At 67.7% G+C, this 55,532-nt stretch carries 53 protein-coding genes and 1 pseudogene (2 of these 54 only partly in view); 31 read left to right on the forward strand and 23 right to left on the reverse strand.

Features of this window, described 5'->3' with window-relative positions; translation table 11 throughout:
• From L3V85_RS18765 to L3V85_RS18780, 4 genes are all read left to right on the forward strand, one after another.
• Positions 1-1,092, forward strand: partial view of a hypothetical protein gene (locus L3V85_RS18765; protein ID WP_237674254.1) — the 3' portion only. Its footprint begins 54 nt before the window's first position; 1,092 of the gene's 1,146 nt are visible here — the last part of the coding sequence; the start codon falls outside the window, past its left edge; it ends in the stop codon at positions 1,090-1,092.
• Positions 1,093-1,168: 76 nt separating this feature from the next.
• The gene (locus tag L3V85_RS18770) at positions 1,169-2,029 is read left to right on the forward strand and encodes a LysR family transcriptional regulator (RefSeq protein ID WP_237674255.1); all 861 of its coding nucleotides are present in this window, start codon (positions 1,169-1,171) and stop codon (positions 2,027-2,029) included.
• A 104-nt stretch (positions 2,030-2,133) separates the two neighbouring features.
• Positions 2,134-3,297 (forward strand): agmatine deiminase family protein, encoded by a 1,164-nt coding sequence (locus tag L3V85_RS18775; protein WP_337250088.1) that lies wholly within the window; start codon positions 2,134-2,136, stop codon positions 3,295-3,297.
• A gap of 71 nt (positions 3,298-3,368) precedes the next feature.
• Positions 3,369-4,418, forward strand: a complete 1,050-nt coding sequence (locus L3V85_RS18780) for an agmatine deiminase family protein (protein WP_414080235.1) — start codon at positions 3,369-3,371, stop codon at positions 4,416-4,418.
• A gap of 21 nt (positions 4,419-4,439) precedes the next feature.
• Here the strand turns inward: L3V85_RS18780 and L3V85_RS18785 are convergent, their stop codons facing one another.
• The 6 genes from L3V85_RS18785 to mltG form a co-directional block, all read right to left on the reverse strand.
• Positions 4,440-5,120 (reverse strand): ankyrin repeat domain-containing protein, encoded by a 681-nt coding sequence (locus L3V85_RS18785; RefSeq protein ID WP_237674257.1) that lies wholly within the window; start codon positions 5,118-5,120, stop codon positions 4,440-4,442.
• A complete protein-coding gene (locus L3V85_RS18790; RefSeq protein WP_237674258.1) occupies positions 5,117-5,923 on the reverse strand; it encodes a TatD family hydrolase in 807 nt (268 codons plus the stop codon). Before L3V85_RS18790 ends, L3V85_RS18785 begins: the two co-directional genes overlap by 4 nt.
• An 87-nt stretch (positions 5,924-6,010) precedes the next feature.
• Positions 6,011-6,397, reverse strand: a complete 387-nt coding sequence (locus tag L3V85_RS18795; protein ID WP_237674259.1) for a PilZ domain-containing protein — start codon at positions 6,395-6,397, stop codon at positions 6,011-6,013.
• On the reverse strand, positions 6,394-7,407 hold the full coding sequence (locus tag L3V85_RS18800; protein WP_237674260.1) for a DNA polymerase III subunit delta': 1,014 nt from the start codon (positions 7,405-7,407) through the stop codon (positions 6,394-6,396). Before L3V85_RS18800 ends, L3V85_RS18795 begins: the two co-directional genes overlap by 4 nt.
• On the reverse strand, positions 7,404-8,075 hold the full coding sequence (gene tmk / locus L3V85_RS18805) for a dTMP kinase (protein WP_237674261.1): 672 nt from the start codon (positions 8,073-8,075) through the stop codon (positions 7,404-7,406). The genes L3V85_RS18800 and tmk overlap by 4 nt, the downstream gene beginning before the upstream one ends.
• Positions 8,072-9,094, reverse strand: a complete 1,023-nt coding sequence (mltG, locus tag L3V85_RS18810; RefSeq protein ID WP_237674262.1) for an endolytic transglycosylase MltG — start codon at positions 9,092-9,094, stop codon at positions 8,072-8,074. The genes tmk and mltG overlap by 4 nt, the downstream gene beginning before the upstream one ends.
• A gap of 117 nt (positions 9,095-9,211) precedes the next feature.
• Between mltG and L3V85_RS18815 the strand changes: the two genes are divergently transcribed.
• Both L3V85_RS18815 and L3V85_RS18820 read left to right on the forward strand, forming a co-directional pair.
• Entirely contained in the window at positions 9,212-10,147 is a 936-nt protein-coding gene (locus L3V85_RS18815; protein WP_237674263.1) for a YgfZ/GcvT domain-containing protein, read from the forward strand.
• 145 nt (positions 10,148-10,292) lie between these two features.
• Positions 10,293-11,189, forward strand: coding sequence for a hypothetical protein (locus tag L3V85_RS18820; RefSeq protein WP_237674264.1), 897 nt, complete (start codon positions 10,293-10,295; stop codon positions 11,187-11,189).
• 14 nt (positions 11,190-11,203) lie between these two features.
• On the opposite strand, the gene L3V85_RS18825 is transcribed toward L3V85_RS18820, so the two are convergent.
• Both L3V85_RS18825 and L3V85_RS18830 read right to left on the reverse strand, forming a co-directional pair.
• The gene (locus tag L3V85_RS18825; RefSeq protein WP_237674265.1) at positions 11,204-12,079 is read right to left on the reverse strand and encodes a YbgC/FadM family acyl-CoA thioesterase; all 876 of its coding nucleotides are present in this window, start codon (positions 12,077-12,079) and stop codon (positions 11,204-11,206) included.
• A complete protein-coding gene (locus L3V85_RS18830) occupies positions 12,076-13,056 on the reverse strand; it encodes an alpha/beta hydrolase (protein ID WP_414080135.1) in 981 nt (326 codons plus the stop codon). Before L3V85_RS18830 ends, L3V85_RS18825 begins: the two co-directional genes overlap by 4 nt.
• Before the next feature lie 134 nt (positions 13,057-13,190).
• Here L3V85_RS18830 and L3V85_RS18835 point away from each other — a divergent pair, with 134 nt between their 5' ends.
• From L3V85_RS18835 to L3V85_RS18880, 10 genes are all read left to right on the forward strand, one after another.
• A complete protein-coding gene (locus L3V85_RS18835) occupies positions 13,191-14,327 on the forward strand; it encodes an iron-containing alcohol dehydrogenase (RefSeq protein ID WP_237674266.1) in 1,137 nt (378 codons plus the stop codon).
• A gap of 140 nt (positions 14,328-14,467) precedes the next feature.
• Complete coding sequence (locus L3V85_RS18840; RefSeq protein ID WP_237674267.1) at positions 14,468-16,810, forward strand: type VI secretion system Vgr family protein; 2,343 nt, start codon at positions 14,468-14,470, stop codon at positions 16,808-16,810.
• Positions 16,807-17,253 carry a hypothetical protein gene (locus tag L3V85_RS18845; RefSeq protein WP_237674268.1) on the forward strand — a complete coding sequence of 149 codons (447 nt, stop codon included), beginning with the start codon at positions 16,807-16,809 and terminating at the stop codon, positions 17,251-17,253. Before L3V85_RS18840 ends, L3V85_RS18845 begins: the two co-directional genes overlap by 4 nt.
• Before the next feature lie 18 nt (positions 17,254-17,271).
• Positions 17,272-19,911 (forward strand): DUF2169 family type VI secretion system accessory protein, encoded by a 2,640-nt coding sequence (locus L3V85_RS18850; RefSeq protein WP_237674269.1) that lies wholly within the window; start codon positions 17,272-17,274, stop codon positions 19,909-19,911.
• Positions 19,908-21,044, forward strand: coding sequence for a pentapeptide repeat-containing protein (locus tag L3V85_RS18855; RefSeq protein ID WP_237674270.1), 1,137 nt, complete (start codon positions 19,908-19,910; stop codon positions 21,042-21,044). Before L3V85_RS18850 ends, L3V85_RS18855 begins: the two co-directional genes overlap by 4 nt.
• A complete protein-coding gene (locus tag L3V85_RS18860; RefSeq protein ID WP_237674271.1) occupies positions 21,041-21,793 on the forward strand; it encodes a DUF3540 domain-containing protein in 753 nt (250 codons plus the stop codon). Before L3V85_RS18855 ends, L3V85_RS18860 begins: the two co-directional genes overlap by 4 nt.
• Positions 21,794-21,826: 33 nt before the next feature.
• A complete protein-coding gene (locus L3V85_RS18865; protein WP_237674272.1) occupies positions 21,827-22,213 on the forward strand; it encodes a DUF4150 domain-containing protein in 387 nt (128 codons plus the stop codon).
• 155 nt (positions 22,214-22,368) lie between these two features.
• Positions 22,369-23,649, forward strand: a complete 1,281-nt coding sequence (locus L3V85_RS18870) for an HlyD family secretion protein (RefSeq protein WP_237674273.1) — start codon at positions 22,369-22,371, stop codon at positions 23,647-23,649.
• A gap of 42 nt (positions 23,650-23,691) precedes the next feature.
• Complete coding sequence (locus L3V85_RS18875; RefSeq protein ID WP_237674274.1) at positions 23,692-24,996, forward strand: hypothetical protein; 1,305 nt, start codon at positions 23,692-23,694, stop codon at positions 24,994-24,996.
• Positions 24,984-28,418: an efflux transporter outer membrane subunit gene (locus L3V85_RS18880; RefSeq protein WP_237674275.1), complete on the forward strand. Its 3,435-nt coding sequence runs from the start codon at positions 24,984-24,986 to the stop codon at positions 28,416-28,418. The genes L3V85_RS18875 and L3V85_RS18880 overlap by 13 nt, the downstream gene beginning before the upstream one ends.
• 3 nt (positions 28,419-28,421) lie before the next feature.
• Here the strand turns inward: L3V85_RS18880 and L3V85_RS18885 are convergent, their stop codons facing one another.
• The gene (locus L3V85_RS18885) at positions 28,422-28,730 is read right to left on the reverse strand and encodes a YciI family protein (RefSeq protein ID WP_237674276.1); all 309 of its coding nucleotides are present in this window, start codon (positions 28,728-28,730) and stop codon (positions 28,422-28,424) included.
• Positions 28,731-28,882: 152 nt separating this feature from the next.
• On the opposite strand from L3V85_RS18885, the gene L3V85_RS18890 reads away from it, so the two are divergent.
• Positions 28,883-29,281 carry a GNAT family N-acetyltransferase gene (locus tag L3V85_RS18890; RefSeq protein ID WP_237674277.1) on the forward strand — a complete coding sequence of 133 codons (399 nt, stop codon included), beginning with the start codon at positions 28,883-28,885 and terminating at the stop codon, positions 29,279-29,281.
• Positions 29,282-29,395: 114 nt separating this feature from the next.
• On the opposite strand, the gene L3V85_RS18895 is transcribed toward L3V85_RS18890, so the two are convergent.
• On the reverse strand, positions 29,396-30,805 hold the full coding sequence (locus L3V85_RS18895; protein WP_237674278.1) for a sensor histidine kinase: 1,410 nt from the start codon (positions 30,803-30,805) through the stop codon (positions 29,396-29,398).
• Complete coding sequence (locus tag L3V85_RS18900; RefSeq protein ID WP_237674279.1) at positions 30,798-31,505, reverse strand: response regulator transcription factor; 708 nt, start codon at positions 31,503-31,505, stop codon at positions 30,798-30,800. The genes L3V85_RS18895 and L3V85_RS18900 overlap by 8 nt, the downstream gene beginning before the upstream one ends.
• 179 nt (positions 31,506-31,684) lie before the next feature.
• Between L3V85_RS18900 and L3V85_RS18905 the strand changes: the two genes are divergently transcribed.
• From L3V85_RS18905 to L3V85_RS18925, 5 genes are read left to right on the forward strand one after another with little or no spacing between them, the layout of a single operon-like run.
• On the forward strand, positions 31,685-32,839 hold the full coding sequence (locus L3V85_RS18905; protein WP_237674280.1) for an efflux RND transporter periplasmic adaptor subunit: 1,155 nt from the start codon (positions 31,685-31,687) through the stop codon (positions 32,837-32,839).
• The gene (locus L3V85_RS18910) at positions 32,832-35,927 is read left to right on the forward strand and encodes an efflux RND transporter permease subunit (protein ID WP_237674281.1); all 3,096 of its coding nucleotides are present in this window, start codon (positions 32,832-32,834) and stop codon (positions 35,925-35,927) included. Before L3V85_RS18905 ends, L3V85_RS18910 begins: the two co-directional genes overlap by 8 nt.
• Before the next feature lie 19 nt (positions 35,928-35,946).
• Positions 35,947-37,461: an efflux transporter outer membrane subunit gene (locus tag L3V85_RS18915; protein WP_237674282.1), complete on the forward strand. Its 1,515-nt coding sequence runs from the start codon at positions 35,947-35,949 to the stop codon at positions 37,459-37,461.
• A complete protein-coding gene (locus tag L3V85_RS18920) occupies positions 37,458-37,832 on the forward strand; it encodes a RidA family protein (protein WP_237674283.1) in 375 nt (124 codons plus the stop codon). Before L3V85_RS18915 ends, L3V85_RS18920 begins: the two co-directional genes overlap by 4 nt.
• Positions 37,829-38,224, forward strand: a complete 396-nt coding sequence (locus L3V85_RS18925; RefSeq protein WP_237674284.1) for a hypothetical protein — start codon at positions 37,829-37,831, stop codon at positions 38,222-38,224. Before L3V85_RS18920 ends, L3V85_RS18925 begins: the two co-directional genes overlap by 4 nt.
• Here L3V85_RS18925 and L3V85_RS18930 read toward each other — a convergent pair.
• The 8 genes and pseudogenes from L3V85_RS18930 to L3V85_RS18965 all read right to left on the reverse strand — a co-directional run.
• Positions 38,188-39,261 carry a phospholipase gene (locus L3V85_RS18930; protein ID WP_237674285.1) on the reverse strand — a complete coding sequence of 358 codons (1,074 nt, stop codon included), beginning with the start codon at positions 39,259-39,261 and terminating at the stop codon, positions 38,188-38,190. The two genes, L3V85_RS18925 and L3V85_RS18930, sit on opposite strands and share 37 nt — an antisense overlap.
• Complete coding sequence (locus L3V85_RS18935; RefSeq protein ID WP_237674286.1) at positions 39,258-39,671, reverse strand: type II toxin-antitoxin system VapC family toxin; 414 nt, start codon at positions 39,669-39,671, stop codon at positions 39,258-39,260. Before L3V85_RS18935 ends, L3V85_RS18930 begins: the two co-directional genes overlap by 4 nt.
• Positions 39,672-39,678: 7 nt before the next feature.
• The gene (locus L3V85_RS18940) at positions 39,679-39,936 is read right to left on the reverse strand and encodes a type II toxin-antitoxin system Phd/YefM family antitoxin (protein WP_237674287.1); all 258 of its coding nucleotides are present in this window, start codon (positions 39,934-39,936) and stop codon (positions 39,679-39,681) included.
• A 63-nt stretch (positions 39,937-39,999) separates the two neighbouring features.
• Complete coding sequence (locus L3V85_RS18945; protein WP_237674288.1) at positions 40,000-42,375, reverse strand: Tex family protein; 2,376 nt, start codon at positions 42,373-42,375, stop codon at positions 40,000-40,002.
• A gap of 80 nt (positions 42,376-42,455) precedes the next feature.
• The gene (locus L3V85_RS18950) at positions 42,456-43,448 is read right to left on the reverse strand and encodes a sensor histidine kinase (protein ID WP_237674289.1); all 993 of its coding nucleotides are present in this window, start codon (positions 43,446-43,448) and stop codon (positions 42,456-42,458) included.
• Between the two features lie 9 nt (positions 43,449-43,457).
• On the reverse strand, positions 43,458-44,120 hold the full coding sequence (locus tag L3V85_RS18955; RefSeq protein WP_423838547.1) for a LuxR C-terminal-related transcriptional regulator: 663 nt from the start codon (positions 44,118-44,120) through the stop codon (positions 43,458-43,460).
• Complete coding sequence (locus L3V85_RS18960; protein ID WP_237674290.1) at positions 44,090-45,628, reverse strand: IS3 family transposase; 1,539 nt, start codon at positions 45,626-45,628, stop codon at positions 44,090-44,092. The genes L3V85_RS18955 and L3V85_RS18960 overlap by 31 nt, the downstream gene beginning before the upstream one ends.
• 40 nt (positions 45,629-45,668) lie before the next feature.
• A pseudogene (locus tag L3V85_RS18965) lies at positions 45,669-45,863 on the reverse strand (DNA-binding response regulator); the annotation flags it as partial.
• A gap of 381 nt (positions 45,864-46,244) precedes the next feature.
• On the opposite strand from L3V85_RS18965, the gene L3V85_RS18970 reads away from it, so the two are divergent.
• A complete protein-coding gene (locus L3V85_RS18970) occupies positions 46,245-46,934 on the forward strand; it encodes a hypothetical protein (protein WP_237674291.1) in 690 nt (229 codons plus the stop codon).
• Positions 46,935-47,070: 136 nt separating this feature from the next.
• Here L3V85_RS18970 and L3V85_RS37350 read toward each other — a convergent pair whose 3' ends face one another.
• Positions 47,071-47,199: a hypothetical protein gene (locus L3V85_RS37350; protein ID WP_272933817.1), complete on the reverse strand. Its 129-nt coding sequence runs from the start codon at positions 47,197-47,199 to the stop codon at positions 47,071-47,073.
• On the opposite strand from L3V85_RS37350, the gene L3V85_RS18975 reads away from it, so the two are divergent.
• From L3V85_RS18975 to L3V85_RS19005, 7 genes are all read left to right on the forward strand, one after another.
• Positions 47,180-47,956, forward strand: coding sequence for a hypothetical protein (locus L3V85_RS18975; RefSeq protein WP_237674292.1), 777 nt, complete (start codon positions 47,180-47,182; stop codon positions 47,954-47,956). The two genes, L3V85_RS37350 and L3V85_RS18975, sit on opposite strands and share 20 nt — an antisense overlap.
• A gap of 16 nt (positions 47,957-47,972) precedes the next feature.
• Positions 47,973-48,299, forward strand: coding sequence for a hypothetical protein (locus L3V85_RS18980; protein ID WP_237674293.1), 327 nt, complete (start codon positions 47,973-47,975; stop codon positions 48,297-48,299).
• Between the two features lie 49 nt (positions 48,300-48,348).
• Positions 48,349-48,864, forward strand: coding sequence for a hypothetical protein (locus L3V85_RS18985; RefSeq protein WP_237674294.1), 516 nt, complete (start codon positions 48,349-48,351; stop codon positions 48,862-48,864).
• A 59-nt stretch (positions 48,865-48,923) separates the two neighbouring features.
• Positions 48,924-49,289 (forward strand): GIY-YIG nuclease family protein, encoded by a 366-nt coding sequence (locus L3V85_RS18990; RefSeq protein WP_237674295.1) that lies wholly within the window; start codon positions 48,924-48,926, stop codon positions 49,287-49,289.
• Positions 49,286-49,702 (forward strand): MarR family winged helix-turn-helix transcriptional regulator, encoded by a 417-nt coding sequence (locus tag L3V85_RS18995; protein WP_237674296.1) that lies wholly within the window; start codon positions 49,286-49,288, stop codon positions 49,700-49,702. The genes L3V85_RS18990 and L3V85_RS18995 overlap by 4 nt, the downstream gene beginning before the upstream one ends.
• Positions 49,703-49,804: 102 nt before the next feature.
• On the forward strand, positions 49,805-50,362 hold the full coding sequence (locus tag L3V85_RS19000) for a DUF2239 family protein (RefSeq protein WP_237674297.1): 558 nt from the start codon (positions 49,805-49,807) through the stop codon (positions 50,360-50,362).
• The gene (locus L3V85_RS19005; RefSeq protein ID WP_414080136.1) at positions 50,359-51,777 is read left to right on the forward strand and encodes an MATE family efflux transporter; all 1,419 of its coding nucleotides are present in this window, start codon (positions 50,359-50,361) and stop codon (positions 51,775-51,777) included. Before L3V85_RS19000 ends, L3V85_RS19005 begins: the two co-directional genes overlap by 4 nt.
• A 31-nt stretch (positions 51,778-51,808) precedes the next feature.
• Here the strand turns inward: L3V85_RS19005 and L3V85_RS19010 are convergent, their stop codons facing one another.
• Entirely contained in the window at positions 51,809-52,285 is a 477-nt protein-coding gene (locus tag L3V85_RS19010; protein ID WP_237674298.1) for a VOC family protein, read from the reverse strand.
• 168 nt (positions 52,286-52,453) lie between these two features.
• On the opposite strand from L3V85_RS19010, the gene L3V85_RS19015 reads away from it, so the two are divergent.
• The gene (locus tag L3V85_RS19015) at positions 52,454-53,749 is read left to right on the forward strand and encodes a serine hydrolase domain-containing protein (RefSeq protein ID WP_237680600.1); all 1,296 of its coding nucleotides are present in this window, start codon (positions 52,454-52,456) and stop codon (positions 53,747-53,749) included.
• A 103-nt stretch (positions 53,750-53,852) separates the two neighbouring features.
• Here the strand turns inward: L3V85_RS19015 and L3V85_RS19020 are convergent, their stop codons facing one another.
• Both L3V85_RS19020 and L3V85_RS19025 read right to left on the reverse strand, forming a co-directional pair.
• Complete coding sequence (locus L3V85_RS19020; protein ID WP_237674299.1) at positions 53,853-54,674, reverse strand: amidohydrolase family protein; 822 nt, start codon at positions 54,672-54,674, stop codon at positions 53,853-53,855.
• Positions 54,675-54,713: 39 nt separating this feature from the next.
• Positions 54,714-55,532, reverse strand: partial view of an NAD(P)-dependent oxidoreductase gene (locus L3V85_RS19025; RefSeq protein WP_237674300.1) — the 3' portion only. It continues 183 nt past the right edge of the window; 819 of the gene's 1,002 nt are visible here — the last part of the coding sequence; its start codon lies beyond the right edge, outside the window; the stop codon is at positions 54,714-54,716.

Consider the following 55,532-nt stretch of genomic DNA (forward strand, 5'->3'; position numbering starts at 1 on the left):
TACTACGACAAGGAAATGGCGGCCGGTGCCCGCGTCTTGCTGGACCGCATGCGCACCAAGGACTGGGGCGTGATCAGCGCGGCTTTCGCCCAGAAATCCGACATGGTCGAGCGGACTTGGGATTCCTTTCGCGCCAAGTCCAATGACAGCTTCAGCGTGCCGTTCAAGAAGAAGCTGACCGTGCTTCTCGGCGAGTACTGCGGCAACACCGCCGACGTGCAGCGGCTGGTGGTCAAGGGCGTCGCGGCACTGGCCCGGGCCGGGCTCGGCAAAATCCCGATTCCGGGTGCCTCGGTGCTCAAGACCATCGTGACCAAGAGCGTCGGCCTCGGCGTTTCCGCGGTCAGCGGCGTCGAGGGCGGCGTCGACGGCTACCTGCACGGCAAGAGCATCACCGAAGCCGACACCGTGCTCACCAATCGCGGCAACCAGGAAACCGCCGCGCTCTTTCGCGACGACCGCGAGGCAATGGAAGCCGCCGAAGCGGCGATGAAGCAGTACAAGCACATCGCCAACCTGATCAACTCCATGCCGGACCAGATCACCGACCTGAACGACGCGGTGCTGTACCCGGGCGTTGCGGCCAAGGTGCGCATTTCCGCATCGGACCTGCGCCAGCAGCTGATCAAGATCACCACCTTCGTGGAAGGCATGCAGATGCGTGCGGAGCGCGTCGCGGAGCTGATGCACAAAGACTCCGACCAAATCGCGGCGCGCATGGTCGACGTCGCCCGGGACGTGGTGCTCAACGCCTACCATTCGGCCCGCGCCGATGGCAGACAGGCACTATCGGGCATGGCCGCCAAGGGCAAGTCCTACGAATACGTCGCCAGGCCCATGCTCAAGCCGCTGTCTCCGGCCGAAGGCGGCATGACGCAGCTCGCCAACCTGGTCGCCTATGCGCTGGCGCTCGGGCAACACGACGCACTCGAAATCTCGCACCCCACGCTGATGAGTTCGTCGAACCCCGCCGTGCAGGTCGGCCGCCCGCGCAGCAATGCGGTGATTTCCAACGCCGGATACCGCCCGCCAGTGCCGCCGAGGCCCCCGAGGCCGACGCCACCTCCCCTGCCCCCGCGTCCGATCCGGTAGGGCGCGACCGGGCGGCCATTGCCGCATGCGTCGGGAGTAGCATCGAATTCACCTCTGCCAAGCTCTCCTGCCGCCCATGTCGTCGAATGCCAAACTGCCGTCCTTCAGGTTCCTGATCGGCTTCGAAGCGGCCGCCCGCCTGGGCAGTTACTCGCGGGCCGCGGACGAACTCTGCATCTCCCAATCGGCAGTCAGCCACCAGATCGCGCAGCTCGAGCAGCAGGTCGGGCAGCCGCTGTTCCGGCGCAAGGGCCGCGGCGTCGAGCTGACGGTGTCCGGGCGCCTGCTGCTCGACAGCGTGGGCAAGTCGCTGGACCAGATCCGCAGCGGCCTGAGCCGCATCGAAACCTACATGGACGACAGCCTCGTCACGCTGGTCTGTCCGGCGCCGGTGGTCAAGGGCTGGCTGCTGCCGCGCGTGGACCGGCTGCTGCAGGAGCATCCGGCGCTCTGCCCGATCATCTCGATCGACGAAAGCGCGCGCTACATCGATGAAATGGACGTGGACATCGCAATCACGCGCGAGCCGCTCAGGCAGCGCGGCGTGTTCGAAGTCCCGTTGCTCGAAGACGAACTCGTGGCGGTCGAGCACACCGACGCCACAGGCGAAACCGCCGGCATGCTGTGCCTCGAGACCGATCTCACGAGCGACCGCATCGGCCCCTTCATCCGAGAGCATTTCGGCCATCTGCGCAAGCTCGCCATCTACGACGATCCGCGCCTGTTGCTCGACGCCGCCTTGCGCGGCCGCGGCATGGCACTGGTGTCGCGGCTGCTGGCCGACGAGGCGCTGCACAAGCGCCAATTGCGGCACCTTTCCGACTACCCGAGCCTGCCGTTGGGCACGCTCTGGATCTCGCGCACCGAAGGCGAGCCGCGCCTGCCGCTGGTCCGGGATGTTTTCGACAGCCTGCTGCGCTATGCCAAGGCGGAATGATCGATTCATGAACTGAATCGGTCATTCAGTCCAGAAAAGATCAGTTATGCAAATGAGTGAAGGTCGACAGAATCCAGCGCCTTGGTACTAACCCTTGGATTCTGATGACAACTCGACGCGCCCTGATGGGCCTTGGCGGCCTCGGCCTGATGAGCGGAATGCTCAGTGCATGCGGCGGTGGTGGTGGCGGCGGCTCGCAGGCCCCCTTTCCCATGCCGGCCCCGACACCTTCCAACACGCCTGCCCCTCCGCCTTCCCAAGCAGCGGACCCCTGGCAGATGCCCGACGAAAGCGCCCCGCACCGCGCCGTCTGGATGGCCTTTGCCGCACGCGAGTCCGTATGGACCGCGCCCATGCGCCAGCCGGTGCAACAGGCCCTGGCGCGCATCGCCAACGCCATCAGCGTCTACGAGCCGGTGAAGATGCTGGTGGGCGCCGACGACTTCGCCACGGCCCGGCAGCTCTGCGGCTCCAACGTGCAGTTGATCGTCCATGAGCTCGACGACCTCTGGATGCGCGACACCGGCTGCGTCTTCGTGCGCAACACCCGTGGCGACCGGGCCGCGGTGAGCTTCAATTTCAACGGCTGGGGCAACAAGCAGCCGCATGCACGCGACGCTATCGTGGCCGCGCGCATGGCGGAACTGAGCGGCGTGCCGCTGCTGCGCAGTCGCCTCGTGATGGAGGGCGGCGGCATCGAGGTCGACGGGCAAGGCACGGCCATCATCACCGAGAGCTGCGTGCTCAACGGCAACCGCAACCCCGGCGTCAGCAAGGCCGACGCCGAGGCGGAGCTCAAGCGCCTGCTGGGCCTGGAAAAGATCATCTGGTTGCCCGGCATCGCCAACCGCGACATCACCGACGGCCACACCGATTTCTACGCCCGCTTCCTCAAGCCCGGCGTGGTCGTCGCGGCGCTGGAGAACGACGAAAAATCGTTCGACCACGCGGTGACACGGCGCCACCTGGAACTGCTGCGCACCGCGACCGATGCGCGCGGCCGCCCGCTGCGGATCGTCACGCTCGAAACGCCGAGCCAGGTGCGCCCCGAGTTCGCGCGCAAGGACTTCGCCGCCGGCTACGTGAACTTCCTGATCACCGACAAGGCCCTGTTCCTGCCCGAATTCGGCGATGCTGTCGCCGACGCGGCGGCCCGCAATGCGCTGGCGGCGCAATTGCCCAGCCATCAGATCGTGCAGCTGAACATCGACGCCATCGCCGCTGGCGGCGGCGGCATCCATTGCACGACGCAGCAGGAACCGGCATGACCGCCAAAGTGCCCTTCTTCGAGGAAACCGACATGCGCCCTTCCCTCGCACGCCGTCGCCTGCTGGCCGGCATGGGCCTCGCGCCCCTGGCTTTGGCAGCGCCGTCGATGGCCGCAGCCGAGTCGTGGCACATGCCCGACGAAGGCGACCCGCATCGCGCCACCTGGATGTCTTTCGGCCCCAGTGAAGAAGTCTGGGGCCGGCGCCTGCTGAAACCGGCACGCGAGCACCTGGCCGGCATCGCGCGCACCATCGCGGCCTTCGAGCCGGTGCGCATGCTGGTCAACGAGGAAGATCACGACCTGGCGGCCCGACTGTGCGGCAACAAGGTCGAACTCGAAGTGCAACCGGTCGACGACCTCTGGATGCGCGACACCGGCCCGGTGTTCGTGCGCAATGCCGGGGGCCAATGGGCCGGCGTGGATTTCAACTTCAACGGCTGGGGCCGCAAGCAGGCCCACGAGCGTGACGCCGAGGTGGCCGAGTACGTGACGGACGCTGCCGAGGTGCAGCGGCTGCGCACCCGGCTCGTGCTGGAAGGCGGCGGCATCGAGGTCGACGGCGCGGGTACGGCCATCATCACCGAGAGCTGCGTGCTCAATGCCAACCGCAACCCCGGCCTGAACAAGGAAGCCTGCGAAGCCGAACTCAAGCGACTGCTGGGCTTGCGCAAGATCATCTGGCTGCCGGGCATTGCCGGGCGCGACATCACCGACGGCCACACCGATTTCTACGCCCGCTTCGCCTCGCCCGGCGTGGTGGTGGCAGGCCTCGACGAAGACCCCGGCTCCTACGACCGCGCCGTGACCCGGCGGCACCTGGAGATCCTGAAGCAGGCCACCGACGCACACGGCCAGAAGCTGCGCGTGGAGGTGCTCAAGGGGCCGGAGTCGGTGCGAAAGAAGCTGGAGACGCCCGAGTTCGCGGCGGGCTACATCAACTTCTACGTGTGCAATGGCGCTGTGATCGCACCGCAGTTCGGCGATGCGCGGGCCGATGCCAATGCGCGCTCATTGCTGCGGGAGCTGTTCCCGAAGCGCGAGGTGGTTCAGCTCGACATCGACGGGATTGCCGCGGGCGGCGGCGGCATCCACTGCACGACGCAGCAGCAGCCGCGCTGAGGTAGCCGCCTCAGCGGCGGCTTACCACTTGCCGTCCTTGGGCACGGCCTTGGCCGCATTGGCTCGCGCGCCGGCAGCCGCGGTGATCATCGAAGCGGCTTCCGCGCGGTTCGCCTTGTTCGCGAAATCGACGGCCGTCATGCCCAGCTGGTTCTTCATGGTCGTGTCCGCGCCCTCGTCCAGCAGCAGCTTCACCGCGTCGTTGGAGCCGTACATGGCCGCCATCATCAGCGGCGTGGTGCCGTTGGGTGACTGTGCGTCGATGAACGCAAAGTTCTCGAGCAGCACTTTCATGATCGCGATCTGGCCGCTGGTAGCGGCGTAGTGCAGCGGCGTCCAGCCTGTCTTGTTGACGGCGGCGTCGCGCTTGAGCAGTTGCGCGACCACGTCCTGCTGGCCCTTGATCGCCGCCAGCATCAGCGGGGTTTCGTCCTTGGGGCTGGCGATGTCCACGTTGGTCTGCGGCGCGTCGATCAGCACCTTGATGACCTTCGGCGAGGGCTCGCGCAACGCGATGAGCAGGCCGGTCTGGCCGTGTTCGTCCAGCGTGTTGGGGTCGAAGCCGCGCTGCAGCAGGCTGCGCACGCCGCTGGCGTTGTCGCCGCGCACGGCCCGGAAGAAGTCTTCGAAAGAACCGGCATGCGCCGCAAAAGATGCAGCAATGACAATGAGATAAATCGATTTCTTGAAGTAGTTTTTCATGATTTGACTTCCCTGAACAATGTTTCGAAGTTGTCGCTCGTGGCCTTGGCGACGGCTTCCACCGGCAGCTTGCGCAGCTCGGCGATCTGCTGCGCCACATAGGGCACGTACGACGGATTGTTGGTCTTGCCGCGGTAAGGCACCGGCGCGAGGTACGGGCTGTCGGTCTCGATCAGCATGCGGTCGAGCGGCACGAAGGCAGCCACGTCGCGCAGGTCCTGCGCCTTCTTGAAGGTCAGGATGCCGGAAAACGAAATGTAGAAACCCAGGTCGAGCGCCGCGCGCGCCACCTCGGCGGTTTCGGTGAAGCAATGGAACACGCCGCCGGCCGCCTTGCCGGCGCCGTCCTCGCCCTCTTCCTTGAGGATGGCCAGCGTGTCGGCCGAGGCCTCGCGGGTGTGGATCACCAGCGGCTTGCGCGTCTGCTGCGCGGCGCGGATGTGCACGCGGAAGCGGTCGCGCTGCCATTCCATGTCAGAGATGCTGCGGCCGCCCTTGCGCTCTTCCATCTGGTAGTAGTCGAGGCCGGTTTCGCCGATGGCCACCACGCGCGGGCGGGCCGACAGCCGCACCAGGTCTTCGACCGTGGGCTCGGCGATGTCCTCGTTGTCGGGGTGCACGCCCACGCTGGCCCAGAAGTTGTCGTAGCTGGCGGCCAGCGCCTGCACGTCGTCGAATTCCTCGAGCTTGGTGCAGATGCACAGGGCCCGATCGACCTGCGCGGCGGCCATGGCGGCGCGGATCTGCGGCATCTGGTCCGCGAATTCGGGAAACGTGAGGTGGCAGTGGGAGTCTGTGAACATCGGAAATGAAATGGTGCGCGGCACCGGCCCGGGTTGTGGGAGACGGCGCCGTGTACGGAGTTCCGCGTCACGAGGACGGCGGGGAACTCAAATGGTCTGTGTCGGGCGGTCGGAGGCCATGGAGCCGCCCAGCGCCGCTTCGATGCGCGCCTTGAGCTGGCGCGACTTCTCGTCGGAAGGAAAACGGATGCCCACGCCCGGCGCCCGGTTGCCGGCGGCACGCGGCGGCGTGATCCAGGCCACCTTGCCGGCCACCGGATAGCGCTGCGGGTCTTCGGGCAGCGTGAGCAGCACGTAGACGTCGTCGCCCAGACGGTATTCGCGCGAGGTCGGGATGAAGATGCCGCCTTCCGCGAACAGCGGGATGTAGGCCGCATACAGCGCGCCCTTCTCCTTGATGGCGAGCTGGATGACGCTCGGCCGTGCCGGTACGGGGGCTGCTGCGGGCGAAGCGGGGTTGGCGGGTTGGTTCATGGGCGACGAGCGGCAGAGTTTAGGGTCGTTCGCGCCTCGCTCACAAGCGCTTCGAGCATGAGGCCGGCATTGAACGGGTGTTCCGCCGTCCTGGCGGCACTGGCCAGCGACTTCGACCAGCGCGCCAGCGCCAGCCTGGAAGGCGCCGCCGGCAGGTCGGCGGCATCGAAGAACCGGGGTTCGGCGCCGTTGCCGACCGCCATCAGGTCGTGGCAGAGCTTCTGCAGCGCGCCCACGGCCTGGGCGGGCGCGTGGTCGGCCAGCGCGCCCACGTCGCCGCGCGACATGGCCTTGGGCAGCAGCGACCAAGCCTTGGGCGACTGGCCGGAGCGGGCCAGCCTCAGGGCATCGCTCGGCCTGCCGCCGGCCGCGCGCAGCAGTGCCGCGGCATCGGCGGCGGGCACATCCTGCGCGGCGAGCCAGGCTTCGGCCTCGGCGGTCTCGGGCCAAGGCAGCGTGAAGCCCAGGCAGCGGCTGCGGATGGTCGGCAGCAACTGCCAAGCGGCCTCGCTGGCGAGCACGAAACGCACGTCGCCCACGGGCTCCTCGAGCGTCTTGAGCAGCGCATTGGCGGTGATGGTGTTCATGCGCTCGGCCGGATACACCAGTACCACCTTGCCGCGTCCGCGCGCGCTGGTGCGCTGGGCGAAGCCGACCGCGTCGCGCATTGCTTCGACACGTATTTCCCGGCTGGCCTTGCGCTTCTTGTCGTCGATGTCGGCCTGGGCCTTTTCGTCGAGCGGCCAGCCGAGTTCCTGCATCGCGACTTCGGGCATCAGCACGCACAGGTCGGCATGAGTGCGAACCTCGATGGCATGGCAACTCGCGCAATGGCCGCAGGCTGTGCCTTCGGCTGTCGGCTGCTCGCACAGCCATGCGGAGGCCAGCGCCAGGGCCAGTTCGTACTGGCCGATGCCCGACGGCCCCTGCAGCAGCCATGCGTGACCGCGCTGGCGAAGCAGCTCGGCCAGCGGCCGGCGCAGCCAGGGGGACAGTGCCTGGGCGCTCATCGTGCAGCCCCGCCCAGCGGTTGCAGCACGCCGCGCGCCAGCAGCGCGGTCTCGACCTGCTGCCAGACCTGGTCGCGCGCCTGGCTGGCGTCGATGCGCACGAAGCGCGCCGCGTCGGCGGCGGCACGGGCCGCATAGCCCTGCGCCACGCGGCGGAAGAATTCGACCGGCTGGGCCTCGAACTTGTCCGGCACGCGCGCGCCGGCCAGCCGCTGCGCGGCGATCTCGGGCGCCAGGTCGAACCAGAGCGTGATCCGCGGCTGCAGCAGCGTGGACGCGGGCAGCCCCGCCCTCCCCGCCTGCACCCATTGCTCGAGCGTCGACAGCACGGCCGCATCGAAGCCGCGCCCCGCGCCCTGATAGGCGAAGGTGGCGTCGGTGAATCGGTCGCAAAGCACCACGTCGCCACGCGCCAGCGCCGGCTCGATGACGTGCGCCACATGGTCGCGCCGCGCCGCGAACACCAGCAGCGATTCGGTCAGCGGGTCCATCGGCTGTTCCAGGATCAGGCCGCGCAGTGTTTCGGCCAGCGGCGTGCCGCCGGGCTCGCGCGTGCGCACGACCGCGCGGCCCTGGGCCTTGAACAGCGCCTCCAGCGCGTCGAGATGGCTCGACTTGCCCGCGCCGTCGATGCCTTCCAGCGTCAGAAACAGACCTTGCTCGCTCATTGGGTTGCCTTGGGTTTGGGATCGCCACCGCCGCGCTGGTAGCGATTGACCGCGCGGTTGTGGTCGTCGAGCGAGTTGCTGAACTGGCTGGTGCCGTCGCCGCGCGAGACGAAATACAGCGATTTGCTTTGCGCCGGCTGCACGGCCGCCAGCAGCGCCGCCTTGCCGGGCATGGAAATCGGCGTGGGCGGCAGGCCGCCGCGGGTGTAGGTGTTCCAGGGCGTGTCGGTCTGCAGGTCTTTCTTGCGCAGGTTGCCGTCGAAGGCGGTGCCCATGCCGTAGATGACAGTCGGGTCGGTCTGCAGCGGCATGCCGATGCGCAGGCGATTGGCGAAGACGGCCGCGATTTCCGCGCGGTCGTTGGCCTTGCCTGTCTCCTTTTCGACAATGCTGGCCAGGATCAGCGCCTCGTCTGCCGACTTGAGCGGCAGATCGGAGGCGCGGGCGGCCCAGGCGGCTTCCAGCTTCTTGTCCATGGCCCGCATCGCGCGCTGCAGCAGGGCGACGTCGGTCGAACCCTTCGAATAGGTGTAGGTGTCAGGGAAGAAGCGGCCTTCGGGGTGAACGCCCGGCCTGCCGAGCCTGGTCATGAGCGCCTCGTCGGTCAGGCCGACGCTGTCGGGCTTGAGCTGGTCGGCCTTGGCCAGCGCGGCGCGCACCTGGCGGATGTTCCAGCCTTCGACCAGCACCACGCTGCGCGTGGCTTCCTCGCCGCGCACCAGGATATTGAGCAGCAGCTTGGGCGTGACGCCGCGCTCCAGCTCGTAGCTGCCGGCGCGCATCTGGCGGTCTTGGCCCGACACGCGGAACCAGAGATAGAGCAGTTGCGGCTGCACGTCGACACCGGTATCGGCCACTGCCTGCGCGATGCCGCGCGGCGTGGTGCCGGGCTCGACGGACAGGTCGACGCTGGGCGCTGGCAGCTTGAGCGGCTGGTGCACCCACCAGAGGCCGGCGCCGCCGAGCGCAAGCGCGGCCAGGGCGGCAAGCAGGAAAAGCGTGAGGAAAAAGCTGCGCACGGATCCGATGTGGGGGAAGACGGAAGAAAGAAGAAGAAAAAACGGGTAGCCCCGCGTGCCGCAGGGAGGGAGCCCCTGCCGCTCCGAAGGAACAGGCCCGGCCATGATAATTCAGCGATGACCACTGTCGTTCTCAATGGCGTGACCGCCCTCTCCCCCGCCGGCCACCTCGGCGTGATCCGCGCCGAGGGCCCCGATGCCGCCAGTTTCCTTCACGGCCAGCTCACGCAGGACTTCTCCCTGCTCGGCGCCGCCGACGCCCGGCTGGCTGCCCTGTGCACTGCCAAGGGCCGTGTGATCGCGAGTTTCATCGGAATCAAGCCGCAAGCCGAGCTGATTCTTCTGGTGTGCAGCCGCGACATCCTCGCCGCCACCCTCAAGCGCCTGTCGATGTTCGTGCTGCGCGCCAAGGTCAAGCTGACCGACGCCACCGACCGGTTCGCGCTCTACGGCCTGGCCGGCACCGCGCTGACTGGCAACGGCCTCGATGCCTCGCTGCCGCCCGGCAAGCGCATATCCGTTGGCGACGACGTGAGCGTGGTGTCGCTCTACCCGGCCGACGGCGTGCCGCGTGCGTTGTGGATCGCCCCGGCCGGCCAGCCTGCGCCAGTCGGCCCTGCGCTCGACGACAGCCTCTGGCAGTGGAGCGAGGTGCGTAGCGGCATCGTCACCTTGACCACCCCCGTCATCGACGCCTTCGTGCCCCAGATGATCAATTACGAGTCGGTGGGCGGCGTCAACTTCAAGAAGGGCTGCTACCCCGGCCAGGAAGTGGTGGCGCGCAGCCAGTTCCGCGGCACGCTGAAGCGCCGTGCCTACCTCGTGCAGGCCGATGCGCCCGTGAGCGCCGGCCAGGAAGTGTTCGCGGCCAACGATGCAGAACAACCCGTGGGCACCGTGGCGCAGGCAGCGCCCGCGCCCGGCGGCGGCTGGGCGGCGCTGGTGTCGATGCAGATCGCGGCGCTTGAGGCCGGTGACCTGCGCGCGGGTACGGCCGACGGGCCGGCGCTGGCTGTAGAGCCGCTGCCCTACCCGCTGCTCGAAGACATCTGATTTTCCGGACCCCCAACGCCCCTGGAAAAGGGGGCGTTCGGCGCTGTCGAACAGGCAGCGCCATTTTTTTTCGTGTCGCCTAACCCCGTTGCCGAAGCTGCGCCGTAGAAGCCTGCACAGATCAACTCCCGGCAAGGAAGACACCATGCAGCGCAGACTTTTCTCCACCGCCCTGGCCCTGACGGCCATGGCTTCTTTCGCGGGCGCCGCACAAAGCCAGGAACGGCCCTACATTCCGCCTCCGCCGCCCAGCCTCGTCGGCTCGCTGATGCAGGTCGGCGTGGTCGACCGCAGCACGGGCGCCGAGCTGCCGGTCTACCGCCATCGCGGCGAATACTGGGTGGCCGGCCGCCCCGGCGCGCGCTACGCCATCCGCGTGCGCAATGCGATGGGCGAACGCATCATGGCCGTGATGTCGGTGGACGGCGTGAACGTGGTCACCGGCGAAACCGCGGGCGTCGGGCAGAACGGCTATGTCTTCGGCCCGCGCGAACGCAGCGACATCACGGGCTGGCGCAAGAGCGATTCGCAGATCGCGGCCTTCGAGTTCGCGGCGGCCGGCAATTCCTACGCGAGCCGCACCGGCCGCCCCGACGACGTGGGCGTGATCGGCGTTGCCATGTTCCGCGAGCGCATGCCCGAGCCGCCGCCGCCCGTCGTCGTGCCCTATCCGCGCCGCGACGAATACGGGGAACGCGAGCGCCGCGGCGATTCTCCATTGGCCAAGGCCGCTCCGGCCCCGGGCGCAGACGCGTCGGCCGCCGCCGAAGCGCCTGCGGGCAGCGTGGCCCGACAGTCGGCGCCAAGCCCGAGCCTGGGCACCGCGCACGGCCGTCGCGAGACGTCCTATGTCGGCAAGACCACTTTCGAGCGCGCACGGTCGTCGCCCGACGAGGTGATCCGCATCCGCTACGACAGCCGCGAGAACCTCGTGGCCGCGGGTGTGATTCCCCAGCCGCGACGCTGGCCGCGCCCGGCCGGTCCGTCGGCGTTCCCGGGCACCGACAACGGCTACGTGCCGGACCCGCCGCCGCGTTATTGAAAAAAGAGTGCCGCTCAGCCCAGCGTGCGGCGCATCTCGATGTGCGGAATGCCGGCTTCCTCGAAGCCGTCGCCATGCGACACATAGCCGAGTCGCGCATAGAAGCGCTCGGCGCTTCGCTGTGCGTTCAGCGCCACCACGCGGTCGCCGCGCGCGCGGGCCGCTTCTTCGAGCGCCTGCATCACCGCCGCGCCATGTCCGCCGCTGCGCAGGTTGCGGTGGACCGCCATGCGGCCGATGTGCGAGACACCGTCTTCGGCGTGCAGCAGCCGGCCGGTGGCGATGACCTGCCCCAGCCGGTTGCGCGCCACCGCGTGCAGCACCTTCGCGTCGTGTTCGTCCCACTCCAGCGATTCGGGAATGTTCTGCTCCTCGACGAACACCGCGCGCCGCAACGCACCGGCCGATTCGCCCAGCGTGGCCCAGTCGCCCGTCTCCACCGTGCGCATCGGCTCACCGGCTTCGTAGCCGGCGAGCAGGCTGCGCAGTTTCTCGGGCACCGGCTTGGAAGTTTGCGTGGCCGGGTCCGCGAACACGTACACCAACTCGCAGCCGACCAGGAACTGGTCCTGCCGGAACAGGCCGCCCTCGAACACCATCGACGAATTGCCGATGCGCGCGCAGCGCATGCCCACGTCGAGCATGTCGTCCATGCGGGCAGACGCGCGGAAGTCGATCGTCGCCTTGCGCACGTAGAGGTCGCCGGCCAGCGAGTGCATGGATTCCTCGTACGGCAGCGCGAGCGCGCGCCAGTAGTCGGAGATGGCCGTGTCGAAATACATCAGGTAGTGCGCGTTGAACACGATCTTCTGCATGTCGACCTCGGCCCAGCGCACGCGCAGGCGGTGGAAGAAACGGAAATTCTTGCGGTGGGTGGCTGTCTCGCTCATGGTCTCAGTGCTTCCTTGATGGCCCGGGCCGCGTCGTCCTGCGCCGTCAGCGCCTCCGGGATCGCGCGTCCCATCTTGATGAATTCGTGGATCACGCCCCGGTAGATCTCCAGGTCGACCGGCACGCCCGCGGCGCGCAGCTTGTCGGCGTAGGCGATGCCTTCGTCGACCACGGCATCGCACTCGGCCAGCCCGATCCATGCGGGCGCGACGCCGTCGACATCGTCGGCCAACAGCGGCGCGAAGCGCCAGTCGTCGCGGTCGGCCGGCGTGCGAACGTATTGCGCGAAGAAGAAGTCGATCATCGCCTTCGTCAGCAGCGGACCGTGTGCGTGGCGCAGGTGCGAGGCCGTGTCTTGATGAGCCGTGGTGCCGGGGTAGATCAGCAGTTGCAGCGCCAGCGGCAGGCCCGCGTCGCGCGCCATGATGGCGCAGACCGCGGCCAGCGTGCCGCCCGCGCTGTCGCCCGCCACCGCCATGCGCGACGCATCGAGGCCCAGGCTCGCGCCCTGAGTGGCGATGAATTGGAAGGCGTCCCAGGCATCGTCGGACGCGGTCGGAAACTTGTGCGCGGGCGCGAGCCGGTAGTCGACCGACACCACCGCGCAGCCGCTCTTGAGGCTCAGCACGCGGCACAGCGTGTCGTGCGTGCGGATGTTGCCGACGGTGAAGCCTCCGCCATGAAAGTAGACCAGCACCGGCAGCACCTCGGCCGACGGCGCATACAGCCGCGCGGGAATGGCATGGCCGTCGCGCGCTGCGATGCTGAAGTCTTCGATGCGAGCGAGTTCGGGCTTGGGCACTTCGAGCACGCCCGCGCCTTTTTCATAGGAGGCCTTGGCCTCGGCGGGCGTGAGCTGGTCGAGCGTGGGGTGGCCGGCGCGGGCCATGCGCTCGACCACGCTGGCCATCTTGGCGGTGAGCGGGTGTTGCTGTTGCTGCTTTTGCGCCTGCGTCGTCGGGGGAGTCGTCGTCATGTCGGTAGGAAGGCGGCCATTGCGCACGGTGTGCCGTGCGCGACAGCGGCAAGGGTTTCTTGCGTGGGCAAGACACGCCCCTGTTGGTAGATTTGCACAGTCCGCAATCGTACCGCCCTGCGCATCACCACCCCATGGCACTCATCCAATACCTCACCCAGATCCAGTTCGAATTCGGCGCGATCAAGCTGCTGTCCAGCGAATGCGCGCGCATCGGCATCAATCGCCCGCTGATCGTGACCGACGCCGGCGTGCGCGCCGCGGGCGTGCTGCAGAAGGCGCTGGACGCCATCTCGGATCTGGAAGTGTCGGTGTTCGACCAGACGCCCTCCAACCCGACCGAGGCCGCCGTGCGCGCCGCCGTCGAGCTGTACCGCGGCGGCCGCTGCGACGGCCTGATCGCCGTGGGCGGCGGCTCGGCCATCGACTGCGCCAAGGGCGTTGCCATCGCGGCCACGCACGAAGGCCCGCTCAAGACTTACGCGACCATCGAGGGCGGCTCGCCGCGTATCACCGAGCGCGTGGTGCCGCTCATCGCCGTGCCCACCACCAGCGGCACGGGCAGCGAGGTGGCGCGCGGCGCGATCGTCATCGTCGACGACCACCGCAAGCTGGGCTTTCACAGCTGGTTCCTGATGCCCAAGGCCGCCATCTGCGACCCCGAGCTCACGCTCGGCCTGCCGCCCAAGCTCACCGCCGCCACCGGCATGGACGCCATCGCGCATTGCATGGAGACCTTCATGTCGGCCGCCTTCAATCCGCCGGCCGACGGCATCGGCCTCGACGGGCTCGAGCGTGCCTGGGGCCATATCGAGCGCGCCACCAAGGACGGCAGCGACCGCGAGGCGCGGCTGAACCTCATGAGCGCGTCGATGCAGGGCGCCATGGCCTTCCAGAAGGGACTGGGCTGCGTGCATTCGCTCAGCCACAGCCTGGGCGGAGTCGATCCGCGCCTGCACCACGGCACGCTCAACGCCCTCTTCCTGCCGGCCGTGATCCACTTCAATTCGGGCGCCGACTCGGTGCGCAAGGAGCAGCGCCTGCAGCGCATGGCGCAGGCCATGCACCTCGATTCGGCCGGCGACCTGGGCGACGCCATCCGCGACATGAACGCGCGCCTGGGCCTGCCCAAGGGCCTGGCCGAAGTAGGCGTGACGCCCGCGATGTTCGAGAAGATCATCGACGGCGCCATGGCCGACCACTGCCACAAGACCAACCCGCGCCTGGCCACGCGCGACGACTACAAAGCGATGCTCGAAGCATCGATGTAATGGCTTTTTCTACGCCTGTTTCAGAGGGAAACAGGCCCCTGCCGACGGCTTGTGCGTCATGCATGTGACATGAGGAATTTCTAGACTGGTTCACAAAGGGTTTGCATTTGTGCAAGCCCGCAGGGTCAGGGAAGTTCCGAATGCCGCGTACCGTCCAAGTCCATACCGTCCTCGGCGCCGAGCAACTCAAGTTTCGCGCAATGCGTGGACAGGAGGGCCTCTCGCAACTCTTCGAGTTCGAGGTGGACATGGTCGGCACCAGCTTCAACATCGAGCTCAAGCAGCTGCTGGGCACCTCGCTCACGCTGGAGCTGGCCGACGACGGCGGACCGCGCTTTCTCAATGGCACCGTGGTGCGCTTCGAGCTGGTGGGCCGCGCCAACGAAACCGGCCGCCACTACATCTACCGCGCCCTGGTGCAACCGTGGCTCTGGTATCTCACGCGCACCACCGACTGCCGCATCTTCCAGAACAAGAGCGTGCCCGAGGTGCTCGACGAGGTGCTGGGCAAATACGGCTTCGAGTTCGAGAAGCGCCTCACGGCCAGCTACCGCCCGTGGGAAAACTGCGTGCAGTACCAGGAAAGCGACTTCGCCTTCGTGAGCCGCCTCATGGAGCACGAGGGCATCGCGTACCACTTCGAGCACGGCAACGGCACCCACCTGCTGGTGCTGTCCGACGACACCGGCGGCTATTCGCCACTTCCCGGCCACGCCACCATTGCCTACCGCCCGCGCGACCGTGTGCTCAATGCGATGGAGCCCTGCATCGACCAGTGGCGGGTGTCCGAGCAGATCACCTCCGGCCGCGTGATGCTCGACGACTTCGACTTCAAGAAGTCGCGTGCCTCGCTGCAAAGCGTGCAGCAAGACCCGAAGGGCCACGACCATTCGACCTACGAGGTGTACGAATGGCTCGGCGGCTACAGCGAGCACCAGCAGGGCGACGCCTACGCCAAGATTCGCCTGCAGGAGCTGCAGTGCGCGCACGAGCTGGCCAGGGGCCACACCAACGTCGTGGGCATGGCGCCGGGCTACCTGTTCCAGATGACGCATTGCCCGCGCGAGGCCGACAACCGCGAATACCTCGTCACCGAAACGCGCTACGACCTGCAGGAGCCCGAGTACTCCAGCGGCGGCAGCAGCGAATCGGTGTGCGAGTTCGACTTCACCGTGCTGCCCTCCTCCGTGGCCTACCGCCCCGCGCGCAATACGCCGCGCCCGCGCACCAACGGCCCGCAGACCGCCACCGTGGTCGGCCCCGAAGAAATCTGGACCGACCGCTTCGGCCGCGTGAAGCTGCAGTTCCGCTGGGACCGCTACGGCCAGGGCGATGAAAACAGCTCCTGCTGGGTGCGCGTGTCGAGCAGTTGGGCCGGCGCCAACTTCGGCACCATGCACATGCCGCGCGTGGGCCAGGAGGTGATCGTCGATTTCATCGGCGGCGAGCCCGACCGCCCCATCATCACCGGCCGCGTCTACAACAGCGACCAGATGCCGCCCTGGGAGCTGCCCGCCAACGCCACGGCCAGCGGCATCCTGACCCGCTCGAGCAGCGGCGGCGCGGCCAACCAGGCCAACATGCTGCGCTTCGAAGACCGCACGGGTTCCGAACAGATCTGGCTGCATGCGGAGCGCAACCTCGACGTCGAGGTCGAGGCCGACGAAACCCACACCACCGACGGCACCCGCACCACGCTGATCAAGGGCCACGAGTCGGCCACCTACCAGGACGGCGAGACCCGCGACATCACCGCCGGCGCCAGGGAAACCATCACCGGCGGCGACACCCGCGACGTGACCGGCGGCTTCACCGAAACCGTGAGCGGCGGCGTGAACCAGACCATCTCCGGCGGCAAGACGCGCATGCTCAGCGGCGGGCTGCAGGACACCATCACCGGCGGCGTCAACTCGGCCATCTCCGGCGGCTACCACGGCACCATCGACGGGCAGGAAGTGCGCTTCGTGAGCGCGGGCCGGCAGGACACTATCGACACATCGAACACGGTGCTGGTCAACGGCCCCTCGACCACCACCGTGACCGGCCCGACCGTGCACACCTCGCCGGACGTGACCTTCAACACCACGAACCACATCCACAACACGACGCAGCACGTCATCAACACCACCGTCTACAACACGACGTCGAACACCTACAACAACCTGGCGGTGAGCTACACCAACAACTCGGTCAGCTACACCAACAACTACGCCAAGAGCAGCGACTGGCGGTTGACGCGCTCCGGCGGCGCGGGTTTCCGCTTCGGCGCGGTGGGCATGTCGCTCGACTTCTGGGGCGTGCGCCAGCAGTTCTACGGCATCAACTCGCAGTACGCGGTGCTCAAGGTCGACTTCCTGACCTACAAGATCGCGAACAAGGGCATCGACATCACCAACCAGGCCATGGAAGTCGGCCGGACCGCGGTCCGCTTCTACATGGACGGCATGGCCGCCTATGCGCAGGCCATGCACCTCGTGATGTGACGCCCGGCATGGAGTGGGAGACGCTTCTCTGGGGATTCTTCGCTGTCGTGATGGCCGTGGTGGTGCTCGGCGGCATCGGCGCCGTGGGCTACATGCGCAAGGAAAACGGCCGCTACACGGCTGAAGCCAGGCGCTGGGCTGCACTCGCGCAGTCGGGCCAGCCGGCCGAAGGCGTGGTCAGCAACGTGCGCATGCACCCGAACAACATGACGCGCGGCGGCTCGCGCGGCCAGACGGTCTGCGCGCTGGTGCTCGACGTGGCCTACACCGACGCAGCGGGCGCAACGCACTCGGCCTCCATTCCCACCTTCGTGGAAGACGTGCTGGTGCCGCAGTTCCTCGCGCCGCGGCGCGTCGTTCACCTGCGCTACGACCCGAGCGATCCGGCCTCCGTGGCCATCGACCGCGCACGCACGCCGCTGGAGCTGCCGCGTGCCGACTGAGCATTCCTCTTCCCGCCAATGAAAACCGTCAAGCCGCTGCGGCTGAGCGTGATCACGCGCCCATTTCTGCGCCAGGCCGAACAGCGCCTGGCCGTCACCACGCTGTGCATGGTCTCGATGAACGCCAAGCCCGTGCTGACACCCGAGCCCGAGTTCTGGAAGACGCTGTCCGAGGAACTGGGGCCGGCCACGGCCATCGACCTGGGCATTCCCAAGGTCCGCGCCGAAATGCTCGCGACCGGCTTTGCCTACACCGCGCACCAGCAGGAGAAGACGTTCTGCGCCGCGCGGCTGCAGGTCGGCAACTTGGAGAAAGACCTGGCGGTGTTCGGCGACCGCTTCTGGATCGGCGCACGCCCTTCGCCGCCCCAGCCTTTCGAGGCGATGCGCATCGACTGGACGCACGCCTACGGCGGCCCCGGTTTCGCCGACAACCCGCTGGGCCGGGGCCACGGCATGGAAACCGTCAACGGCCATGAGGTGCAACGCGTACCCAACATCGAAGACCCGGCGCATCGTCTGCATCATCCCGGCGACCGGCCGGAGCCCGCGGGCTTCGGTCCGCTGGACATCGCATGGCCGCGCCGCCTGCGGCTCATCGGCAAGCAGTACGACGGGCACTGGCGCGAAAACCTGTTCCCGGGCTTCGCCGAAGACATGGACTGGCAGCTCTTCAATGCCGCGCCCGCCGACCAGCGTTTTCAAGACGCAGCCGAGATCGCGCCGGGCACGCCCTACACGGTGTGGAACATGCACCCCGAAACGCCGATCCAGCAGGGCCGGTTGCCGCAATGGCGCGCGCTTGCCGTCATCGCCCGGCATCGCCTGCCCGGCCAGATAGAAGAAGTGCCGCAGCGGCTGACGACCGCATGGTTCTTTCCGCATCTCGAGCGCGTGGTGCTGGTCTTCCACGGCGAGACGCGCATCGACGAAGACGACGCATCCGACATCTCGCACGTGATGCCGGCACTGGAAGCCGTCGGCCAGCCGCGCGGCCTTGCCCACTACGCGACCGTGCTGCACCAGCGCTGCGATCCGGAAAAAGGCGCGCTCTTCATGTTCCGCGACGACGAGCTGATGCCCGACGAAGCCATCGGCCCCTGGCTCGACCAGCCCGGCACCGGCGACTCGGCGCTGGTGCGCAACATGCGCGAACGCGGCGCGCAGGCCCGCGAGGACCTGAAGCAGAAAGCGATGGCAGCCGGCCACAAGGCGCGCCACTTCAACGACCGCCGCCTGCCCGAGCCCTTCAGCAGGATGCCCACGCTGCGCGAGCTGCCGGACTTCGTCGAGCAGGCCGACCGCCATGCGCGCGCCCAGCGCGAACAAGGCGCCGTCGAACGCGAGCGCCTGCAGCGCGAGGCCGATGCCAACGCCAAGGAATCGATGAAGGTCGGCTTCGACACCGGCAAGCTGGTACGCGAGCACGACGCGATGCGCCCCAAGGGTCCGCCGCAGGTAGACAGCGCGGAACTGCTGCGCGGCTTCGAGGGCATTCCCGCCGCGACCGGCACCGCGCCGCTGCCCGAGCGCCAGGTCGAGGCGATGCGCAAGCTGGCGCGGGATGCCGAACGCGGCCTGCTCGCGCTGTACCGCGGCTCGGCGCAACACCAGTCGCCGATCGATGCGCCGAGCGACGAACGGCAGGCAGCCCTGCGCGTAAAGGTGCTGTCGATCCTCCAGGCCAACCGCGATTTCACCGGCATGGACCTCACGGGCGCCGATCTCTCGGACATGGATCTGCAAGGCGCCTGCTTTCGCCGCGCGCTGCTCGAAGGCGCCGACCTGCGCCGTGCCCGCTGCGAAGGCGCGGACTTCAGCGAAGCCGTGCTGGTGCGTGCACAGCTCTCCAGCGGCGACTTCACGCGCGCCATCTTCCGCGACACCAACCTTGCCGGCATCCATTGCGAGCAGGCCGGTTTCTCGCATGCGCTGTTCGAAGGCGCCACCTTCGAGAAGCTGAAGTTCGTGCGCTGCGACTTCTCGTCGGCCCGCCTGCATCACCTGCACGTGATCGAATCGCAACTGCTGCATTGCCGCTTCGACGCGATCGATGCCGCCTACATCGGCTTTCTTTCCGACGTGGCCATCGAAGACTGCAGCTTCCGTGGCGCGCGCCTTGTGAAAGCGGGCTTCCTCGGCTGCCGCGTGGCCGGGCTCGACTTCACCGGCGCCGAGCTCGAAGCCTGCGCCTGGACCCACATGAACTGCGACGAACACATGAGCTTCGCGCGCGCGCTGCTGCGCACCACCTGCTTCGCCGGCAACAGCAGCCTGCGCAACGCCGACTTCGAAGAAGCCACGCTCGTGCAATGCAGCCTGCGCGAGATTCCGATGGAGGGCGCGCGCTTCGTGCGCGCGACCCTCGATACCTGCGACCTCTCCTCTTGCAACCTCACTGCCGCCGACCTGGGCGCGGCGCAGACGCCCGAGAGCCTTTTCATACGCAGCAACCTGAGCCGGGCCTCGCTGCGCGCCGCCAATCTCATGAACGCCAATTTCAACAAGGCCCGCCTGCTGTCGGCCGACCTGCGCGAGGCCAATCTCTTTCGCGCCGACATGTCCCAGATCGTGATCGACGACGTCACCGAGACGCGCGACGCCTACATCGTGCACACCAAGACCGTGCCGGCCGCGCGGGCCGCCGCCGTCGAATGAGCCCGCAGGCGCTGGTTGCCAAGGTCCGGGGCGGCGAAGCATTGCAGGGAGAAGACTTCAGCGCGATGGCGCTCGATGGCCTCGACCTGTCCGGCGGCTTGTTCAGCGAATGCCGCTTCGCGCAAGCCGGCATGGCGGGCGTTCAGCTGGCGGATTCCGTGTTCGAGCGCTGCGTCTTCGACGGTGCGATGATGGACGGCGCGCAGCTCGGCAAGACATCTTTCCTGCGCTGCAGCCTGCGCGAGGCACGGATGCTCGCATGCCGGTGGGAAGGCACGGTCGTCGCCGAATCCGACCTGCGCGGCGTGCTTGCCGACGAATCGGTGTTGCTGGAAGCCGCCTTCCAGGACTGCGAGTTCGGCGGTGCGCGCTTCGTGCATGCATCGGTCACGAAGACGATCTTCAACGACAGTCGCATGGGCAACGCCGACTTCGGCGAGGCGGCCTTCACGACCGGCGTGTTCTTTCGCTCCGACCTGCGCGAGACCGGCTTTCGCGGCGCGAGCTTCGACAACGCGATCTTCACCGAGGCCGACTTGCGAGGGCAGTCGTTCGCGGGCCAGTCGTTCCAGCGCAGCCAGTTCATCGATGCGCGCATGTCAGGCTGCGTGTTCGACGACGCACGCCTGGTGCAGTGCAACTTCAAGGGCGCGGCGCTCGACGACGCGCGCATGCAGCGCGTGCACGCACCGCAGTCGCTGTTTCCGCAGGCCGACATGCGCCGCGCGGATTGCCGAGCAGGCCTGTTCGACCAATCGCTGTGGATCGACGCGCAGCTCGGCGACGCCGACTTTTCCGACGCACGGCTCGAACAATGCGTGTTCCACCGCGCGCGCTGCGAGCGCACGTCTTTCGCACGCAGCCGGCTGGTGTATGCCGACTTTTCGTATGCGGACCTGCGCGCCGCCAGCTTCGAGAAAGCCTTCTTCCAGCGCACGCAGATGCATCGCAGCATGCAGACCGGCACGCGCTGGAGCGACCGCATCGGCGTGCTCGACGCCGACCCCGAACTCTTCGAGGCCGAGCGCGTGGCGTGGCAGCGCCCGCAACGCGCCGTGCGCCTCGACCGCGACGCGCAGGGACTGATGCGCGCGCAGGATCTCCCCTCCACCGACACCAAGGACACCGCATGACGATGGCATCCAGGACATCTTCCAACGCGCCCGCCGTGCCGGCGGACGGCGGCGACGAAAGCGAACTCGCGCCGCTGCTGCGCAAGGCGGCGGCCCCGAAACAGCAACCAGGGCAGCAACCAGGCGGCATCGTCATGGCCACGGTTTCTGTCGCCGAAGCCGAGGATGGTTTCTGCGAGGTGATGCCGATGCACGGCCATCGCACGCTGCGCTGCCGCCGGGCCGCTAGTTGCCTGCTGCTGCCCGCGCCGGGCGACACGGTGATGGTGGCCGGCCCGAACGATGAGGCGCTCTACGTCATCGCCGTCGTCGCGCAGGCAGACAACCGCCAGACGACGCTCGCCGTGAATGGCGATCTGAAGCTGCAGTCGCGCCACGGCGGCGTCGCCATCCAGGGCGCGGGCGCGATCGACCTGCAATCGGACACCGCCATCGCGACCCGCTCGCCGCAATGGACGCTCGCGGCCGAGCGCGCGCAGTGCACCGTGTCCGAGCTGGACTACCAGGGCGCCGAGGTGCGCTTCAGCGTGCTGGTGTCGCGCTTCGTCGGGCGCGCCTGCGAAGTGGTGCTCGACCGGCTGCACCTGCTCACGCGCTCGAGCTTTCGCATCACCGAAGAAGTCGAGCAGGTGCGCGCGGGCCAGATCGACATGCAGGCCTCGCGCACGCTGCGCCTGCATGCGAAGAACACGCTCGTCACCAGCAAGGAGCTGGTGAAGGTCGACGCCGAGCAGATCCACATGGGTTGAACCACCCACCACCGATTCGAAGGAGCTTCACGCATGTTCGCCAACGCACAGATGATGGGCATGGACCTGGCCTTTCCCGATGTCTGCAAGACGCCGCCGGCCATTCCCATCCCCTACCCCAACTTCGCGCTCGGGCCCACGGCCATTCCCAACGCCTGGAACATCCTCTACGGCGGCACGCCCGCGCACAACCTCGCAACGACCACGCCCATCACCAACGGCGACAACGCGGGCGTGCTCATGGGCGTGGTGTCGCAGACAGTGATGGGGCCCTCGCGCCACATCACCGGCGCGTTCACCGTGTTGCTCAAGGGTTCGCCGTGCACGCGCATGACCAGCCTCACGGTGCAGAACCGCAGCAACATCGTCGGCATGCGCATCGTGCCGAGCCAATTCAAGGTGCTCGTGCTCGCGCCCTGAGCGCACATTCGGTTGCTTTTGTAAGCGGAAATAGTTCACTTTTGGCATGTGTATTGCTGCGCTGCAGCAAAGCAGATGGCATGCCCCAATGATGTGCCACGACAGCGGAGACGAGGGTCCTGAAAAGCCACCACGTCATCGATTGCGAGGCGCCAATGAACGCAAGCACTGTCCAGGAATCGCACCACATCGCGAAGGCGGAATCTTCCGCATGGCATGAACGCTGGAGGCGATGGCGCGGGGGCACGGCGGAGTCGCTGGTGCCGCGCATCGCGGGCTACGCGCTGCTGGCCTTCGTGCTGTGGCTCGTCGTTACCACGCTCATCCAGCCGCTGGTGTCGCGGCAGGCCACGCGCACCGTGCTGCAGGCGCCGGTGACGCTGGTCACCTCGCCCATCAGCGGCGTGGTCACGCGCATGACGGTGCGCGCGCTCGACAAGGTCGAGGCCGGCGCGGTGGTTGCCACGGTGCAGAACCCGACCATCAACCGCGACATCCTCACCACCCTCACCACGCAGCGGCTCGCGCTGCAAAGCCAGGTGGCGCAGCTCACGAACCAGATCAATGCATCGAGCGACGAACTGCAGTTCGTGGAGCAGCAGGTCAAGCTGTATCGCACCGCGTCGATGGCGCAGACGCGCGATGCCTGGCAAGTGGCGCAACGCCAGCGCGAAGTGGCGCAGTCCAACGTGGCAGAGCAGGAGCAGAAGGTGCGCCGCACCTCCGCCATGCTCGACGAAGGCGCGGTGAGCCCGCAGGCCATGGACGCCGCGCAGGCGCAGTTGAGCACCTCGCGCGCCAACGCGGCGGTTGCCGAGCAGGCCTACACGGGGCTGGGCCAAAGCATGGCGAGCGCGAGCCGTGGCGTGTTCGTGGGCAGCGGCGGCGCCAGCGTCTACCAGACGCTCGCCAACCGGCGCGAAACGCTGAGCGGCGGCATCGAGCGCGCGCAGCACGACAGCGAAGCCCTGCGCCAGCAATTGCGCGAAGTGACCGCGCTGGAGGCCGAGGAGCGCAGCCGCATCGACCGCATGGCCGCCTTCGAGGTGCGTGCGACACAGCCGGGCCAGGTGAACTCGGTGCTGATGCCGCAGGGCAGTTTCGTGCCGCAGGGCGCCACATTGGTGCGCATGACCGACTGCAGCCGCATCGAAGTGGTGGCGGTCTTTCCGCCGCGACTGGCAAAGAAGCTCAACATGGGCTCGACCATTGCCGTCAAGACCGACGATGGCCGTCCTGAAGTGTCAGCACGCGTTACCCAGTTGTTGCCAGTTGCGCCCGAAGATTTCCAGAGCCGCTATGCGGTGCCCTTCCCTTTCGCCGAACAAGGCTCTGTGTACGCGGTGGCGCGCGTCGAATCGGACAACCCGGTGTGGATAGCGCAGCGCGGTCTGTGCGCGCCGGGCAAGGTGGTGTCGGCAAGGCTGGCCTCCTAGCAGCACGCGCAGCAGCAGTCCTCGACGCCGATGAGGCCGACGATGGATCACGCAAAGCTTCTTCGACGATGCGCCTTGGCGATGGCGACGATGCTGTGTCTGCACGCGCAGCAAGCGCCGGCAGCAGACGGCACCGCGCGACAGGCGCTCGCCCAGCAAAGCTGCGACGGCCTGCGCCGCGCCGTGGCCTTCAGCAGCCGCGGCGATGCGTCGACGCCGCTCTTCCTGCCGAGCTACCGCACCGATGCGCAACTCGCGGGCGTGCCCGATCTGGCACCCAGCCTCGCGAACGTCGCCTTCGCCTACGACAACGCGCTGGCCGGCATCGCATTGATCGCATGCGGCGACACGGCGTCGGCGCGGCGCATCGCTGATGCGATGGTGCTGGCCGTCGAGCATGACCCGCACTATGCGGACGGCCGCATCCGCAACGCCTATCGCGCCGGCCTGCTGGCCGATACCAAGCCCGTGCTTGCCGGCTATTGGGACGCGGACAAGAACCAGTGGATCGCCGATGCCTACCAGGTCAGCACCGCGACCGGCAACATGGCGTGGGCCGCGCTGCTGCTGCTGAACGTCGACCAGTCGGCGCCCTCCCCGCGTTACGCCGCCGCCACCGCCAGGCTGCTGGACTGGATCGAGAAACGCACGCGTTCGAGTGTCGCGCCCGACGGCTACAGCGGCGGCTGGTATGGCTGGGATGACAAGCAGGCCGCGCAGACCTGGAAGTCGACCGAGCACAACATCGACATCGCCATGGCCGCCGCATGGGTCGCCCGCTCCGGCGCGCACCCCGAGCAGAAGCGCCAGGCCGCCACCGCATTGGCCTTTGTCGCGCGCATGTGGAACACCAGCGAACAGCGCTTCCACATCGGCACGCAGGCCGACGGTGCCACCGTATCCACCACGGCCTCGGGCCTCGATGCACAGCTGTGGCCGCTGCTCGCCGCGCCGCCGGGCCATTGCGCGTGGCAGGCCGGGCTTGCGTGGGTCGATGCCAACCACCGCTTCGGCGCGGGCTACGGCTTCTCGCGCCAGCCCGACGGCATCTGGACCGAGGGCAGCGCGCAGGCCGCCGCGACGCTGTTGGCCGTCAAGGGATCGGCGCCCGACGCGCTGTGGCAACTGCTGGCCTCGCAGCGCGCGCCCAACGGCCTTTACTACGCCACGCCAAGCCCGCGCATATCGACCGGACTGGCCATCGGCCCCGACTCCAAGGGCCCCGACTTCTTCTACTACCGCTGGCCCCACCTGGGCGCCACGGCCTGGATCGCACTGGCCGCCAAGGGCTGGAACCCGTTCACCGGAACTACCACCGTCGCAGGAGCAAAGCCATGTTCGAACTGATCGATACGCCCGAGTTCAGGGTCAATCTGATGGTCGTGGGCCTGGCCCTGATCATGGTCTTCCACGCGCGCGCCGACCGCGCATCGCACCGCGTGCTGTTCGGTTTTCTCACCGCGCTGGTGCTGGTGCGCTATGTGGCGTGGCGGCTGTCCGAGACGCTGCCGCCGGCGGACCTGGGCTTCGGCACGCTGATGGGCTGGGTGTTCCTGGTGTTCGAGATGGTGTCGATCCTCTACACCCTGCTGTCGATACAGATGCTCTCGCGCCGCCGCGACAACCACGCGCAGGCGGATGCCGGCGAGGCCATGCTGCGCAAGCGCGGCGCCGACGTGCCGGCCGTCGACGTCTTCATCTGCACCTACAACGAAGAGATCGGCGTGCTCGAAAAAACCATCCTCGCCGCGCAGGCCATCGACTATCCGCATGTGAATGTCTGGGTGCTCGACGACACCCGGCGCGACTGGCTGCGCGACTACTGCGCGCGCAAGGGCGTGCACTACGCGCGCCGGCCCGACAACACGCATGCCAAGGCGGGCAATCTCAACAACGGCCTGCGGCAGTCGGCCGGGCAGACCAACGCGCCCTACATCCTGGTGCTCGATGCCGACTTCGCGCCGCATCGCAACATCGTCTACCGCGTGCTTGGCCTCTTCGAGGATCCGAAGTCGAAGGTGGGCCTGGTGCAGACGCCGCAGTTCTATTACAACGCCGACCCCATTCAGCACAACCTGCGCGCCACCGACAGCTGGGTCGACGAGCAGCGTGTTTTCTTCGACGTGCTGCAGCCCGCCAAGGACGCGGCCGACGTGGCGTTCTGCGTGGGCACCTCGTTCATCGTGCGGCGCGACGCCATCACCGCCGCCGGCGGCTTTCCCACGGGCAGCGTGTGCGAGGACATCTACACCACCTACACGCTGATGCGCTTCGGCTGGGTCACGCGCTGGCTCAACGAGCGGCTGTCGAACGGGCTGTCGGCCGACAGCGTGATCGACTACATCAACCAGCGCAGCCGCTGGTGCCTGGGCACGATCCAGGTGGCGCTGCTGCGCGACGGCCCGCTGCGCGGCAGGGGCTACAGCTTCGCGGCCCGGCTGCATTACGTGCACGGGCTGCTGCACTGGCTCACCAAGCCGTTCATTCTGCTGATACTGGCCGCGCCCGCGCTCTACTGGTACACCGGCGCCTCGGCCTTCCATGCGACGCCGCGGGCCTTTGCCATGTACGGCCTGCCGCCGCTCGTCATGTTCTGGGGCTACACCTACTGGATCAGCCAGCGACGCTGCCTGCCGGTGTTCACCGAGGTGACGCAGATCGTGGCCGCGATGGCCGTCACCCGCACCATCGTCTCGTCGCTGATCCGTCCCTTCGGACGGCCCTTCAAGGTCACGGCCAAGGGACAGGACCGCTCCCGGACGGTGGTGCACTGGAACCTCGTCGCGGTGTTCGGCGCGTTGATCGTCGCGATGGAGATGGGCGCGCTGGGCGCCATCGGCGGCTCGATGACCACGGGCGACATGCTCAACGTGGTGTGGACCTTCATCGCCACCGTCTACTGCCTGGCCGCGCTGATCGCCTGCATCGACCGCCCGCGCCCGGAACACGACGAGCGCTTTCCCTACGACGCGGCCACCACCGTGCGCAGCGCCGCCGGTGTGGGCACCGCGCGCTTCATGGAGATCGCGGGCGACGGCGCACGGCTGTGCAACAGCGCTTCGCTGGGCCGCATCGCCATCGGGCAGGCGCTGGACATCCACGTCGATCATGTCGGCTGGGTCGCCGCATCGGTGACCGGCCGCTCCGACGCCGGCACCGAACTCGCCTTCGCGCACGACGAAGCGGTGCACGACCGGCTGGTGCGCCACGTCTTCAGCCTGCCGCCCAGCCATGTGGCCACGCAGGTGAAGCCGGGGCGCGCGGTGCTGGCCTTCATGGACAGCGCCGGCTGGCGTGTGCCGACGATGCCGCGCATGCTCGTGAGCAGCGCGCCGATGCTGACGGTGCTGCTGGTCGCCGTGCTGGTGCTGTCCGGCTGCAACCTCACGCCGCCGCTGAAGCCCGCCGAGGTCGATGTGCCCGTGCAATGGGCCGAGGGCAAGGCCGGCACCGATGTCGCGCCCATGGCCTGGCAAAGCTTCGTGCGAGACGACGAACTGCGCGGCCTGATCGCCACCGCGCTCGCACAGAACCGCGACCTGCGCGTGTATGCCGCAAAGGCCCGCGAAGCCCGCGCCGTGTACGCCGGCACGCGTTCGAGCCTGTTCCCTGAGATCGGCCTTGTGGGTTCGGCCGGACGGGGCAACCAGATCACCTCGCTCAGTTCCACCGGCGTCGTCACCAACAGCCAGGTGGTCGGCAGCGTCGGCAATACGTACGCGGTGCAGGCCGGCATCACGGCCTATGAGCTGGACTTCTTCGGCCGCGTCGATTCGGGCGTGAAGCAGGCAGGCTCGCAGGCCGTGGCCAGCGAGCGGGACTTTGCCGCGGCGCGCATGAACCTGGTGGGCGAAGTGGCGAACGCCTACCTGACGCTGCGCGCCGACCGCGCGCTGCTCGCGCTGGCCGAATCGGACTTTGCCACCCAGACCGACAGCACGGGCGTGATGGAGCGCGCCCGCAAGGCGGGCGGCACGTCGGACCTCGACCTGCTGCGCTCGCAGTCGCTGGTGCAGCGCGCTTCTGTCCAGCGCGAGGAATTCCGCATGCGCGTGGGGCAGGACCTGCAATGGCTCACGGTGCTGGTCGGTCAGCCGGTGCCGGTTTCCACCGGCACGCGACGCCCGTGGCCCGATCGCGCGGTGGCCGACGTGCCTGTGGGCCTGCCCGCGAGCCTGCTGCAGCGCCGGCCCGACCTGCTGGCCGCCTATGCGCGGGTCGAGGCTGCCAACTCGGGCATCGGTGCGGCCAAGGCGGCGTTCTATCCGAGCTTTTCATTGACCGCCGTGGGCGGCGGCCTCAGCAGCGAGTTCTCAAGCCTGCTGAATTCGGGCAACCGCAGCTGGGCCACGGTGCTCGGCGTGTCGCTGCCCATCTTCGACTGGGGGCGCCGCTCGGCCAACCTGAGCGCCAACGAAGAGCGCCTGGCCGCCGCGATGGCCGGTTATGAATACGCCGTGCAGCAGGCGTTGCGAGAAACCGCCAACGCGCTGATCGCCGACAGCCACCTGCGCCCGCAACTCGAGGCGCAGCAGGCGCGCGTGCTGTCGCTGCAGCGGGTGGCGGCCATCTCGCGCACGCGCTTTCGCAACGGGCTCGAAGACTATTTCGCCGGTGCCGACGCGCAGCGCGAGCTGTACATCGAGCAACGGCAGTGGATCGAGCTGCAACTCAAGCAGGCGGTGAACACCGTGAGCCTCTACAAGGCGCTGGGCGGGGGCTGGGAAGATGCACCGGCGCCCGTGGCCGCGGCAACCGCACCTCGGTGATCGTCAGGCCGCCGAGGGCTCCGCAAACCAGGCCTCGGCCCAGCCCTGCCGCTTCACCGGATTGAACTCGGTGAAGGTGAAGCTCGCGAGCTGCTCGGTGTGGAAAGGGTCTTGCGCGAAGAAGGCCTCCAGCGCCTTGAGCGATTCCGCACGGGCCAGCATGAAGCCGCCGGTCGCCGGCACCTTGGGGCCGGAGCAAAGGAGCAGGCCGGCGTCGTAGCCCAGTTGCAGATAGGCGCGGTGCGGCGCCACGGATTGCTGGATTCTTTCGAGCGGAACGAGGTAGTCGATTTCGACGATGAAATGCTTCATTGGGGGGCATGCGGGTCTGAGTACCGAGAGGCGTAGCAGCGACCGTGCCTGTTATGTTCGGCGCGAAGGACCTCATCATGGAATGGCATCAATAAAGCTTCGACGCACTGAGCACGCGCGACCTGTACCTGATCCTGTCGGCGCGCAGCGAGGTGTTCGTTGCGGAGCAGCGCTGCATCTACCTCGACCCGGACGGCAAGGACATGCAGGCCCATCACCTCTACGCGCTCGACGGCGGACAGCTTGTGGCCTATCTGCGCCTGGTGCCGCCGGGCGTGTCGTACCGGGAAGCCTCGATCGGGCGCGTGCTGACGGGCGCGGCGCATCGCGGACAGGGGCTGGGCCAGGAACTGCTGACACGCGGCCTTGCCCACGCCGGGGCGCTGTGGCCCGGCGCCGCGCTGCGCATCGGCGCGCAGCTCTATCTTCGGAAGTTCTACGCGTCGTTCGGGTTCGTCGAGGTCGGCGAGCCCTATGACGAAGACGGCATTCCGCACATCGAGATGCTGCTGCCGCGCACTATTCCGCCTTCACCCCCGCCGTGCGAATGACCTTGCCCCACTTGGTGGTCTCCGACGCAATGAACGCGTCGAACTCCTCGGGCGCGGCGGCCACGCCGATCAGCCGCATCTTGCCGGCTTTCGCCTGATTGATGAGCCCGCGTCTCAGCGCGCCAGCCGCAACCGCATGTCGAAGCGTGCCCCGCCCCCCACCTCGTTCGCCGCCTGGATGCGCCCCCCATGCGCATGCACCACTGCCTGCGACAACGCCAGCCCCAGCCCGAGCCCCGGCGTCTTCTCGTCCGACCGCGCGGTGGCGCCGCGATAGAAGCGCTCGAACAGGTGCGGCAACTCATCGCCGCGAATGCCCGGCCCGTGGTCCGACACGCTGAGGATTGCCTCGTTCGCCTCCAGGTCGGCGCGCACGCTCACGCTCACCACCGTGCCGGGCGGCGAGAACTTGAGCGCGTTGTCCAGCAGATTGGCCAGCGCCAGGCTCGCCGCGCCGCGCGCCACCCGCGCGGCCACCGGCGGCGAAGGCTCCAGCACCAGCGACAGGCGGCGTTCCCTGGCCATCGGTTCGAGGCGCCGCACCGCGTCCTCGGCCAGCATGTTGAGCGACACTTTTTCGGCCGCGTCGCGCTCCTGGCCGGCGTCGATCCGCGCGAGCACCAGCAGCTCTTCGACCAGCAGCGTGAGCGACTCCACCTCTTCCAGCGACGAATGCAGCGTCTCCACGTAATCGGCCGGATCGCGCGGCCGGCGCAGCGCGAGTTCGAGCTCGGTGCGCAGGCGCGACAGCGGCGAGCGCAGCTCGTGCGAGGCGTCGGAAGTGAAGCGGCGCTGTGCCTCCATGCCGTTCTCGATGCGACTGAGCATGTCGTTGAGGGTGTCGACCAGCCGGCCGATCTCGTCGCGCGTGCCCGGGTGCGGCAGGCGCTCGCCCAGGTTAGCGTCGCTGATGCGCCGGGCCTGCTGCACCACGTCGGCAATGGCGCCGAAGGCGCGGCGCGTGATGAGCGCCCCCGCCGCGGCCAGTGCCAGCAACAGCGAAATGCCCAGGATCAGGAACAGCACGCTGGCCAGCCCCAGGGTGCGGTTCACGTCGTCGAGCGAGCCCGCGACCTGCACCGCCAGCAGCTTCTGCCGCCCGGGCACGGGCACCGACACCATGCGGGTCGGCTCCTCGCCGAAGCCGTCGAGCGTCTCGAACACGGTCTCGCCGGCGGCCAGCCGCTCGCGCAGCACGGGGGGAATGGGCAGTTGCGCCTCGCCCAGGTTGCTGCTGCGCGCGAGCACCCGGCCGTCGGCGTCGACGATCTGCACCAGACGGTCGAGCCGCACGAACGAAGGCGCGGCCGGGCCGGGCGGCGCCTCGTGCACGATGACCGCGTCGCCATCGCCCGCCGACAGCAGCATGCCCAGCTCGGTCTCGGCCAGCGCGAGCAGCGCCGCGTCGAGCTCGCCGTGCACGTTGCGCGAGAACACGAAGTAAGAGCCGAAGGCGGCGATCGTCATCACCACCACGATCACGCTGACATGCGCCAGCGCCAGCCGCCTGCGGAAACTAAGCATGGCCGGTGCCGCCGCTGCTGCCGGTGTCTTCGGCCAGCGCCAGCCTGAAGCCGCGCCCGCGCACGGTGTGGATCAGCGGCGGCGCGGGCGGCGCGTCGACCTTGCGGCGCAGATTGCCGATGTGCACGTCGATCAGGTTGTCGATGGCGATCAGGTCGTCCTTCCAGACCTGCTCGGCCAGCCGGGAGCGGCTCACCACCTCGCCGGCATGGCGCAGCAGGATCTGCAGGATCGCGAATTCCTTGTGCGTCAGGTCGAGCACCATGCCGCCGCGCAGCACCCGCTGGCTCAGCGGGTCCAGGCTCAGGTCGGCCAGCGTGAGCACCATGGGCCGCATGATCTCGGAGCGCCGCAGCAAGGCGCGCACGCGGGCCAGCAGTTCGTCGAAGGCGAAGGGCTTGGTCAGGTAGTCGTCAGCGCCGGTGTTCAAGCCGGTGACACGGTCGCCCAGGGCGTCGCGGGCGGTGAGCATCAGCACCGGGGTCTTGCAGCCGCGCTGGCGCAGGTCGCGGCACAGGGTCAGGCCGTCCTTGCCGGGCAGCATCCAGTCGAGCACGATCAGGTCGTAGGCAATGACGAAGGCTTCCTCGTCGCCCTCCTCGGCCGTGTGCACCACATCGACCACGAAGCCCTCTTCCTGCAGCCCGCGGGCCAGCAGGCGCGCGGCCTTGCGGTCGTCTTCGATCAACAGAATTCTCATCGGGGTGGATCATGCCGCGCCCGGCGGGCGCCCGGGCCCCGATTCTGAAGAAAACTTCAGGATTTCTTGGGAGCTTCTTCAGTCGTGCTTTCGTAACCTTCCTTGGGGCGACGGGGCAGATCAAGGGCATGGAAAGGGATTCCGTGCGCAGTGCGTCCGGCCCCAACGGATGTCCTGAGATGAAGAAAAAATCCCTCTACCAGATCACGCCTGCGCGCATCTTCTTCGGCGTGCTGACGTGCGCGGCGCTGTGCGTCGACTCCTTCGACAACAACGCCCATGCGGCCACCGTGGCCGCCACCGCCCCCGCGCCGATGCTGGTTCGCCAGGGAAACCGGCTGACCGTGCCCGAAGGCTCGCCGCTGCGCGACCGGCTGCGCGTCGCCACGGTCGGCGAACAGGCCTCGCCGCACGACGTGAGCCTGCCCGCCACGGTAGAAGCCAACCCGGCCAGCACCGTCAACGTGCTGCCGCCGCTGACCGGCAAGCTGGCCGAGCTGAAGGTGCGCCTGGGCGACACGGTCAAGCGCGGCCAGGTGCTGGCCACGATGACCTCGCCCGACCTGGCGCAAGCCGTGTCCGACGCCCAGAAGGCCCGCGACGCGCTCGACCTGGCGCAGCGTGCGCTGGTGCGTGCGCGCGGCGTGAACGAGGCCGGCTCCAACGCCGCCAAGGACGTGGAAGCCGCCCAGAGCGCCGTCGCGCAGCAGACAGCCGAGCTGCGCCGCAGCGAAACGCGCCTGCGCAGCCTGGGCGCGGACGGCAGCGGCGCGCAGGCCGGCCAGCTGCTGAAGATCGTCGCGCCCATCTCGGGCACCGTCACCGCGCTGAACGCCGCCGCCGGCGCCAACCTGAACGACGCCACCGCCACCCTGATGACGGTGGCCAACCTCGACTCGGTCTGGGTGACGGTGAACGTGCCCGAGAACGTGGTGGGCGCGGTCGCGCCCGGCCAGAACGTGACGGTCTCGCTGGCCGCCTTCCCGGGCCGCCGCTTCACCGGCAAGGTCGGCTTCGTGAGCGCGGTGCTCGAAGCCGACACGCGCCGCGCCAAGGCGCGCATCGTGTTCGCCAACCCCGAGGGGCTGTTCAAGCCCAACATGTATGCGACGGCGGTGCTCGGCGTGCCGCAGGCGGCGCAGCCGCAGGTGCCGGCCTCGGCGCTGCTGATGAACAACGACGCCGTGAGCGTGTTCGTCGAGGCCGAGCCCTGGACCTTCGTGCGGCGCATGGTCGAGCTGGGCCGCGAGGACGGCGACCAGGTGCGGATTCGCAGCGGGCTGAATGCCGGCGAGCGCGTGGTGGTGCGTGGCGGTGTGCTGCTGAATGATTAATCTCATCATCACCCAGTTCTTTCGCCGCAGACACCTGGTCTGGGCGATGTCCATCGCGCTGGTGCTGTTCGGCGCCTGGTCGTGGACGCAGATGACGGTCGAGGCCTATCCCGACCTGGGCGACGTGACGGTGCAGGTCACGACCCAGGTCAACGGCCTGGCTTCGGAAGAAATCGAGCAGCAGATCACCACGCCGCTGGAGCGGGCGCTGAGCAACACGCCCGGGCTGGCCTCGATCCGCTCGAGCAGCACCTTCGGGCTCTCGCTGATCACGCTCACCTTCAAGGATGGCACCGACGACTACTTCGCGCGCCAGCGCGTGACCGAGCGCATCGGCCAGGTCTCGCTGCCTTCGGGCGCGCAGCCCGGGCTCGACCCGGTGGCGGGTCCGGCGGGCGAGATCTACCGCTACACGCTGGAGTCGGACACCAAGAACCTGATGGAGCTGTCGGAGATCCAGCGCTGGATCGTGATTCCCGGGCTGCGCCAGGTTGCGGGGGTGGTCAACATCACCAACTTCGGCGGCTTCACCAAGGAGTTCCAGCTCGAGCTCGACCCCGCGGCGCTGCAGAAGTACGGCCTGGCGCTGAGCGACGTGGTGACGGCCATCAACAACAACAGCGCCAACGCCGGCGGCGGACGCATCGCGCGCGGCGAGCAGAGCTACGTGGTGCGCGGCATCGGCCTCATCACCTCGCTGGACGACCTGGGCGCGGTGGTGGTGTCGCAGTCCGGCGGCTCGCCGGTGCTGGTGCGCGACCTGGGGCGCCTGCAGTTCGGGCACCAGGAGCGCGGCGGCATCCTGGGCAAGGACAGGAATCCCGACACCATCGAAGGCATCGTGCTGATGCTCAAGTACGAGAACCCCTCCAGGGTGCTCGAGGGCGTGCACAAGAAGATCGACGAGCTGCAGGCGCAGCTTGCGCCCATGGGCGTGAAGATCGTGCCCTACATCGACCGCGACGACCTCGTGAAGCTCACGGTCGACAAGGTGACGCACACGGTGCTCGAAGGCATGGCGCTGGTGTGCTTCGTGCTCATTCTTTTCCTGGGCAGCCCGCGCAGCGCGGTGGTGGCGGCCGTGGCGATTCCGATGTCGCTGGTCACGGTGTTCATCGTGATGCACTTCACCCGCATGCCGGCCAACCTGTTCTCGCTGGGCGCGATCGACTTCGGCATCATCGTGGACGGTGCCATCGTGGTGATGGAAGCCATCCTGCGCAGGCGCGAGGAAGAGCCCCACGCCACGCTCACCGAGGGCAACATCCTCGAGACGGTGAGCCATGTGTCGGGGCCGATCTTCTTCGCCACGCTGATCATCATCACGGCGTACTTTCCGCTGTTCGCCTTCGAGCGCGCCGAGGGCAAGCTGTTCAAGCCGATGGCCTTCACCGTGGGCTATGCGCTGGTGGGCGCGCTGCTGTGCGCGATCACGCTGATTCCCAGCCTGGCCTACGTGGCGCTGCGCAAGCCGATGAAGCCCTTCGTCAACAAGCCGCTGGTGTGGCTCACCGGCGCCTACCGCCGCGTGCTGGGCCATCTGCTGCGCGTGCCGGCCATCGCCTATGCGCTGAGCATCGCCGCGCTGGCCGCGGTGGCGATCCTGGGGGCCACCGCCGGCCGCGAGTTCCTGCCAGACATCGACGAAGGCGCGCTGTGGCTGCAGGTGCAGCTGCCCTCGGGCCTGTCGCTGGACAAGGCCAGCGAAATGACAGCGGAGCTGCGCCACGTGCTGCTCGAGTACCCCGAGGTGTCCTACGTGGTGACGCAGCTGGGCCGCAACGACGACGGCACCGACCCCTGGACGCCTTCGCACGTGGAAGTGCCCGTGGGCCTGAAGCCCTACAGCGAGTGGCCCGCCGGCGTGAACAAGGCCGCCTTCGTGCGCACGCTGAACGAGCGCTTCTCGAAGATGCCGGGCTTCGACGTAGGCATCAGCCAGCCGATCATCGACGGCGTGAACGACGCCGTGGGCGGCGCGCACAGCCCGCTGGTGCTGCGCATCTACGGCGACGACCTGAAGGAAAGCCGGCGCATCGGCAACGAGATCGTCGACCTGCTGCACACCGTGCGCGGCACCGCGTCGGCCTCACTGTTCCAGGAGCCGCCTATTCCGCAGGTGGTCATCAAGCTCGACCGCGAAGCGGCGGCGCGGCTGGGCGTGAACGCGAACGACGTGGCCAGCCTGGTGCAGACCGGCATGGGCGGCGCGCCCGTCATCACCGTGTACAGCGGCGACCGCACCTACAACGTGACCGTCAAGCTGCCCAAGTCGGCCAAGAGCGGCACCGAGGCCATCGGCTCGCTGCTGCTCAACGGCGCGGGCGGCGCCAAGATTCCGCTGTCGCAGGTGGCCAGCGTGAAGCTGCAGACCGGCGAGAGCACCATTTCGCATGAACTCAATTCGCGCCAGATCACGGTGCGCATCGACAACCGCGGCCGCGACCTGGCGTCCTACCTGGTGGAAGCCCAGGACCGCATCGCCAAGGACGTGAAGTTCGACCACGCCAAGTTCAGGCTGCAATGGGCCGGCCAGTTCGAGAACCAGCAGCGGGCGCAGGCGCGGCTGGCGGTGTCGCTGCTGATCGTGGTGTCGATCATGGCCGTACTGCTGTTCTTCCAGTTCGGAAAGATCCGGCACGTGGCGCTGATCCTGGGCGTGGTGCCGATGGCCACGCTGGGCGGGCTGATTGCAGTGCACGTGGCCGGAGAAACGCTCAACGTGGCCACGGCGGTGGGCTTCATCGCGCTGTTCGGCGTGTCCATACAGAACGGGATCATCATGGTCGCGAACTTCCGGCGCGTGCGCGGCGAAGGGCTGGCGCTGGAAGCCTCGGTGCTCGAAGGCGCGACCGAGCGGCTGCGGCCGGTGCTCATGACGGCCACGGTGGCGTCCATCGGCATGTTGCCGGCGGCGCTGGCCACGGGCGTGGGCACCGACGTGCAGCGGGGGCTGGCCACGGTGGTGGTGGGCGGGCTGGTGGTGTCGACGCTGCTGACGCTGTTCATCTTGCCGACGCTGTTCTTCGCGCTGGAGCGCCTGTTCGAACGCAAGGGCTGGGGCGTGCGCTCGCGCCGCGACCGTTGAGCAAGGCAGGGAAATCATCATGATCAAAAAGACAAGCCTTGCAACGCCCGTGGCGGCCGGCATCGCGCTGCTGCTGGGCGGCTGCGCGGCCGGGCCCGACTATGTGCGGCCGCCGCTGAACCTGCCGACGCAGTACACGTCCGCGCCCGCCAGCAGCACCGAAGCCGAGGGCGTGCCGCTGCCCCGCTTCTCGCCCGACCTCGACGTGCCGGCCCAGTGGTGGCAGGCCTTTCGCTCGGAGCCTCTGAATGCGCTGGTGGTGCAGAGCCTGGCCGGCAACCCGACCATCGAGGCGGCCGATGCCGCGCTGCGCGTGGCGCAGGAAAACGAGGCCGCCGACCGCGCCGCCTTCTGGCCCACCGTGGCGCTGGGCTACTCGCCCACGCGGCAGCGCGTGGCCGGCGCGGTCGCGAGCCCGGTGTCGTCGAACGCCAACCTCTACACGCTGCACACCGCGCAGGTGACGGTTTCCTACACGCCCGACGTGTTCGGCGCCACGCGCCGGCAGGTGGAAGGCGCGCAGGCACAGACCGAGCAGCAGCGCTTCCAGACGCTGGCCGCGAAGCTCTCGCTGAGCAGCAACGTGGTGGCGGCTGCAATCACCGAAGCCTCGCTGCGTGCCCAGCAGCGCGCCACGCAGGCGATCATCGCGGACCAGAAGGAAGTGCTGCAGGCCTACCGCAAGCAACTGGGCCTGGGCCAGGTCGCCGTGGCCGACGTGGATGCGCAGGAAGCCTCGCTGGCCGCCACCGAAGCCACCCTGCCCCCGCTCGACAAGCAACTGGCGCAGCAGCGCAACCTGCTGGCCACGCTGGCCGGGCGCTACCCCAGCGAAGGCGTGGCGGCGCATTTCGAGCTCGACGCGCTGCAGTTGCCCGGCGAGCTGCCCCGGACGCTGCCCTCCACGCTGGTCGAGCACCGGCCCGACGTGCGCGCCGCCGAAGCGCAGCTGCAGGCCGCCAGCGCCGCCATCGGCGTGGCGGTGGCCGCGCGGCTGCCCAACGTGACGCTGGGCGCGAGCTACGGATCGTCGGCCTACACGCTGTCGCAGCTCTTCAAGTCGTCGTCCCTCTTCTGGAGCTTGGCGGGCAACGTGACGCAGACCGTGTTCGACGGCGGCGCGCTCAAGCACCGCGAGGCGGCTGCCCGCGCCTCGTTCGACCAGGCCGGCGCGCAATACCGCGCCACGGTGCTGAGCGCCTTCCAGGACGTGGCCAATGCGCTCGAAGCCATCGACGCCGACACCCGCGCGCTGCAGGCCGCCGTCAAAGCCGAACGCACCGCATCGCAGAGCCTGGCGCGTACGCGCACGCAGGTGCGGCTGGGCGACGCAAGCCCGCTGGCGCTGCGCATCGCGCAGCAGGCCGAACAGCAGGCGCTGCTGAACCTGGTGCAGGCGCGCGCGCTGCGGCTGACGGATGCTGCAGCGCTGTTCCAGGCGCTGGGCGGCGGCTGGTGGAACGCGCCGCCGGCGCAGCTTGCCGACTCTTCTTCTCCTGTTTCTCCCAACGCATCGAAACCCGCATTGCCATGAACATCATTCGCCACGAGATGGGTCCCCGCTTCAGCGAGATGGTGACCGTCGACCTGGGCACCGCCCGTCTGATCTACCTGTCGGGCCAGGTGGCGGAGAACCCGTCGCTCGACATCACGGGCCAGATGCGCGAGATCCTGCAGCACATCGACGCCATGCTCGCCACGCAGGGTGCGACCCGCAAGGACCTTGTGAGCGTGACGATCTACCTGCGCACCGTGGGCGACTACGAAGCCATGAATTCGGTGTGGGACGAATGGGTGCCGGCCGGCCACACGCCTGCGCGCGCCACGGTGGGTGCCAAGCTGATCGATTCGGAATACCGCGTCGAGATCCAGGCCACGGCGGCCATCGCAGGGGCCGCGCCGTGACATCCGCAGCGCGCGCCGTGGTGCTGTGCGCGCTGGCGCTGGGCGGCTGTACTTCGTTCGACGCCTATTCCTTCGACCACTCGGCGCATGCGGCCGGCTGGCGTGCCGCGCAGGTCGTCGAAGTGGGCCGCATGGCCGATTTGGCCAGCACCGCCGACCGCGACTGCGGCACCAACGGCGGACCCGATGCGCCCTATGCCGTCGTGCGCTTTCGCAACGGCGGCGTGCGTTCTCGCTCGCTGGGCACCGGCCGGCTGCCGGCCGGCGTGGTGCCCAAGGTGGGCGACAAGGTGGAAGTGAACATCCTCGACTGCGCGGCGCCGCTGGCCATTGCCGGGCACGCGAGGCCGGCGGATCAGAGCGGAAGCGTCTCTGGCACGCCGTCGCGCTGAAGCCAGTCCTGCAGTTCGTCGGACAGCCGCTGGGCCTCGCGCGTGGCTCGGCTCCAGGCGTCGATGCGCGCCTGCGCGTCGTTCGCGAAGCGGATGAAGTCCTTGCGATCGGGCAGCTTGCCGTTGGGCAGCGATTTCACCCATTCGGGATCGGGCGCGAGCACCACCATGCGGTCGAGGAAACCGCTGGCCTTGTGGCGCCAGCGCAGCCCCTTGTCGAGCCAGCCCGGCACCACCGCCTGCTGGAAATGCGGATACAGCACCAGGCCGTCGTCGGCCGGCTGGTAGTCCAGGTGCAGGTGGTAGTCGGTGATGCCGCCGTCCCAGTAGGCGCCGCGCGGCGCGCCCGGGATGTCGTGCACCGCCGCCAGCAGGAACGGAATGGAGCACGAGGCCTGCAGCACCATGTTGAAGTTGGCTTCGCTCAGCGCATGCTGGCGCGTGCGGAAGTCGCGCGTGCCGAAAGGCAGCGCAGCGCCGGGCGTGGAAAACACGCAGCGCTCCAGCCAGGCGCCCAGCCCCTTGCGGTTCAGGCTGTTGGTGGCAAAGGCACCCAGGTAGCCCACCGGCGTGCGCGCCTTGCCCTCGCGCCCTAGGATGTGGCGCCCGCGCGAAGTCACCACGTGCAGCCGGTAGCGCGGATGGCTCAGCACTTCGGCAATGCGCCCGCCGTAGAAATCGTCCAGGCTCTCCGCGAAGCGCTCGCTGAGCTGCCGCGGACTGAGCCGCTTCTGCCCCGGCGGCACCTCGAACTGCTGGCGCACGTAGTCGTGCTCGAAACGCTGAAACGCCGCCTCCGGGTCCGACAGGCAGGCCGTCGACAAACGCCACGCGCCAATCGAGGCGCCCACCAGGTGCACCTGCTGGCTGCTCTGCGTGAGCCAGCGGCCGAAGATGAAGCGGTCGAGCGGCCCGAGGATCAGCCCCTTGGGCCCACCCGCCGCACCGGGAATGGTGCGCACGTCCTGCGGACGCAGGCCGTGCTGCTCGATGTGCTTGCGGGCCGCGGGGCCGGCGTAGATGCGCAGGGCTTTCATGCCCGCTCGTGCTCGAAGGGGTTGAGTACGTCGACGCCGAACCCTGTGAAGTCCGCCACGTTGCGGGTCACCACGGTCAGCGCATGCTGCTTGGCCGTGGCTGCAATCATCGCGTCCTCGTAGAGCGTGTTCGAGCTGCGGTGCATCAGCTTGGCCCAGAGCCTGAAGGTTTCCGCGTCCATGGGAAGGACGTTGTACGACGCAGCGACCAACGAGGCCCACTGTTCGATCTCGTTGGCCTTGGCTGCGTCCTGCTCGCGAGTGAGCTCGATGCCGGCCTGGATCTCTCCGAGCGTCACCGCCGAGAGATGAAGATCGCTGTCCGCAATGGGTGTGAGCCACGCAACCACCGCGCCATGCGGACGCGGCCTGCGGAGTTCGGAAATGACGTTCGTGTCCAGCAGGTACATGGCGGCCTCAGCGCATCGGCGTGATGCTGCGCCTGCGCGCGGCACCCCGCTGGGGAACCAGGAACTCGGTGCGTGCTTCGGTCGAGAGCAGCAAGTCCTTGAGCGAAGGCTTGGCCGTGGCGTGCAGACGCCGCCATTCCGCTGCCGGAACGAGCACGGCTACCTCGGCGCCACGCTTGGTCACCATCTGCGGTCCTTCGACCAGAGAAGCCTCGAGAAACTCGCTGAAACGCGCCTTGGCGTCCTGTACCGGCCAGGTTTTCATGGCAATCACCCATCAGACTAGTTAGATGACTAGTTTAACGGGTGAACGCCTTCCAGCCACTACCTACTTGCGCAGCCCCTGCAGCTTGGCGAACGCGCTGGCCATCTGCCCGGCCGGTTGCGGCGAGTTGTCGCGGCGGCCTTGTTGCTGCTGGCCGCGGCCCGCGCCTTCGAAGCGGTTGTCGCGCGGACCGTCGCGGCGCGCGGGCGCCGCGTCGAGCTTCATCGACAGGCCGATGCGCTTGCGCGCCACGTCCACTTCCATCACCTTGACCTTGACGATGTCGCCGGTCTTGACGACTTCGCGCGCGTCGTTCACGAACTTGTGGCTCAGCTGGCTCACGTGGACCAGGCCGTCCTGGTGCACGCCGAGGTCGACGAAGGCGCCGAACTGGGCCACGTTGCTCACGGTGCCTTCCAGGATCATCCCTTCCTTGAGGTCGGCGATGTCGTCCACGCCGTCGTTGAAGCGCGCCACCTTGAAGTCTGGGCGCGGGTCGCGGCCGGGCTTCTCGAGTTCGCCCAGGATGTCCTTGACGGTGATGACGCCGAACTTCTCGTTGGCGAACAGCTCGGGCTTCAGCGTCTTGAGCATCTCGGCGCGTCCCATCAGCTCGGCGATGGGTTTGCCGGTCTTCACGATGATCTGTTCGACCAGCGGATAGGTTTCAGGGTGCACGCCGGTCACGTCCAGCGGATCGGTGCCGCCGCGGATGCGCAGGAAACCCGCGCTCTGCTCGAAGGCCTTGGGGCCGAAGCCGGTCACGTCGAGCAGCTGCTTGCGGGTGGCGAACGCGCCGTTCGACTCGCGCCAGCGCACCACCGCCTTGGCCACGCTGGCCGACAGGCCCGAGACGCGGCTGAGCAGCGGCACGCTCGCGGTGTTCAGGTCCACGCCCACCGAGTTCACGCAGTCTTCCACCACGGCCTGCAGGGTGCGGGCAAGTTCGCTCTGGTTCACGTCGTGCTGGTATTGACCCACGCCGATGCTCTTCGGGTCGATCTTCACCAGCTCGGCCAGGGGGTCTTGCAGGCGGCGCGCAATGGAGGCGGCGCCGCGCAGGCTCACGTCCACGTCGGGCATTTCCTGCGAGGCGAACTCGCTGGCCGAATACACGGAGGCGCCGGCTTCGCTGACCACCACCTTGTCGACCTGGATTTCCGGCGCGCCCGCTTGCGCGGCCATCTTGGCCAGCAATTTGATGAGGTCGGCCGCCAACTTGTCGGTCTCGCGGCTGGCGGTGCCGTTGCCGATGGCGATCAGGTTCACGCCGTGCTTGGCGCAAAGCTTGCCCAGCGTGTGCAGCGAGCCTTCCCAGTCCTTGCGCGGCTCGTGCGGGAACACGGTGGCGGTCTCGACCAGCTTGCCGGTGGAGTCGACCACGGCCACCTTCACGCCGGTGCGGATGCCGGGGTCCAGCCCCATCACCACACGCGGGCCGGCGGGCGCCGCCAGCAGCAGGTCGCGCAGGTTGTCGGCAAACACCTTGATGGCGACCTTCTCTGCATCTTCACGCAGGCGGGTGAACAGGTCGCGCTCGGTCGACAGCGCCAGCTTGACGCGCCAGGTCCAGGCCACGCACTTGCGCAGCAGGTCGTCCGCCGGGCGGCCGGCGTGGCTCCAGCCCAGGTGCAGCGCGATGCGGCCTTCGGCGACGCTCGGCTTGCCGGGCTCGGGCTCCACGGGCAGCACCAGCTTGGCGTCGAGGATGTCGAGCGCGCGGCCGCGGAACACGGCCAGCGCGCGGTGCGACGGCACGCGGCCGATGGGCTCGTCGTATTCGAAGTAGTCGCGGAACTTGGCGACGTCGGCGTTGTTTTCGTCCTTGCCGGACATCAGGCTCGACTTGAGCAGGCCTTCGTTCCAGAGCCAGACGCGAAGGCTCTGCACCAGCGCGGCGTCTTCGGCCCAGCGCTCGGAAAGAATGTCGCGCACGCCGTCGAGTACGAGCGGCACGGTGGAGAAATCGGGGCCCGGCTTGCCGTCGTCCAGCGTGGTGGCGGGCTGCAGGAAGGCCTTGGCTTCCACGGCGGGGTCGAGCGTGGGGTCGGCCAAGAGCTTGTCGGCCAGCGGCTCGATGCCGAATTCACGGGCGATCTGGCCCTTGGTGCGGCGCTTCTGCTTGAACGGCAGGTAGATGTCTTCCAGCTCCTGCTTGGTCGGCGCGAATTCGATCGCGGCGCGCAGCTCGGGGGTCAGCTTGCCCTGCTCGTCGATCGCCTTGAGGACCGCCACGCGGCGGTCTTCGAGTTCGCGCAGGTAGGAAAGGCGGGCTTCCAGTTCCCGCAGCTGCGTGTCGTCGAGGCCGTCGGTGGCCTCCTTGCGATAGCGGGCAATGAACGGAACCGTGGCGCCTCCGTCGAGCAGTTCGACGGCGGCCTTCACCTGGTTCTCGCCGACCTTGATTTCGGCGGCGAGCTGGCGAATGATTTTCTGCATGTCTTGAGCGCGTCCCTGGCAAAGCGCGGGAGTTTGCCATAGGCGCGAACGGCGCCCGGCCGCCTGGCGCGGCGGGCGTGTTACAGCATGCTTTCGGCCTCGGGCCGGCCGCCGGTCTGCGAGGCTTCCTTGCCGGGCTCGCAAGGCACCAGCAGGCGCACGCACAGGCCTTGCGGCGCGACATCCGCCACGACCAGTTCGCCCCCGATGGCCTCGGCGCGGGCGCGCATGCTGCGCAGGCCCTTGCCGAGCCGCTCGGGCGGCTGGCCGGCAGCGGCGCCGATGCCGATACCGCGCCCGTTGTCGCGCACCTCGAGCATCAGGCGTCTCGGGCTGCTTTGCAGGCCGAAATGCAGCTCGACGCGGGTCGCGCGCGAGTGGCGCAGTGCGTTCGAAAGCGCCTCCTGCGCCACCCGGCAGATCTGCATGGTGGTTTCAGGCGGCAGCGGCTGGTCATGCGCCGCATCGGAGATGTCCCATGCCAGCGTGACGCCCAGGCGGTCGAACGCGGGCCTGAGCCGGTAGCGCAGGTGGGCCAGCCGCTCGACGGCGGTGGCGCTGGTCTGGTCGTCCAGGTCGTCCACCGTCATCTGCAGTTCGAGCAGGCAGGCCTGCAGGGCCATCGACAGGCTGTCGGGCGCGGCGGCGGTCTTCGGGTCCTGGCTGGCGAGCAGCGCCACCAGCCGGGAGCCCACGCCGTCGTGCAGGTCGTTGGCGATGCGCCGGCGCTCGGCCAGCACGGCCTGCACCAGGCGCCCGCGCGCCACGCGCCGCTGGGAGAAGTACCAGATGCTCACGATCATGCACAGCACCACCACGTTGAGCGCCTGCAGCGCCCAGAAGGTGACCGGCATGTCGTGCGCCATGACGGTGATGGCCGAGCTGGCCCGGATCACCTGCGCCGTCACCGGCGTGAGGTGCATCGCGGCGGCCAGCGCGGCCCACATCAGCACCCGCCGACGGGGAATGCGCTTCCACAGCCAGCTCAGCAGCACGCACCACGAGGCCATCGACAACCACACGTACTGGTCTTCCAGGAAGTGCGGTAGGTGAAAGACCTCCGGCGTGAGCATCGCATGCCCTTAAAGCAGGCCCCGGTGGGACGCGAAACTCACCGCCTGGGCCCGGGTGTGGGCGTGCAGCTTGCGGTAGATGTTCTTGACGTGCGCGTTAACCGTCTGGGCACTGATGGTGAGCTGCAGCGCGATCTCTTCGGTGACATACCCCGTCGCTACAAGTCGCAACACTTCGCGCTCCCTGACCGATAACGTCGCTTTGCTGTCCGGCGGACGCACCGGGTTCACATTCGAGCGCTTGTGATCGAGGTGCACGAGCAGCCGGCGGGCCAGCCGGGGGGTGATGGCGGCCCCCCCGTTGACCACCTGAAGCACGGCCTGCGCATAGCTCTGGAACCACGCGTTCTTGACCAGATAACCCGAGGCGCCGAGCTCGAAGGCATGCAGCACCTGGGGTTCGTCCTCGAGCGCCGAGATGACGATGATCTCTGCCGCGCTGCGGTGTTTCTTGGCCTCTTCGATCAGCTCGAATCCGCTGCCGTCTCCGAGGCGGATGTCCACCATCAGCACGTCGAACTCATGCTGCATCAGCAGCCGCCGTCCTTCGCGCAAAGTGCCGGCCTGGCCTTCGAGCTGGATGCGCAGATCGCTCAGCAATTCCTGCGCGATGGGGGTGCGGATAAAAACTTGGACTGGTTTTATGCCGCAAGTCCAAGGCTCACCCGGTATTCGATGGGGCTGAGGGAGCCAAGGGAGATCTTGATCCGCTTCTCGTTGTACCAGCGGATGTAGTCATCGACCACCCCAATGAACTGCTCGATGGTCGTGCCCTTCCAGTCCCGAGGATAGAACAGCTCATTCTTCAGCCGCCCGAAGAATCCCTCGCAGGCTGCGTTGTCAGGCGAGCAGGCCTTGCGGGACATCGAACGGGTAAGGTTCGCTTCGCTCATTCTCGATAGCCAGCCTGGCCAGCGGTAGTGCCCTCCGCGGTCTGAGTGGACCACTGGTCGGTCGCTGGTCTCCGTCACAGTCTCTATCGCAGCATCCAGCATGGTGTTGACCAGTTCAGCGTCCGGGCTCGTGCCAATGGTCCAGCTCACCACCATCCCGTCGAAGCAATCGATGATCGGCGACAGGTAGACCTTGCCCGCAGGGATCTGGAACTCCGTGATGTCGGTCAGCCATTTCTCGTTGGGCGCTGCAGCCTGGAAGTCTCGGTTGATGATGTTCTCTGGTGCCGGGCTGATCTCGCCCAGGTAAGACGCATACCGCCGCCTCTTGGGCCTAGCTACAACCAGGCTCTCCTGCTTCATCAGGCGCTGCACCACCTTCTCGGAGATCGGGCCTTGCTGCCTGGTCAGCGAGGCTTGCAGCCTGCGGTAGCCGTAGCAGCGATGATTCGACTCAAAGATCTCGGTGATCGCACGACGCGCGGAGAGGTACTTGTCTCCCGCTGCTGCACGCGCCCGATGGTAGAAGTAGGAGCTGCGCGCAAGACCCAACTGTGCAAGAAGCTCTGGCAGGCCATAGTGCTCCTTGAGGGCGTCAATCAGCAGTGTCTTCTCCCGGTTGGACAGGAGCTGCAGATCGACGCCCAGGCCTTTTTTTAACAGTTCATTGGCCTTGTTTAAGAGGTCCTGCTCAAGGCGCAGCTGCCTGACTTCGCGGCGCAGTATCTCAACCTGGCGTTCGAGCTCTTCTCGCTCTCGCGCCTGCGGTGATTGATCGGTGTGTTTCATGGATGCGGGTGCCTCACGTCCCAGAAGCTGGTTCTTCCAGTTGTACAACGTTGGCCGGCACACGCCCAGCTTGTCGGCAACAGACTGTGCACTTTCCTGCCGGGTGCAAAGCTCCATGACTCCGGCCTGCTTCAAGGACACGGGATACCTTCGTTGGCCTACGCTGCCAACGACAGCCTTCCTGGCCTCAGGAAGGGCTTCACGAAGCCACTTGGTCAGGGTTCCCCTGCCTGGATAGCCCAGGGCCCTCATCGTGGCAGCAATACAGCGATCGTGGGTGAGGTAGTGCTCGATGGCCGCAGCCTTCTGCGCCTGAGAGAACTTGGGTTCTCGACCTGCGTACCCCACCGGCAAGTCGAGCCGCTCTTGATACTCAGCGTACCAGCCTTTCAATGCATTCTTGGTGGGATAGCCCAACTGACGGATGGTCGGTCTGACGCGCTTGCCCAGCTTGATATAGAGCTCAACGGCTCGGATTCGGTCTTCGTAGGAATACATGAACTACCTCTTGGTAGTCCAAGTTTTCGTCCGCACCCCCGATCACGCGTCTCACGAAGGGGTCGTCGTCGACCAGAAGAACCCGCACCGGCTTGGTCTCTTGACCAGTCAGAAAGTCAGGCCATGGGAGTGTGTCGGCGGCCGGTGCGAGCAGCCCGCCGAACTGTCCGGGGTTGGAATATTTCCTAGCCCCAGTTCCGATGTCTGTCAATGAAATGTCGAGTTCGCTTTCCATTCCAACCCCTTTGTGACAAATGGACGACCGTGTTCGTGACTAAAAGTTAATCCATTTCTACTCAAAATTCAGGTTTAAGTTTTTTTGTTTACTTTGGTTGCATTCTGTTGCGAATCGAGTTTGGTGTCCAACGAAAGTTGTAGTTTTTGAGAGGGCCGCCGCATGGAGAACTGGTTTCATATGCCTGCCCGAGACCGCCTCATCCACGCCTTTCGCCATAGCCTCGCATTACCCAACCTGAGGCATTTTTCTTCCCCTTCTCGACGCTGAAACTGCATCCCGGTCGCCACGGAAACATTTCATTCCGCGTTCACTGACCGTTAGCTGATGGCCGGATGGTCCGGCGATCGGGTTTGTTTCACACACTTTCGAGGAAGCATCATGAAGAAGACTCTCATCGCGATCGCAGTGATTCTGGTTGGAAGCGTCGCTTCGGCCACCAGCACGACGGCTCTTGCCGCCACCAGCACCTCGACCGGCTCTTCCAGTGCCGCGGGATCGGTGGCAGCAAGCTCCGGCACCGGCAGCGCATTGAGCTACAACGCGGCCAATTCCAGCTCGTCGGCCAGCGCCAACGCAGCAGGCGGCGCGGTCAGCTTCCCTGGCATTCGCCTTGGCGGCGCGACGGCAGGCGGCACGGCAACCACGCAAGGCTCGGTGACCAGCGTGGCCGCAACGACGGGCAACGGCCTCGCAGTGGGCGGTGCCAACGCTTCGGCCAATTCCAGCGCTGCCTCCAACGCCAATTACAGCGCCGGCGGCTCGAACCCTATCAGCGGCAGTGCGGGCGGTAGCGCCAGCTCCACCACCAACAACACGGCCGCTACGGCTGCCGGCCCTGGCGGCGGCCTGGCCGTGGTGACCCGCACTTCGGGCACGACCTCGGGCTACAGCGCTTCGTCGGGTGCCGTCAACGGCTTCATCAACGGCACCACCACGTCGGCAACGGCGGGCTCGACCGGCGGCTCCATGGGCGTGACGAACTTCCACTTCGGCAATGCCGGCGGCTTCACCAACGGTGGCGGCACCGGCGGCGTGGCCAGCGCCGGCGCAACCGCATCGGCACCCTGAACTGAACTTCAAGTAGCGGTTGTTGGACTCGGAAATGGGGAGGGGCCCCGGCCCCTCCCCCGGCCTTCAAAGGAGTTGAGAAAATGAAAAAATTGTTTTTCCTCGCATTGCTGACCGTATCCGCGGCGGCAATGGCTCAGACGACAGGCGGCGCGAACAACGGGTCGAGTAGTTCGGCCACCACGTCGGCGCAGGGCAACAACCAGGCCGTGACGTTCGCGAGCCCCTCGAACACCACATCGAGCGTGACGAGCACCCAGAACATCAGCAACAGCGGCACGACAGGCGTCGAGTACGGGGGCAGCTACACGATCAAGAACGTGCCGTCGGTCAACGGGCCCAACCTGACCACCAGCAACGACACCTGCATGGGCAGCACGAGCGCCAGCGCCAACGGCCCCGGTGTCGGCCTCAGTTTCGGCACCACCTGGACGGACGAGCACTGCAAGCGCCTGAAGATGAGCCGCGAGCTCTGGAACAAGGGCATGAAGGCAGCGTCGCTGGCCATGGACTGCATGGACCCGGCGGCCCAGGCGGCCCTGGAGATGACCGGCACCAAGTGCCCGCAATCGATGACCGCGGACGAACGCGTGAGCGCCTACGGCCCGCAGGCCTCGTCGGCCGGTGCGCCCCTGATTTCGTCGACCCGGCCGGCTGCGCCCGCCGCTCCTGTCGCCGCCGCGCCAGTTCCAGTCGCGCCCGTGGCGATGGCCCCGCCGGTACCCGTGCCCGCCCCGCCGCCGGCGCCTGTCGCGGTGGTGCAGCCCCCGCCCGTCGCGGTCTCGGAGCCCGTCGTGCAGCCGGTCGCGCAAGCCGTCGTGCCGCCAGCAGCGCCCCCGGTGGAACAACCGGTCGCCGCAGCCGAACCGCCGGCCGCGATCGCCATGCCGGTCGCCAGCGCCACGGTGATGACCATGGACGCCAACGACGTGGCCGAAGCCCTGCGCGCACAGCGCCTGCTGTCGGCGGAACCGGTCGGCGACATCGCCACCGCGCCGCAATCGACGACCTACCCGCAGTGAGCGCGCGGAGTCCATGATGACCAGGACCGTATTTCTCTGGACCGCGGCGTGTTGCCTGGCAACGGCCGCGGCGGCGGCACCGCCGCCCGTGGACATGCTGCGCATCCAGCGCATGAACATGGGCAGCGGCTTGCAGAACGCGACCGGCACCGACAACGCCGAGCCGGTCGGCGATCTGGGTGTCTGGCATGTGCCGCAATACATGCCCGGCTACCCGACGGCGGCGACCATCTGGCCGCGCGTCGTCATCATCCAGTGCGAAGGCGACGTGTGCCCAGGTTATGAAGTGACGCCGGAACTGGGCCGCGGCGAGTACCTGTTCTTCCTGCCGGTCCGCAAGTAGGGCCGGCGGCGGGCGCCGCGAAAGCCGCGCCTTGCCTTAACCTTCGCGGATGACACCTTTCGCGCGCGTCTTGCGCGTCCTTCGTGCTTTCGTCCGCGCTCTTGGCATCGCGCTCCTCGTTCCGGTGCTGCTTTTCGAGGAGTGGGGTTGGGAGCCGCTGGCCGCGCTCATGGCGCGTCTCGCGCGCCTTCCCTTCTGGGCCCGCCTCGAAAACCACCTGCGCCAACTGCCGCCCTGGGGCGCGCTGCTGGCCTTCTTCGTGCCGGTGATGTTGCTGCTGCCGGTGAAGGTGCTGGCGCTCTTCCTTTTCAGCCGCGGCCATGCCGCCACCGCACTGACGGTATTGGTGCTGGCCAAGCTGGTCGGCACGGCCATCGTGGCGCGGATCTTCCAGCTGGTCGAACGGCCGCTCATGCGCATCCCGTGGTTCGCGCGCTGGTATCCACGCTGGAAAGCCTGGAAGGACCGGGTGCTCACCATCGTGCGGCAGAGCAGGCCGTGGCGCATGGTTCGCGCGCTCAAGGGACGCATCGCGCGGGGATGGCGGCGATTCAAGGAAGGCTGAATCGTTAATTTTACCCGGGTGTATTGCTGATTTAATTTAATCCGGGTAATATTTGGCGCATGAACCTGTCAGCCGAAAACAGGCGCGCCCTGAGCCGCCAATACAAGGAATCCGTGCGCCCGGCCGGCGTCTTCGTCGTGCGCAACACGGTGAACGGCCGCGTCTATGTGGGCGGCAGCCTCGACGTCGAAGGCGCCATGAACCGCGCACGCTTCGAACTCGACATGGGCTCCCATCGCTGCAAGCCCCTGGGACAGGACTGGGCCGCGCTTGGCGCCGCGCATTTCAGCTTCGAGGTGATCGACCGCGTCAAGGAGCGCAAGGACGACCCGGCCTTCGACCGCAAGGACGAACTCGAAAAGCTGCTCGCGCTCTGGCAGGAAGAACTGCAGTGCTTCGGCGAGAAGGGCTACAACAAGCCATGAGCACCGACGCCCTCGCCTTCTGCCTGGACCTGGGCCGCGCTCATGCCAGCCTGACGCTCAAGCTCGACGACGATCTCGGTGCTTTCCACGGCTTGAATTTCGCAGACTTCACCCTCCTTTACATGTTGCTGCGCGCGGAGCAAGGCCGCATGCCGATGGTCGAGCTGGCGCGCACGCTGGGGCTTTCGATGTCGGCGCTGATCCGCAAGATGGTGCTGCTCGAAAAAACCGGCCTGGCCGAGCGCGTGGAAGGCTCGGGCAACGACACCCGCCGCCATGCCGCGCTTCGGTCCGGCGGGCGGCAACTGGTGCGCGACGCGGTCACGACCGTCGAAGCGCATTGCAAGGAAGCCGTTCGCTGCGTCGATCAGCGGCAGCTTGCCGACGCCCACGAATTGTTGCGAGCCCTGTGAGCGACAGCGCGACGCACGCGCGGGCGCCGCAGCGGGTAGATTACGCACCTCGTTTCTCCCGGCCTTCCTCTTTCGACAGGAATCAGGAAACACAACATCCGCATGTCACCAGACACCCCTCCCACCACCCTCACGGTGTTCTTCGATTTCCGGCGCATCGCACGCGGCACCCGAGCCGAAGTGCTCGAGCAGCTCCGCCGCCGCGACGACCCGGGCCCCTATCTCGTGTTCGACGACCAGACCGGTGCGCAGCTCGACCTCGACCTGCGCGAGCTGCCCGACCCCGAGGCCGAGCACCGCGACGAAACGCCGCGCGGCGTCGGACGCCCCAAGCTCGGCGTGGTCGCGCGTGAAGTCACGCTGCTGCCGCGCCACTGGGACTGGCTCGGCCGCCAGCCCGGCGGCGCCTCGGTCGCGCTGCGCAAGCTGGTCGACGAAGCCCGCCGCGTGCACGCCGACCGCGACGTGGTGCGCGCCGCGCGCGAAACCACCTACCGCGTCATGACCGCCATCGCGGGCAACCTGCCCGGCTTCGAGGAAGCCACGCGCGCGCTGTTCGCCGGCGAAGAGCAACGCTTCGGCAACCTGATCGAACCCTGGCCCGCCGACCTGCGCGCCCATCTCCAAGAACTGTCCGCCCCCGGCTGGAGCCATGCATGAGAGCACCCCCTGAAGCACCCGGCACCACGGGCCCCAGCGGCATGAAGGGCGTGCCTGTCGCGCCCGTCGGCGCCGCGCGTCCGCTGTGGAAGGTCTTCCTCCTGTTCCTTGCGCCGATGCTGCTCAGCAACATCCTGCAATCGCTCTCAGGCACGCTCAACAACATCTACGTCGGGCAGATGCTGGGCGTGGGCGCGCTGGCGGCGGTGTCGAGCTTCTTTCCGGTGATGTTCTTCTTCATCGCCTTCATCATCGGCCTGGGTGCCGGCGCCTCGGTGCTCATAGGCCAGGCCTGGGGCGCGCGCGATGCCGCCAAGGCCAAGGCCGTGGCAGGCACCACGCTCACCGTGGGCGTGCTCACGGGCCTCGTCATCGCGGTGTTCGGCGGCGCGTTCACCACGCCGATGCTGGCTTCGCTCGGCACGCCGCCCGATGTGCTGGCCGACTCCACGCGCTACGCCCGCATCATGCTGATCGCGATGCCGGGTCTCTTCGTGTTCCTGCTGGCCACCGCCATGCTGCGCGGCGTGGGCGACACCGTCACGCCGCTGCTCACGCTGATGATCTCCACGCTGATCGGGCTGGTGGTCACGCCCGCGCTCATCCGCGGCTGGGGCGGCCTGCCGCAGCTGGGCGTGGCGAGCGGCGCCTGGGCCTCGGTGCTGTCGTTCACGGTGGCGACCATCTGGCTGGGCTTCCGGCTGCGCCAGCGCAAGAGCCCGCTCGCGCCCGACGCGGAGTTCATGCGCAACCTGCGCATCCAGCCGCAACTGCTCAAGGCGGTGCTCAAGATCGGCGTGCCCACGGGCGTGCAGATGATCGTGGTCGCGCTGGCCGAAGTGGTGCTGCTGTCGATGGTCAACAGCTACGGCTCCAGCGCCACGGCCGCGTACGGCGCGGTGAACCAGGTGGTGGCGTACGTGCAGTTCCCGGCCATCTCGATCGCCATCACCGCGTCGATCCTCGGCGCGCAGGCCATCGGCGCCGGCCGAGCCAACCGGCTGGGCGCCATCGCCAAGACCGCGCTGCTCATGAACGTGGTGCTGACCGGCGGCCTGGTGGTGCTGGGCTACCTGTTCTCGCGCCATCTCATGGCGTTCTTCATCACGAGCGAGCCGGTGCTCGAGATCGCACAGACGCTGCTGCACATCATGCTGTGGAGCCTGGTGATCTTCGGCATGGCTTCGGCGCTGTCGGGGATCATGCGGGCCAGCGGCTCGGTGCTGGTGCCGACGCTGATCTCCATCGTCTGCATCCTGGGCGTGGAAGTGCCGGTGGCGTATGCCATGAGCCATCGCCTCGGGCTGGACGGCATCTGGATCGCCTACCCGGTGACATTCGGCGCGATGCTGCTGCTGCAGACCGCGTACTACCAGCTGGTGTGGCGCAAGAAGGCGATCCACCGGCTGGTGTAGCCCACGTCAGGGCCACGGCGGCGGCGGATTGTCACGCCCCGTCGTAGGCCTTGCGCACTTCGGCGATGTCGAGCTTGACCATCTTCATCATCGCCTGCATCGCACGCGCGGCCTTGGCCGGGTCCTTGTCCTGGAACATCTGGATCAGGCCGTCGGGCACGATCTGCCACGACACGCCGTAGCGGTCGGTGATCCAGCCGCACTGCACCGGCTCGCCGCCGCCTTCGAGCAGCTTGTTCCAGTAGTTGTCGACCTCGGCCTGCGTCTTGCACTTCAGGTACATCGAAATGGCCGGCGTGAACTTGTACTGCGGGCCGCCGTTGATCAACATGAACTCCTGACCTTCGAGTTCGAAGGTCGCGGTGAGCAGCGATCCTTTCAGCTCTGGGTTGGTGTCGCCCCAGAGCAGTTTGTCGGTCACGCGCGAGTTCGGAAAAATGGCCGTGTAGAACTTCAGCGCGTCTTCGCCGTTGCGGTCGAACCATAGGCAGGGAACGATCTTTTGCACAGGAGGCTCCTTTGCTTCGATGATGAACCAGAGAGTTCAGTATCGAAGCGCCGCGCGCCCTTTGTCAACCGGGCCTGCGCCTGTCAGAGGGAAGTTCGCATGCAGCGAGGCGGTCCACAATGGGTCATGACCGCTCCGACCTCCCGCCGCTTCAAACGCCGCGCCGCGATGCTCGCGTGCGTCATCGCCACGCTGCAGCAGGCCCATGCGGCCGACACAACGTCGTTCCCCGATGCCGCCGCGAGCGACCCCGCCAGGCTCGGCTGGATGACCGGCTCCCCGCCGCCCGCCGACCGCACGCTGCGCTTCGAGGACGGCAGCTACTTCCAGTTTCCGGCCATGCGCTGGAGCGTGTCGAACTTCCGCCAGCTGATGCCGACCATGAACGTCTCGCGCGGACTGGGCGCGCCCGGCAAGCTGGCCTATGCGCTGCGCAGCGACATCGACGCGCTGACCTTCACGCCGCTCGGCGCAACGGCACCGATGAGCTGGGAACAATCGCTGGCCGCCACCTACACCGACGGCATCGTGGTGCTGCATCGCGGCCGCGTGGTCTACGAGCGCTACTTCGGCGTGCTGAAGGACGACGGGCAGCATGGCGCCATGTCGGTCACCAAATCGGTGGTGGGTACGCTCGGCGCCATGCTCGTGGCCGAGGGCACGCTCGATGCGGGCAAGCAGGTGGCCGACTACGTGCCCGAACTTTCCAGATCGGCCTTCGGCAACGCCACCGTGCGCCAGGTGCTCGACATGACCACCGGCCTGAAATTCAGCGAGGACTACGCCGACCCCAACGCCGAGGTCTGGGCCCATGCGCAGGCCGGCAACCCGCTGCCGAAGCCCAAGGACTACACCGGCCCGCGCAGCTACTACGAGTTCCTGCAGACCGTGCAACCCGAAGGCCGGCACGGCGAAGCCTTCGGCTACAAGACCGTCAACTCCGACGTGCTGGGCTGGGTCATCGCGCGCGCCGCGGGGCGCAACGTGGCGCAGCTGCTGTCGGAACGCATCTGGCGGCGCATCGGCGCAGAACAGGACGCCTACTTCAGCGTCGACTCCATCGGCACGCCGTTTGCCGGCGGCGGCCTCAACACCGGCCTGCGAGACCTGGCGCGCTTCGGCGAAATGCTGCGCAACGACGGCCGCTTCAACGGCCAGCAGATCGTGCCCAAGGCAGCCGTCGACGACATCCGCAACGGCGGCGACAAGGCCGCGTTCGCCAAGGCCGACTACCCGTTGCTCAAGGGCTGGAGCTACCGCGACATGTGGTGGGTCACGCACAACGACCACGGCGCCTTCATGGCGCGCGGCGTGCACGGCCAGCGCATCTATGTCGATCCGAAGGCGCAGATGGTCATCGCGCGCTTCGCCTCGCACCCGGTGGCAAGCAATTCGGCCAACGACCCGGTCACGCTGCCGGCCTTCGAGGCGTTGGGCCGGCATCTGCTGGGCCGCGGCAAGTAGCCTTCGTGGGGTGGCGCAAAGGGTAGGCGTTTCGCCTGCCGGGATAGGAAGCGCAATGGCTACCCTTCCCCCGGCTGCGACTGCTGGTCGGTCGCTCCAGCGCCTAGAAGCCGTAAAGCGCCGCAGGGTTGTCCACGAGGATGCGACGCCGCGCATCCTCGCTGGTCGCCCACGAAAACAGCAGGTCGTACAGCGGCGCGCTTTCGGGCCTCGGGTCGCGCCCGGGATGCGGCCAGTTGCTGGCCCAGAGGCAGCGCTCCGGAAACTGCTCGGCCAGCGTGCGCGCCAGAAGGCTCACGTCGTCGTAGCCGGGTGCGCCGGTCTTCGAGGTTTCGTAGGGTGCCGAGAGCTTGATCCACACGCGCCCCGAATCGAGCACGCGCAGCAGCGACTGGAACGACGGATGGCTCGGCGCCACCGGCTCCAGGAACTTGCCGTTGTGGTCGAGCACCAGCCGGCACGGCAGGCGCTTGAGCACCGCTTCATGCTCGGGCATGGTGCGGCCGTCGAGCTGCAGGTTCACCATCCAGTCGACGTTGGCGAGCCGCGCGGCCATCGGCTCGAGCGACGCCCAACCCAGCACGCCGCCGATCATCATGTAGCGCACGCCGCGCATGCCGCCCGCGTGCAGGCGCTCGATCTCCGCGTCGGCCACGTCGGGCGCGACCAACGCGATGCCGCGCGCCGCATTGCCGAACTGCGCCAGCGCGTCGAGGGTGCAGCTGTTGTCGAAACCGTAGCCGGTCGGTTGCACCACCACCGCGCGGTCGATGCCCAGCGGCTGCTGCACCTGTTCGCGATATGCCGACACAGGCGAATGCGGCGGCACCCACGCGACGTTGGGGATCAGCGGAAAGCGGTCTTCGTATATGTGGACATGGCAGTCGCAGGCGCCCGCATAGCGGGTGTTCCGGGTGGGTTCCATGGAGTGTTCTCTTGGTGTGGTCTTATCGAACGGGACGATTCAGGCCTCGGCGACGAAGGCCCGCTGCCAGCGGTAGGCTTCGGCCGCGTTCACCGCTCCCTTGGGCGCCCTGCCCTGGAAGATCTCGGCCAGTTGCGACACGGTTTCCATCGCCTGGTGCTCCACCGCCGGCGGCGTGAGCCCGCCGATGTGCGGCGTCGCGATCACGCGCGGATGCGCCGCCACGCGCGGCGACGGCATCTGGTCGGGCGCACGGCCCACGTCGAGCGCGCAGCCGGCGATGGTGCCGGCATCGAGCGCCGCAAGCAGCGCGTCTTCATCGACGAGGTTGCCGCGCGACGCGTTGATGAAAAACGCACCGGGCCGCATCCGCGCGAAGGCCGCGGCATTCATCAGGTTCTCGGTCGCCTCGGTGGCCGCGGCCAGGCAGACGACGAAGTCCGATTGCGCGAGCAAGTCATCGAAGCCCACCTGCACGAACTCCGCGCGCTCCGTGGCCGTGTGCGGATCGTGCACCACGATGCGCATGCCCAGCGCCAGTGCCACGTCGCACAGGTAGCGGCCGATCTGACCGTAGCCGATCACGCCCAGCGTGCTGCCGCGCAGCTCGCGCCCCATCACCGGCGGCGCGGCCTGCCCCGCGTGGTACAGCGCGCTCGACGCGCTGATGTGGCGGCCCAGGTCGATCATCACGCCCACGATCCACTCCGACACCGAAGGGATGAACCCCGCGCTCGCCTGCGTCACCAGCACGCCGTGCCGGCTGGCCGAGGCCACGTCGATGTTGCGGATGTCGATGGCGCAGCGCACGAAGGCCTTGAGTTGCGGCAGCGCCGCGAACAGCGCCTCGTCGCCCGC

The organism is Variovorax paradoxus, assembly GCF_022009635.1.
GTDB lineage: Bacteria > Pseudomonadota > Gammaproteobacteria > Burkholderiales > Burkholderiaceae_C > Variovorax.

Bases quoted from the DNA above. Each gene is read 5' to 3' on its own strand.
- L3V85_RS18990 (WP_237674295.1), top strand. From the start codon at position 48,924: ATGAACCTGTCAGCCGAAAACAGGCGCGCCCTGAGCCGCCAATACAAG.
- L3V85_RS18950 (WP_237674289.1), bottom strand. From the start codon at position 43,448: ATGCTCACGCCGGAGGTCTTTCACCTACCGCACTTCCTGGAAGACCAG.
- L3V85_RS19015 (WP_237680600.1), top strand. From the start codon at position 52,454: ATGCTCGCGTGCGTCATCGCCACGCTGCAGCAGGCCCATGCGGCCGAC.
- L3V85_RS18915 (WP_237674282.1), top strand. From the start codon at position 35,947: ATGATCAAAAAGACAAGCCTTGCAACGCCCGTGGCGGCCGGCATCGCG.
- L3V85_RS18960 (WP_237674290.1), bottom strand. From the start codon at position 45,628: ATGTATTCCTACGAAGACCGAATCCGAGCCGTTGAGCTCTATATCAAG.
- L3V85_RS18910 (WP_237674281.1), top strand. From the start codon at position 32,832: ATGATTAATCTCATCATCACCCAGTTCTTTCGCCGCAGACACCTGGTC.
- L3V85_RS18830 (WP_414080135.1), bottom strand. From the start codon at position 13,056: ATGACGACGACTCCCCCGACGACGCAGGCGCAAAAGCAGCAACAGCAA.
- L3V85_RS18995 (WP_237674296.1), top strand. From the start codon at position 49,286: ATGAGCACCGACGCCCTCGCCTTCTGCCTGGACCTGGGCCGCGCTCAT.
- L3V85_RS18980 (WP_237674293.1), top strand. From the start codon at position 47,973: ATGACCAGGACCGTATTTCTCTGGACCGCGGCGTGTTGCCTGGCAACG.
- L3V85_RS18780 (WP_414080235.1), top strand. From the start codon at position 3,369: ATGGGCCTCGCGCCCCTGGCTTTGGCAGCGCCGTCGATGGCCGCAGCC.
- L3V85_RS18865 (WP_237674272.1), top strand. From the start codon at position 21,827: ATGTTCGCCAACGCACAGATGATGGGCATGGACCTGGCCTTTCCCGAT.
- L3V85_RS37350 (WP_272933817.1), bottom strand. From the start codon at position 47,199: ATGTTCTGGGTGCTCGTCACGCTCGATGTGGTGTTCGAGGGGCTCGCG.
- L3V85_RS18880 (WP_237674275.1), top strand. From the start codon at position 24,984: ATGTTCGAACTGATCGATACGCCCGAGTTCAGGGTCAATCTGATGGTC.
- L3V85_RS18870 (WP_237674273.1), top strand. From the start codon at position 22,369: ATGAACGCAAGCACTGTCCAGGAATCGCACCACATCGCGAAGGCGGAA.
- L3V85_RS18920 (WP_237674283.1), top strand. From the start codon at position 37,458: ATGAACATCATTCGCCACGAGATGGGTCCCCGCTTCAGCGAGATGGTG.
- L3V85_RS18935 (WP_237674286.1), bottom strand. From the start codon at position 39,671: ATGTACCTGCTGGACACGAACGTCATTTCCGAACTCCGCAGGCCGCGT.
- L3V85_RS18770 (WP_237674255.1), top strand. From the start codon at position 1,169: ATGTCGTCGAATGCCAAACTGCCGTCCTTCAGGTTCCTGATCGGCTTC.
- L3V85_RS18930 (WP_237674285.1), bottom strand. From the start codon at position 39,261: ATGAAAGCCCTGCGCATCTACGCCGGCCCCGCGGCCCGCAAGCACATC.
- L3V85_RS18985 (WP_237674294.1), top strand. From the start codon at position 48,349: ATGACACCTTTCGCGCGCGTCTTGCGCGTCCTTCGTGCTTTCGTCCGC.
- L3V85_RS18795 (WP_237674259.1), bottom strand. From the start codon at position 6,397: ATGAACCAACCCGCCAACCCCGCTTCGCCCGCAGCAGCCCCCGTACCG.
- L3V85_RS18905 (WP_237674280.1), top strand. From the start codon at position 31,685: ATGAAGAAAAAATCCCTCTACCAGATCACGCCTGCGCGCATCTTCTTC.
- L3V85_RS18815 (WP_237674263.1), top strand. From the start codon at position 9,212: ATGACCACTGTCGTTCTCAATGGCGTGACCGCCCTCTCCCCCGCCGGC.
- L3V85_RS18895 (WP_237674278.1), bottom strand. From the start codon at position 30,805: ATGCTTAGTTTCCGCAGGCGGCTGGCGCTGGCGCATGTCAGCGTGATC.
- L3V85_RS18885 (WP_237674276.1), bottom strand. From the start codon at position 28,730: ATGAAGCATTTCATCGTCGAAATCGACTACCTCGTTCCGCTCGAAAGA.
- tmk (WP_237674261.1), bottom strand. From the start codon at position 8,075: ATGAGCGAGCAAGGTCTGTTTCTGACGCTGGAAGGCATCGACGGCGCG.
- L3V85_RS18790 (WP_237674258.1), bottom strand. From the start codon at position 5,923: ATGTTCACAGACTCCCACTGCCACCTCACGTTTCCCGAATTCGCGGAC.
- L3V85_RS18875 (WP_237674274.1), top strand. From the start codon at position 23,692: ATGGATCACGCAAAGCTTCTTCGACGATGCGCCTTGGCGATGGCGACG.
- L3V85_RS18800 (WP_237674260.1), bottom strand. From the start codon at position 7,407: ATGAGCGCCCAGGCACTGTCCCCCTGGCTGCGCCGGCCGCTGGCCGAG.
- L3V85_RS18970 (WP_237674291.1), top strand. From the start codon at position 46,245: ATGAAGAAGACTCTCATCGCGATCGCAGTGATTCTGGTTGGAAGCGTC.
- L3V85_RS18940 (WP_237674287.1), bottom strand. From the start codon at position 39,936: ATGAAAACCTGGCCGGTACAGGACGCCAAGGCGCGTTTCAGCGAGTTT.
- L3V85_RS19020 (WP_237674299.1), bottom strand. From the start codon at position 54,674: ATGGAACCCACCCGGAACACCCGCTATGCGGGCGCCTGCGACTGCCAT.
- L3V85_RS18785 (WP_237674257.1), bottom strand. From the start codon at position 5,120: ATGAAAAACTACTTCAAGAAATCGATTTATCTCATTGTCATTGCTGCA.
- L3V85_RS18900 (WP_237674279.1), bottom strand. From the start codon at position 31,505: ATGAGAATTCTGTTGATCGAAGACGACCGCAAGGCCGCGCGCCTGCTG.
- L3V85_RS18855 (WP_237674270.1), top strand. From the start codon at position 19,908: ATGAGCCCGCAGGCGCTGGTTGCCAAGGTCCGGGGCGGCGAAGCATTG.
- L3V85_RS18860 (WP_237674271.1), top strand. From the start codon at position 21,041: ATGACGATGGCATCCAGGACATCTTCCAACGCGCCCGCCGTGCCGGCG.
- L3V85_RS18840 (WP_237674267.1), top strand. From the start codon at position 14,468: ATGCCGCGTACCGTCCAAGTCCATACCGTCCTCGGCGCCGAGCAACTC.
- L3V85_RS19000 (WP_237674297.1), top strand. From the start codon at position 49,805: ATGTCACCAGACACCCCTCCCACCACCCTCACGGTGTTCTTCGATTTC.
- L3V85_RS18775 (WP_337250088.1), top strand. From the start codon at position 2,134: ATGACAACTCGACGCGCCCTGATGGGCCTTGGCGGCCTCGGCCTGATG.
- L3V85_RS19005 (WP_414080136.1), top strand. From the start codon at position 50,359: ATGAGAGCACCCCCTGAAGCACCCGGCACCACGGGCCCCAGCGGCATG.
- L3V85_RS18820 (WP_237674264.1), top strand. From the start codon at position 10,293: ATGCAGCGCAGACTTTTCTCCACCGCCCTGGCCCTGACGGCCATGGCT.
- L3V85_RS18850 (WP_237674269.1), top strand. From the start codon at position 17,272: ATGAAAACCGTCAAGCCGCTGCGGCTGAGCGTGATCACGCGCCCATTT.
- L3V85_RS18835 (WP_237674266.1), top strand. From the start codon at position 13,191: ATGGCACTCATCCAATACCTCACCCAGATCCAGTTCGAATTCGGCGCG.
- L3V85_RS18825 (WP_237674265.1), bottom strand. From the start codon at position 12,079: ATGAGCGAGACAGCCACCCACCGCAAGAATTTCCGTTTCTTCCACCGC.
- L3V85_RS18945 (WP_237674288.1), bottom strand. From the start codon at position 42,375: ATGCAGAAAATCATTCGCCAGCTCGCCGCCGAAATCAAGGTCGGCGAG.